49 protein-coding genes (1 of these 49 only partly in view) are annotated in these 55,227 nt (G+C 68.8%); 21 read left to right on the forward strand and 28 right to left on the reverse strand.

What is annotated here, in order from left to right; translation table 11 throughout:
• Nucleotides 1-281: 281 nt before the first annotated feature.
• The 4 genes from ACYQ2W_RS05485 to purM are packed head-to-tail and all read right to left on the reverse strand — an operon-like array spanning nt 282 to nt 4,131.
• Nucleotides 282-1,613, reverse strand: a complete 1,332-nt coding sequence (locus ACYQ2W_RS05485; RefSeq protein WP_459864033.1) for a diguanylate cyclase — start codon at nt 1,611-1,613, stop codon at nt 282-284.
• 18 nt (nt 1,614-1,631) lie between these two features.
• A complete protein-coding gene (locus tag ACYQ2W_RS05490) occupies nt 1,632-2,393 on the reverse strand; it encodes a DUF3108 domain-containing protein (RefSeq protein WP_459864035.1) in 762 nt (253 codons plus the stop codon).
• Nucleotides 2,387-3,082 carry a phosphoribosylglycinamide formyltransferase gene (purN, locus tag ACYQ2W_RS05495; protein ID WP_459864037.1) on the reverse strand — a complete coding sequence of 232 codons (696 nt, stop codon included), beginning with the start codon at nt 3,080-3,082 and terminating at the stop codon, nt 2,387-2,389. The genes ACYQ2W_RS05490 and purN overlap by 7 nt, the downstream gene beginning before the upstream one ends.
• Nucleotides 3,079-4,131 carry a phosphoribosylformylglycinamidine cyclo-ligase gene (purM, locus tag ACYQ2W_RS05500; protein ID WP_459864039.1) on the reverse strand — a complete coding sequence of 351 codons (1,053 nt, stop codon included), beginning with the start codon at nt 4,129-4,131 and terminating at the stop codon, nt 3,079-3,081. Before purM ends, purN begins: the two co-directional genes overlap by 4 nt.
• Before the next feature lie 95 nt (nt 4,132-4,226).
• Here purM and ACYQ2W_RS05505 point away from each other — a divergent pair, with 95 nt between their 5' ends.
• The 4 genes from ACYQ2W_RS05505 to hda are packed head-to-tail and all read left to right on the forward strand — an operon-like array spanning nt 4,227 to nt 7,775.
• Nucleotides 4,227-5,378, forward strand: coding sequence for a DUF2066 domain-containing protein (locus tag ACYQ2W_RS05505; RefSeq protein ID WP_459864041.1), 1,152 nt, complete (start codon nt 4,227-4,229; stop codon nt 5,376-5,378).
• Nucleotides 5,379-5,417: 39 nt separating this feature from the next.
• Entirely contained in the window at nt 5,418-5,969 is a 552-nt protein-coding gene (locus ACYQ2W_RS05510) for a CDP-alcohol phosphatidyltransferase family protein (RefSeq protein WP_459864043.1), read from the forward strand.
• Entirely contained in the window at nt 5,966-7,036 is a 1,071-nt protein-coding gene (locus ACYQ2W_RS05515; RefSeq protein ID WP_459864045.1) for an AI-2E family transporter, read from the forward strand. Before ACYQ2W_RS05510 ends, ACYQ2W_RS05515 begins: the two co-directional genes overlap by 4 nt.
• 10 nt (nt 7,037-7,046) lie before the next feature.
• Nucleotides 7,047-7,775 carry a DnaA regulatory inactivator Hda gene (gene hda, locus ACYQ2W_RS05520; RefSeq protein ID WP_459864047.1) on the forward strand — a complete coding sequence of 243 codons (729 nt, stop codon included), beginning with the start codon at nt 7,047-7,049 and terminating at the stop codon, nt 7,773-7,775.
• A gap of 32 nt (nt 7,776-7,807) precedes the next feature.
• On the opposite strand, the gene ACYQ2W_RS05525 is transcribed toward hda, so the two are convergent.
• Both ACYQ2W_RS05525 and wrbA read right to left on the reverse strand, forming a co-directional pair.
• Nucleotides 7,808-8,179 carry a DUF2069 domain-containing protein gene (locus ACYQ2W_RS05525; RefSeq protein WP_459864049.1) on the reverse strand — a complete coding sequence of 124 codons (372 nt, stop codon included), beginning with the start codon at nt 8,177-8,179 and terminating at the stop codon, nt 7,808-7,810.
• The gene (gene wrbA / locus ACYQ2W_RS05530; RefSeq protein ID WP_459864051.1) at nt 8,176-8,775 is read right to left on the reverse strand and encodes an NAD(P)H:quinone oxidoreductase; all 600 of its coding nucleotides are present in this window, start codon (nt 8,773-8,775) and stop codon (nt 8,176-8,178) included. The genes ACYQ2W_RS05525 and wrbA overlap by 4 nt, the downstream gene beginning before the upstream one ends.
• Before the next feature lie 193 nt (nt 8,776-8,968).
• Between wrbA and ACYQ2W_RS05535 the strand changes: the two genes are divergently transcribed.
• From ACYQ2W_RS05535 to ACYQ2W_RS05545, 3 genes are all read left to right on the forward strand, one after another.
• Nucleotides 8,969-9,703 (forward strand): LysM peptidoglycan-binding domain-containing protein, encoded by a 735-nt coding sequence (locus ACYQ2W_RS05535; RefSeq protein WP_459864053.1) that lies wholly within the window; start codon nt 8,969-8,971, stop codon nt 9,701-9,703.
• A gap of 724 nt (nt 9,704-10,427) precedes the next feature.
• Nucleotides 10,428-10,958 (forward strand): YqhA family protein, encoded by a 531-nt coding sequence (locus ACYQ2W_RS05540; protein ID WP_459864055.1) that lies wholly within the window; start codon nt 10,428-10,430, stop codon nt 10,956-10,958.
• 552 nt (nt 10,959-11,510) lie between these two features.
• Complete coding sequence (locus tag ACYQ2W_RS05545; protein ID WP_459864057.1) at nt 11,511-12,389, forward strand: putative metalloprotease CJM1_0395 family protein; 879 nt, start codon at nt 11,511-11,513, stop codon at nt 12,387-12,389.
• An 80-nt stretch (nt 12,390-12,469) separates the two neighbouring features.
• Here the strand turns inward: ACYQ2W_RS05545 and ACYQ2W_RS05550 are convergent, their stop codons facing one another.
• Nucleotides 12,470-12,955 (reverse strand): chemotaxis protein CheW, encoded by a 486-nt coding sequence (locus ACYQ2W_RS05550; RefSeq protein WP_459864059.1) that lies wholly within the window; start codon nt 12,953-12,955, stop codon nt 12,470-12,472.
• 42 nt (nt 12,956-12,997) lie between these two features.
• Between ACYQ2W_RS05550 and ACYQ2W_RS05555 the strand changes: the two genes are divergently transcribed.
• Complete coding sequence (locus ACYQ2W_RS05555) at nt 12,998-13,495, forward strand: MarR family winged helix-turn-helix transcriptional regulator (protein WP_459864061.1); 498 nt, start codon at nt 12,998-13,000, stop codon at nt 13,493-13,495.
• 203 nt (nt 13,496-13,698) lie between these two features.
• On the opposite strand, the gene ACYQ2W_RS05560 is transcribed toward ACYQ2W_RS05555, so the two are convergent.
• From ACYQ2W_RS05560 to ACYQ2W_RS05580, 5 genes are all read right to left on the reverse strand, one after another.
• Entirely contained in the window at nt 13,699-14,103 is a 405-nt protein-coding gene (locus ACYQ2W_RS05560) for an ectoine synthase (protein WP_459864063.1), read from the reverse strand.
• The gene (gene ectB / locus ACYQ2W_RS05565; RefSeq protein WP_459864065.1) at nt 14,100-15,359 is read right to left on the reverse strand and encodes a diaminobutyrate--2-oxoglutarate transaminase; all 1,260 of its coding nucleotides are present in this window, start codon (nt 15,357-15,359) and stop codon (nt 14,100-14,102) included. The genes ACYQ2W_RS05560 and ectB overlap by 4 nt, the downstream gene beginning before the upstream one ends.
• A 27-nt stretch (nt 15,360-15,386) precedes the next feature.
• The gene (gene ectA, locus ACYQ2W_RS05570) at nt 15,387-15,938 is read right to left on the reverse strand and encodes a diaminobutyrate acetyltransferase (RefSeq protein WP_459864067.1); all 552 of its coding nucleotides are present in this window, start codon (nt 15,936-15,938) and stop codon (nt 15,387-15,389) included.
• Between the two features lie 329 nt (nt 15,939-16,267).
• Nucleotides 16,268-17,122 carry a 4-hydroxybenzoate octaprenyltransferase gene (gene ubiA / locus ACYQ2W_RS05575; protein ID WP_459864164.1) on the reverse strand — a complete coding sequence of 285 codons (855 nt, stop codon included), beginning with the start codon at nt 17,120-17,122 and terminating at the stop codon, nt 16,268-16,270.
• A 148-nt stretch (nt 17,123-17,270) separates the two neighbouring features.
• On the reverse strand, nt 17,271-17,834 hold the full coding sequence (locus ACYQ2W_RS05580) for a chorismate--pyruvate lyase family protein (protein WP_459864069.1): 564 nt from the start codon (nt 17,832-17,834) through the stop codon (nt 17,271-17,273).
• A gap of 126 nt (nt 17,835-17,960) precedes the next feature.
• Here ACYQ2W_RS05580 and ACYQ2W_RS05585 point away from each other — a divergent pair, with 126 nt between their 5' ends.
• Entirely contained in the window at nt 17,961-18,323 is a 363-nt protein-coding gene (locus ACYQ2W_RS05585) for an ankyrin repeat domain-containing protein (RefSeq protein ID WP_459864071.1), read from the forward strand.
• Between the two features lie 185 nt (nt 18,324-18,508).
• Here the strand turns inward: ACYQ2W_RS05585 and thiE are convergent, their stop codons facing one another.
• The 3 genes from thiE to hemB all read right to left on the reverse strand — a co-directional run bounded on the left by thiE (nt 18,509) and on the right by hemB (nt 21,133).
• Complete coding sequence (gene thiE / locus ACYQ2W_RS05590) at nt 18,509-19,129, reverse strand: thiamine phosphate synthase (protein ID WP_459864073.1); 621 nt, start codon at nt 19,127-19,129, stop codon at nt 18,509-18,511.
• Nucleotides 19,126-19,956 (reverse strand): bifunctional hydroxymethylpyrimidine kinase/phosphomethylpyrimidine kinase, encoded by an 831-nt coding sequence (gene thiD, locus ACYQ2W_RS05595; protein WP_459864075.1) that lies wholly within the window; start codon nt 19,954-19,956, stop codon nt 19,126-19,128. Before thiD ends, thiE begins: the two co-directional genes overlap by 4 nt.
• Nucleotides 19,957-20,161: 205 nt before the next feature.
• Nucleotides 20,162-21,133 carry a porphobilinogen synthase gene (gene hemB / locus ACYQ2W_RS05600; RefSeq protein ID WP_459864166.1) on the reverse strand — a complete coding sequence of 324 codons (972 nt, stop codon included), beginning with the start codon at nt 21,131-21,133 and terminating at the stop codon, nt 20,162-20,164.
• A 363-nt stretch (nt 21,134-21,496) separates the two neighbouring features.
• Between hemB and ACYQ2W_RS05605 the strand changes: the two genes are divergently transcribed.
• The 3 genes from ACYQ2W_RS05605 to ACYQ2W_RS05615 all read left to right on the forward strand — a co-directional run bounded on the left by ACYQ2W_RS05605 (nt 21,497) and on the right by ACYQ2W_RS05615 (nt 26,956).
• Nucleotides 21,497-21,805, forward strand: a complete 309-nt coding sequence (locus ACYQ2W_RS05605; RefSeq protein WP_459864077.1) for a hypothetical protein — start codon at nt 21,497-21,499, stop codon at nt 21,803-21,805.
• A 328-nt stretch (nt 21,806-22,133) separates the two neighbouring features.
• Entirely contained in the window at nt 22,134-23,723 is a 1,590-nt protein-coding gene (locus tag ACYQ2W_RS05610) for a KAP family P-loop NTPase fold protein (protein ID WP_459864079.1), read from the forward strand.
• Nucleotides 23,720-26,956 (forward strand): NACHT domain-containing protein, encoded by a 3,237-nt coding sequence (locus ACYQ2W_RS05615; RefSeq protein ID WP_459864081.1) that lies wholly within the window; start codon nt 23,720-23,722, stop codon nt 26,954-26,956. Before ACYQ2W_RS05610 ends, ACYQ2W_RS05615 begins: the two co-directional genes overlap by 4 nt.
• Nucleotides 26,957-27,601: 645 nt before the next feature.
• Here ACYQ2W_RS05615 and ACYQ2W_RS05620 read toward each other — a convergent pair.
• The gene (locus ACYQ2W_RS05620; protein ID WP_459864083.1) at nt 27,602-28,285 is read right to left on the reverse strand and encodes an HPP family protein; all 684 of its coding nucleotides are present in this window, start codon (nt 28,283-28,285) and stop codon (nt 27,602-27,604) included.
• 127 nt (nt 28,286-28,412) lie between these two features.
• Between ACYQ2W_RS05620 and ACYQ2W_RS05625 the strand changes: the two genes are divergently transcribed.
• Complete coding sequence (locus tag ACYQ2W_RS05625; protein WP_459864085.1) at nt 28,413-29,270, forward strand: LysR family transcriptional regulator; 858 nt, start codon at nt 28,413-28,415, stop codon at nt 29,268-29,270.
• Nucleotides 29,271-29,578: 308 nt separating this feature from the next.
• Here ACYQ2W_RS05625 and ACYQ2W_RS05630 read toward each other — a convergent pair whose 3' ends face one another.
• On the reverse strand, nt 29,579-31,450 hold the full coding sequence (locus ACYQ2W_RS05630) for a methyl-accepting chemotaxis protein (RefSeq protein WP_459864087.1): 1,872 nt from the start codon (nt 31,448-31,450) through the stop codon (nt 29,579-29,581).
• Nucleotides 31,451-31,725: 275 nt separating this feature from the next.
• Between ACYQ2W_RS05630 and ACYQ2W_RS05635 the strand changes: the two genes are divergently transcribed.
• A complete protein-coding gene (locus tag ACYQ2W_RS05635) occupies nt 31,726-32,052 on the forward strand; it encodes a hypothetical protein (RefSeq protein WP_459864089.1) in 327 nt (108 codons plus the stop codon).
• A 111-nt stretch (nt 32,053-32,163) separates the two neighbouring features.
• On the opposite strand, the gene ACYQ2W_RS05640 is transcribed toward ACYQ2W_RS05635, so the two are convergent.
• Together ACYQ2W_RS05640 and ACYQ2W_RS05645 are read right to left on the reverse strand one after the other, a co-directional pair.
• On the reverse strand, nt 32,164-33,186 hold the full coding sequence (locus ACYQ2W_RS05640) for an ABC transporter substrate-binding protein (RefSeq protein WP_459864091.1): 1,023 nt from the start codon (nt 33,184-33,186) through the stop codon (nt 32,164-32,166).
• Between the two features lie 143 nt (nt 33,187-33,329).
• Nucleotides 33,330-33,497 carry a hypothetical protein gene (locus ACYQ2W_RS05645; RefSeq protein WP_459864094.1) on the reverse strand — a complete coding sequence of 56 codons (168 nt, stop codon included), beginning with the start codon at nt 33,495-33,497 and terminating at the stop codon, nt 33,330-33,332.
• Between the two features lie 116 nt (nt 33,498-33,613).
• Between ACYQ2W_RS05645 and ACYQ2W_RS05650 the strand changes: the two genes are divergently transcribed.
• Nucleotides 33,614-34,657 (forward strand): GGDEF domain-containing protein, encoded by a 1,044-nt coding sequence (locus tag ACYQ2W_RS05650; RefSeq protein ID WP_459864096.1) that lies wholly within the window; start codon nt 33,614-33,616, stop codon nt 34,655-34,657.
• Nucleotides 34,658-34,959: 302 nt separating this feature from the next.
• On the opposite strand, the gene ACYQ2W_RS05655 is transcribed toward ACYQ2W_RS05650, so the two are convergent.
• From ACYQ2W_RS05655 to ACYQ2W_RS05670, 4 genes are all read right to left on the reverse strand, one after another.
• Nucleotides 34,960-36,393 carry a glutamate-cysteine ligase family protein gene (locus ACYQ2W_RS05655; RefSeq protein WP_459864098.1) on the reverse strand — a complete coding sequence of 478 codons (1,434 nt, stop codon included), beginning with the start codon at nt 36,391-36,393 and terminating at the stop codon, nt 34,960-34,962.
• Nucleotides 36,394-36,736: 343 nt separating this feature from the next.
• Entirely contained in the window at nt 36,737-37,405 is a 669-nt protein-coding gene (gene murU, locus ACYQ2W_RS05660; RefSeq protein WP_459864100.1) for an N-acetylmuramate alpha-1-phosphate uridylyltransferase MurU, read from the reverse strand.
• Nucleotides 37,406-37,463: 58 nt separating this feature from the next.
• A complete protein-coding gene (locus ACYQ2W_RS05665) occupies nt 37,464-38,216 on the reverse strand; it encodes a hypothetical protein (protein WP_459864102.1) in 753 nt (250 codons plus the stop codon).
• Complete coding sequence (locus ACYQ2W_RS05670; protein ID WP_459864104.1) at nt 38,194-39,327, reverse strand: AAA family ATPase; 1,134 nt, start codon at nt 39,325-39,327, stop codon at nt 38,194-38,196. Before ACYQ2W_RS05670 ends, ACYQ2W_RS05665 begins: the two co-directional genes overlap by 23 nt.
• Before the next feature lie 160 nt (nt 39,328-39,487).
• On the opposite strand from ACYQ2W_RS05670, the gene ACYQ2W_RS05675 reads away from it, so the two are divergent.
• Both ACYQ2W_RS05675 and ACYQ2W_RS05680 read left to right on the forward strand, forming a co-directional pair.
• The gene (locus ACYQ2W_RS05675; protein ID WP_459864106.1) at nt 39,488-40,033 is read left to right on the forward strand and encodes a cob(I)yrinic acid a,c-diamide adenosyltransferase; all 546 of its coding nucleotides are present in this window, start codon (nt 39,488-39,490) and stop codon (nt 40,031-40,033) included.
• Nucleotides 40,034-40,211: 178 nt separating this feature from the next.
• Nucleotides 40,212-43,415, forward strand: coding sequence for an efflux RND transporter permease subunit (locus ACYQ2W_RS05680; protein ID WP_459864108.1), 3,204 nt, complete (start codon nt 40,212-40,214; stop codon nt 43,413-43,415).
• Nucleotides 43,416-43,737: 322 nt separating this feature from the next.
• Here the strand turns inward: ACYQ2W_RS05680 and ACYQ2W_RS05685 are convergent, their stop codons facing one another.
• The 3 genes from ACYQ2W_RS05685 to ACYQ2W_RS05695 all read right to left on the reverse strand — a co-directional run bounded on the left by ACYQ2W_RS05685 (nt 43,738) and on the right by ACYQ2W_RS05695 (nt 52,098).
• Entirely contained in the window at nt 43,738-44,595 is an 858-nt protein-coding gene (locus ACYQ2W_RS05685; protein WP_459864110.1) for a hypothetical protein, read from the reverse strand.
• A 195-nt stretch (nt 44,596-44,790) separates the two neighbouring features.
• Nucleotides 44,791-46,821, reverse strand: a complete 2,031-nt coding sequence (gene pbpC / locus ACYQ2W_RS05690) for a penicillin-binding protein 1C (RefSeq protein ID WP_459864112.1) — start codon at nt 46,819-46,821, stop codon at nt 44,791-44,793.
• Nucleotides 46,822-46,968: 147 nt separating this feature from the next.
• A complete protein-coding gene (locus ACYQ2W_RS05695) occupies nt 46,969-52,098 on the reverse strand; it encodes an alpha-2-macroglobulin (RefSeq protein ID WP_459864115.1) in 5,130 nt (1,709 codons plus the stop codon).
• Between the two features lie 278 nt (nt 52,099-52,376).
• On the opposite strand from ACYQ2W_RS05695, the gene ACYQ2W_RS05700 reads away from it, so the two are divergent.
• The 3 genes from ACYQ2W_RS05700 (at nt 52,377) to ACYQ2W_RS05710 (ending at nt 53,334) form a co-directional block, all read left to right on the forward strand.
• Complete coding sequence (locus ACYQ2W_RS05700; protein WP_459864117.1) at nt 52,377-52,697, forward strand: type II toxin-antitoxin system RelE/ParE family toxin; 321 nt, start codon at nt 52,377-52,379, stop codon at nt 52,695-52,697.
• Nucleotides 52,690-53,004, forward strand: coding sequence for a helix-turn-helix domain-containing protein (locus tag ACYQ2W_RS05705; protein ID WP_459864119.1), 315 nt, complete (start codon nt 52,690-52,692; stop codon nt 53,002-53,004). The genes ACYQ2W_RS05700 and ACYQ2W_RS05705 overlap by 8 nt, the downstream gene beginning before the upstream one ends.
• A gap of 63 nt (nt 53,005-53,067) precedes the next feature.
• Complete coding sequence (locus ACYQ2W_RS05710; protein WP_459864121.1) at nt 53,068-53,334, forward strand: hypothetical protein; 267 nt, start codon at nt 53,068-53,070, stop codon at nt 53,332-53,334.
• An 80-nt stretch (nt 53,335-53,414) separates the two neighbouring features.
• Here the strand turns inward: ACYQ2W_RS05710 and ACYQ2W_RS05715 are convergent, their stop codons facing one another.
• Entirely contained in the window at nt 53,415-53,600 is a 186-nt protein-coding gene (locus ACYQ2W_RS05715; RefSeq protein ID WP_459864123.1) for a hypothetical protein, read from the reverse strand.
• Nucleotides 53,601-53,618: 18 nt separating this feature from the next.
• Nucleotides 53,619-53,792 carry a hypothetical protein gene (locus ACYQ2W_RS05720; RefSeq protein WP_459864125.1) on the reverse strand — a complete coding sequence of 58 codons (174 nt, stop codon included), beginning with the start codon at nt 53,790-53,792 and terminating at the stop codon, nt 53,619-53,621.
• A 166-nt stretch (nt 53,793-53,958) separates the two neighbouring features.
• Here ACYQ2W_RS05720 and ACYQ2W_RS05725 point away from each other — a divergent pair, with 166 nt between their 5' ends.
• On the forward strand, nt 53,959-55,227 hold the 5' portion of the coding sequence (locus tag ACYQ2W_RS05725; RefSeq protein WP_459864127.1) for an Eco57I restriction-modification methylase domain-containing protein. It continues 471 nt past the right edge of the window; only the first 1,269 of its 1,740 coding nucleotides appear in the window; the start codon lies at nt 53,959-53,961; its stop codon lies beyond the right edge, outside the window.

A 55,227-nucleotide genomic window follows, 5' to 3' on the forward strand; every position in this document is an offset into this window, starting at 1 on the left:
AGCCCGGAGCCGCCGGCTGCGCACCGCGCCTTGTCCTGGCACTTCCGGGGGGGGCGCTGATGGCCGATTTGTGGGTAAGAGGCAGAGCTAGGCAGGGCGCTGAATTTGCGGTGCCTTCGTTCGGCATGACGCGGAGCGTCAAAGAAGACGTTTCCACGCAGAGCGTGGAAACGAGAAAGGGGGGTGGGGGAGCATATTGGTGCGAGGGTTGATGCTGGATCGGCGCCGGTATCATCCTGTCACCTGTCACCTGTCACCTGTCACCTGTCACCTGATCCAGCCTATTCCGCCACCTCCACCCGATTCCTCCCCTCGCTCTTCGCCCGGTAGAGGGCGATGTCGGCGCGGTGCAGCAGGGGTTCGGGTTGCTCCTCCGGGCGGTGTTCGGCGACGCCGATGCTGACGGTGACCTGGCCAGCGCCAGGGAAGTGGTGGCCGGCCACCGCGTCGCACAGGCGGTTGGTGAGCAGTTCGGCCCCCGCCCGGTCGGTGCCGGGGAGTAGCAGGGTGAACTCCTCGCCGCCCCAGCGGGCGAACAGGTCGACGTCGCGGATGTGGCCTTTGATGATGGCGGTGAACTCCTTCAGCACCTCGTCGCCGGTGAGGTGGCCGTGGCGGTCGTTGACCGCCTTGAAGTGGTCCAGGTCCATGATCGCCACGGAGAAGGGGCTGGTCGCGTAGCGTTGGCAGCGGCTGATCTCCTCGGCCAGGGCGCGTTCGAACTTGCCGCGGTTGAAGGCGCCGGTGAGACGGTCGGTGTGGGCCAGCTTTTCCAGGTTGGAGGCGCGCCGCTCCAGCACGCCGACCAGGGTGCGCAGCTCGTCGGCCTGATCGCGCAGCATCTCCGACCATTTGCTGTAGGCGATGTCGATCAGCTCCCGCTGGTGGATCATGCCGAGCAGCCGCCCCTCCTCGTCGCGTACCACGATGCGCTTGAAGCGGTGTTCGCGGATGTAGTCGATCGCCTCGCGCACGGTGATGTCGCGGGTGACCGTCTCCAGCGGGGTGGTGACGTGATCGCGGGCCGGCGCGGCGAAATCGATCTGGCCGCGGATCAGGCGGATCGCGTCCTTGGTGGTGAGGATGCCGTAGGGGCGCTCTTCGCCGTCGCACAGCACCACCGCGTCACCGACGCTGCTGAGCAGGCCGAACACCTCGCCGATGGTCGCCGTGAGCGGGGCGTGCTTGATCGCGTTGCGCAGCAGGATGTCGCCCACCCGCTGGCGTTCGATCAGCGCCTGGGGGTCGATGCTGGCGATGATGTCGGTATAGGAGAGGATGCCGGTGAGCCGCCCCCCTTCGTCGGTGACGCAGAGGTAGCCTTCCTCGCCGGCGAAGTATTGGAAGACGTCGAGCAGGTTGGTGCCGCGGGCCGCCTGGGGGACGCTGGGGAAGTGGATCTCGGTGAGCGGGGTGGTCAGGTCGGCCCGTTCGGTGCGCAGGCGGATCACGTCGTTGACGGTGAGGATGCCGAAGCCGCCGCGCTCGCCGATGACGATGACGTCGCGCTTGTCGGCGCCGACCATCCGCTCGATCGCCTCGCCGAGGCTGGCGCGCTCCTCGATGCTGACCACCTCGCGGGTGGCGATCTCGTCGATGTTGGGGAATTTCATCGCTTCTCTTTGTCGCGGCTAGGCGTTCCCCATGCCGAGGACGCGCTCGATGGTCATGCGCAGGGTCTCGCCATCCTGTTTCACCTGCTCGATGCGCACCGGCAGGAAGTGGAAGCGCGGGGCGCACCACAGCCGGGTGGTCCGCTTGCTCGACTCCTTGGTACGCTCGATCCGCAGGGTGCGCAAGGGGCCCAGCGGGGTCTCCAGGGTCTCCTCCCCGGTCACTTCCAAATGATAGTGCTTGAGGGTGCCGCCGTCGGCGATGGCGTAGCTCATGGCACGCAGTCCCCGTTCCAGGTCGAGCATGATCGCCACCTGGTAGACCAGCTTGTCGAGGGTCCCGGCGGGGATCTCCATGGTCCAGCGGTCGCCGCTGATGTCGTTGACCACCTGGCCCGCCTGCCAGTCGAAGCGCAGCTCCACCCGCCGCTCCTTCTTGCCGCCGAAGCGGTGGTAGCGGTAGCGCTCGGGGCGGGGGTGGTCGCCGTCGAGCCGCCAGTGGCTCTCCTCCTCGACGGTGTCGCTGACGAACAGGCTGAGCAGCCCCACCGGCTGGACACGCGAGGCGTAGCGCCAGCCGCCGCCGGCCTCGCGGCTGAGCTGCAGGCGGCTGTCGCCGAGGTGGAGGCCGTTGCGGGTGAGGGTGTAGTGGGCGACGAAGGGGGGCGGGTCGGCGGCGGCCGTCCCGCCCAGCAGCAGGCACAGCAGGGTGAGTAGCAGGTGGACGGGGTGGAACGGCCTCCCAAAACGGGGAGTCGTTGTTTCGCGAGCCCTTACCACTGCGGCTCCTCCATCTCGGGAGTGAGCAGCGCGGGGGTCTCCAGGGGTTTGCCGTCGAGCAGCACCCGCCCCTCGGCGAGGGTGATGCGACCGCTGGCGATCCGCTCCACGGCCCGCGGATAGATGCGATGCTCCTGTTCGAGGACGCGGGCGGCGAGGGTCTCGGGGGTGTCGTCTTCGAACACCGGCACCCGTGCCTGGAGGATCACCGGACCGCCGTCCAGCTCCTCGGTCACGAAGTGGACGCTGGCGCCGTGGCGGGCTACCCCCTCGGCGAGCGCCCGCTGATGGGTGCGCAGGCCGCGGAAGTCGGGGAGTAGCGAGGGGTGGATGTTGATCAGCCGCCCGGCGTAGTGGGCGACGAAGTGGACGCTGAGGATGCGCATGAAGCCGGCCAGTACCACCAGGGCGGGCCGGTGGGCGTCGATCGCCTCGATCAGCCGGCGGTCGTAGGCGTCGCGGTCGGGGTGGCCGGTGGGGTCCAACACCCGGGCGGCGATGCCGGCATCGCGGGCCCGCTGCAGGCCGAGGGCGTCGGGGCGGTTGCTGATCACCGCGCGGATGGTGGCGCCGAGGCGCCCGTCGCGCTCGGCGTCGATCAGTGACTGGAGGTTGCTGCCGCGGCCGGAGATGAGGACGACGATGCCCGGCTCGGAGGCGGACGCGGCGGCGGGGCGGATGTCACTCACGGCTCGCGGATCTCCACCCGCGGCCCCTCCGTACCCGCCTCGATGGTGCCGATGAGCGCGGCGCGTTCGCCCTGGGCGTTGAGGAACTCCACCGCCCGTTCGGCCTGCTCGGCGGGGACGCAGACCACCATGCCGATGCCGCAGTTGAAGGTGCGGTACATCTCGTCGCGGGCGACGTTGCCCGCCTGCTGCAGCCAGTCGAAGACCGCCGGGCGCTGCCACGCCGCGGCATCGATCACCGCCCGGCACCCCTCGGGGAGCACCCGCGGCAGGTTCTCGGGCAACCCGCCGCCGGTGATGTGGGCCAGCGCGCGCAGCTCCACCTCGCCGCGCAGGGCGAGCAGCGACTTGACGTAGATGCGGGTGGGGGCGAGCAGGGTCTCGCCGAGGGTGTGGCCGTCGAACTCCGCGTGGAGGTCGGCGCCGCTCACCTCGACGATCTTGCGGATCAGCGAGTAGCCGTTGGAGTGGGGACCGCTGGAGGCGAGCCCGATCAGCACGTCGCCGGCCTCCACCTTGGTGCCGTCGATGATCGCGGACTTCTCCACCGCGCCGACGCAGAAGCCGGCCAGATCGTAGTCCCCCTCACCGTACATCCCCGGCATCTCGGCGGTCTCGCCGCCGGCCAGCGCGGCGCCCGCCAGCAGGCAGCCGTCGGCGATCCCCTTGACCACGTCGGTGGCCACCTCCACGTCGAGGTGGCCGGTGGCGTAGTAGTCGAGGAAAAAGAGCGGCTCGGCGCCGGCCACCACGATGTCGTTGACGCACATCGCCACCAGGTCGATGCCGATGGTGTCGTGGATGCCGGCGTCGATGGCCAGCTTGAGCTTGGTGCCGACGCCGTCGGTGCCGGAGACCAGCACCGGGTTGCTGAAGCGGTCCAGCGGCAGTTCGAACAGCGCGCCGAAGCCGCCCAGGCCGCCGAGCACGCCGGGACGGTGGGTGCGGGCGGCGTGGGGCTTGATGCGGTCGATGAGGGCGTTGCCGGCGTCGATGTCGACGCCGGCGTCGCGGTAGCTGAGCGCGGTGGGGGCGGCCGGTGTGGTCACGGAGGGCTCCAATGCGGGGGAATGTCGAGCGGCGCAAGGCCGCGGCCAAGTGAGGTATTATACCCGCTCTATTTGCACTACGTATTCTCCCCGCCATGAACCGTTCCCCCTCCCAACGCTCCCCCTTCCGCCGCTGGCTGCGCGTGGCGCTGTGGATCGGCCTGCTGGTCTGTGTGGTGCTCTCGCTGAAGGCGCGGGCGGCCGAGACGGTGGCGCTGTTCGAGGCGGAGGTGCCGGTGGCGGGGCAGGACGCCGATGCGCGGCTGCAGGCGGAGCGGGCGGCCCTCGGCGAGGTATTGGTGCGGGTCTCCGGCAATCGCCAGGCGGCGGCCCACCCGGCGCTGGCGCCGATGCTGGAGGAGGCGGGGCGCTACGTGCAGCAGTACCGCTACGTCGACGTGCCGCTCCCCGGCGCGGGGGCGGGGGGGATGAGCGAGCCCCACCTGTGGGTGAGCTTCGATGCCCAGGCGGTGGAGCGGGCGCTACGCCAGGTGGACCTGCCGGTGTGGGGGCGGCTGCGCCCCTCGGTGCTCGCCTGGCTGGCGGTGGCCGACGGATCCGAGCGCTTCCTGGTGGGGGGCGAGCAGGGCTTCGCGGTGCGCGACGTGCTCCAGCGGGTGGGTGCGCGCCGCGGTACCCCGCTGCTCTTCCCGATCATGGACCTGGAGGATCAGGCGCGGGTGCGTTTCGCCGACGTGTGGGCCGGTTTCGCCGACGCCATCGTCACCCACTCGCAGCGCTACGGCGCCAACGGGGTGGTGGTGGGCCGGGTCTACCGCGACACCGCCGGCCGCTGGAGCGGCAACTGGAGCCTCTACCTGGGCGGTGAGAGCGAGCGTTGGGAGGGGCGCGCCGACGGACGCGACGCGCTGCTGGAGGCGGCCGCCAATGCGCTGGCCGATCGCCTCGCCGAGCGCTTTGCGCTGCTCGACGAGGGGGGCGATGAGGGGCCGCTGAAGGTTCGCGTGGCGGCAGTGACGGGACTCGCCGACTACGCTCGGGTGGAGCGCTACCTGCGCTCGCTGCCGCCGGTGACCGCGGTGCAGCTGGAGCGGGTCGTCCCCGGCGAGCTGCTCTACCGGGTGGAGGCGCGGGGAGGGCGCCAGGCGCTCGCCGAGACCATCGCCCTCGGCCATACCCTGCGTCCCTTGGAGAGCGCCTCCGCCGGGCGGGGCGTGGCGCCGATCGAGGCCGGAGCGCCCTCTTCCGGCGGTCCGGAGGAGCTGCGCTACCGTCTCAGCCCGTGATCGCCGACGGCGTTGCGGGACGCGTTGGGGGGAAGGGGCATGGAGCGGCGTGACATCCCCAACCTGATCACCGTCATCCGCATCCTGTTGGTGGCACCGATCGCCGCTACCCTGGCCGAGCGGCACTACGGTTGGGCCCTGGCGCTGATCGCCGTGGCCGGACTCTCCGACGGCCTCGATGGTTTTCTCGCCCGCCGTTTCGATTGGCGCAGCCGCCTCGGCGCGCTGCTCGATCCGCTCGCCGACAAGCTGCTGCTGACCGTCTCCTTCCTGGTCCTCGGCTGGCTCGAGGTGGTGCCGCTGTGGCTGGTGGCGGCGGTGATCGGGCGGGACCTGCTGATCGTCGGCGGGGCGCTGGCCTACCACCGGCGGGTCGGCCGGCTGGAGATGGAGCCGAGCCGCTGGAGCAAGATCAACACCGCCCTGCTGCTCGGCTATCTGCTGGCGGTGGTGGCGGGGCAGGCGTTGGGAGGGGCACTCGCCCGTTGGTCCCCGTTGCTGGTCTGGCCGGTGCTCGCCACCACCGTGGTGAGCGGGGTGGACTACGTCATTCACTGGAGCGCCCGCGCGCGCAAGGAGGCCCGCCGATGAGCGGCAACCGTCCCTGGTGGCTGTTGGCTGCCGCCGTCCTCGGTGGCTGGCTGCTCTACCTGCTCGCCCCGATCCTCACCCCCTTCGTCGCCGGCGCGCTGCTCGGCTACCTCGGGGACCCGCTGGCCGACCGGCTGGAGGCGCGGGGGCTGCCGCGCGGCGCGGCGGTGAGCGTGGTCTTCGTCGTCTTCTCGCTGTTGCTGCTGGCCGTGCTGCTGCTGTTGGTGCCGATGCTCGAGCGGCAGCTCTCGGCGCTGGTGGCGAAGCTGCCGGGGTGGCTGGAGTGGCTGCGCCAGCAACTGCTGCCGTGGCTGCACAGCCGTTTCGGCGTCGGGCCGGAGGTGCTCGGCCTGGACGCCCTCAAGCAGAGTCTGGCGGAGCACTGGAAGAGCGCCGGGGGGCTGCTCGCGGGCGTCGCCGGCTCGGTTACCCGCTCCGGGGTGGCGCTTGCCTCGGCGCTGGCCAATCTGCTGCTGATCCCGATCGTCGGCTTCTATCTGCTGCGCGACTGGGATCATCTGATGGAGAATCTGCGCGCCCTGCTGCCGCGGGCCTGGGAGCCGCTGGTGGTGGGCATCGCCCGCGAGTCCGACGAGGTGCTGGGGGCGTTCCTGCGCGGTCAGGTGCTGGTGATGGCGGCGCTGGCGACGATCTACAGCGTGGGCCTCGCCCTGGTGGGGCTGGAGCTGGCGCTGCTGATCGGCATGGTGGCGGGGCTGGTCAGCTTCGTTCCCTACCTCGGTTTCATCGTCGGTATCGCCGCCGCCGGCGTCGCCATCTTCATGCAGACCCACGCGCTGGGGGACCTGCTCTGGGTGGCGCTGGTGTTCGGCGTCGCCCAGGTCGTCGAGGGGGCGCTGCTGACGCCATGGCTGGTGGGCGACCGGATCGGCCTCCACCCGGTGGCGGTGATCTTCGCGGTGCTCGCCGGTGGCCAGCTGTTCGGCTTCTTCGGCGTGCTGCTGGCGCTGCCGGTGGCGGCGGTGGTGGCGGTGATCCTGCGTCATCTCCACCGCAACTACGTCAACTCCCTGTTCTACACCAGCTCCGCCGACGATCAGCCGTGAGTACCTGCCGATGAGTGCCGCCGCGCCGTTCACTCCCTCCGCTCAGATCCCCCTCGACCTGCGGCTGCGTGACACCGCCACCTTCGCCAACCTGCTGCCCGGCGACAACGACGAGGCGGTCAGCGCGGTCTGGCGCTGTATCCTGAACCAGGGGGTCGACCAGCTCTACCTGTGGGGCGGGCGCGGCACCGGCAAGAGCCATCTGCTGCAGGCCGCCTGCCACGAGGCGGGGGAGCGTGGCGAGGGCTGTTTCTACCTGCCCCTCGAAGAGGCGGTGCGGGAGTGGCCGGTGGGGGCGCTGCAGGGGCTGGAGCGGATGGCACTGCTGGCGGTCGACGACGTCCAGGCGGTGGCCGGGCGGCATTCGTGGGAGGAGGGGCTGTTCAACCTCTACAACCGGGTGCGCGAGGCGGGCGGGCGGATGCTCTTCGCCGCCTCCGCCCGCGCCGACGAGGTGGGGATCGGCCTTCCGGACCTGAGCAGCCGGCTCGCCTGGGGCCTCTCCTACGTGCTGCACGAACCGGACGAGGCCGGCAAGCTGGTGGCGCTGCGGCTCCACGCCCTCAATCGCGGGATCCATCTCCCCGATGAAGTGGGGCGCTACCTGATCCGCCACTGTCGCCGCGATCTCCATTCGCTGGCCGCTATTCTGGAACGTCTCGACGAGGCGTCGCTGGTCGCCAAGCGGCGGCTCACCGTTCCCTTCGTCCGCCAGGTGCTGAAGGAAGAGTGCCGCTGATCGAAGAGTGGTGCCGGCGCCGTTCGGACACCCTACCCTTCACCTTTTTCCTTGAGTTCCCTGCCGCGGTGCTTGGCAAACAGCACCGCCCCGACGAACAGCTCCATGACCAGGACCAGCTCCAGCCCGGCGAGCAGCCGCCCCGGCGGATTGCTGTAGAGCTCCACCAGGGCGTGGGTCATGTAGGGCAGGGTCAGCAGCGCCGCCCACAGGTGGCTGGAGGGGCGCCCGTGGAGCAGGCCGCGCAGGGGAAAGAGCAGCGGCCCCGCGGTGATCAGCAGCACGACGGCCACCGGCACCTTCTCCGGCGGCGCCAGCAGCGTCGGCCACGCCATCATCAGCGCCAGCAGCCCGAAATACCCCGCCAGGGCCAACCAGCGGAAGGTGACGGTTTGCCGGCTCACGGTTCCACCCCCAGTCGTTGCGCGGTCTCCGCCAGCCGCCGACCGAGGGCGCGGGCCAGTCGGACCTCCTCCTCGGTGAAGGGGCGCCCCCCGTCGGCTCCGGCCCAGTGGCTCGCCCCGTAGGGGGTGCCGCCGGCGGCGGTGGCGTTGAGCGCCGCCTCGCTGTAGGGGAGGCCGGTGATCAGCATGCCGTGATGGAGCAGCGGCAGCATCATCGACAGCAGGGTCGACTCCTGGCCGCCGTGGAGGCTGGCGGTGGAGGTGAAGAGCGCCGCCGGCTTCCCGATCAGCGTCCCCGAGGCCCACAGGTCGGCGGTGCCGTCGAGGAAGTACTTGAGCGGGGCGGCCATGTTGCCGAAGCGGGTCGGGCTGCCCAGGGCGAGACCCGCGCAGCGGCGCAGATCGTCGGTGGTGGCATAGGGGGGGCCCGACTCGGGGATGGTGTCGGCGCGCTGCTCGCAGAGGGTGGAGACCGGTGGCACGGTGCGCACCAGCGCCTCCATCCCCGCCACCTCCTCGACCCCATGGGCGATGCGTCGCGCCAGCTCCGCGGTGGCGCCGTGACGGCTGTAGTAGAGGACCAGGATCTGGGCCATCGAGGGCTCTCCGAGTGTTTCTTTAAGGGATTCATGATTCTACCCTTTCGGGGTGCCGTGGAGGAGCTGGAGGGGCCTGTTTTTCGGGGGTTTTCCTTCCTTGACACCCCTTAGAGGTGGTGTTACGTTCATGGGCAGAAACCGCCGAAAAACAGGCGTTTTGACAATAACTCCCGCCTTGGAGCAGAACGAAATGAAACTCTCCCAACTCCTCCGATATTTCGCAGTGGTCCTGCTTGCGCTCGGTGTCGCCGCAGGCTGCGCGAGCCAGCAGCAGGCCGCCGAAGATCCCAAGGCCGTCGCCGCCCAGGCGATCGCCGATGCCAAGGCCGCCTACAAGGAGGCGGTCGCCCTCGGTGCCGCCTGGCGTGATACCGGCGAGCTGATCAAGAAGGCCGAGAAGGCCTTCGACGAGGGCGACTACGCCACCGCCACCAAGCTCGCCAACCAGGCCCGTGAGCAGTCCGAGACCGCCATCAACCAGTGGTACCTGGAGCAGGCCAAGGCGATGGTGGCGAAGGCCAAGGGCTATACCCTGACGCCGGAGCAGTCGGCCCTGCTGGCCGACGCCGAGGCCGCCATCAAGGCCAACGAGGGCAAGCGCGCCTACGAGCTGGCCAAGCAGCTGATGGCCGCCCTGGCCGCCGCCGAGATGCGCTACACCGTCGCCACGGGTGACAGCCTGTGGAAGATCTCCGGCAAGTCCGCGGTCTATGGCAACCCCTACCAGTGGCCGCTGATCTACAAAAAGAACGCTTCCCAGATCAAGGACGCCGACCTGATCTATCCCAAGCAGGTGCTGGGGATCGACAAGAACCCCTCCTCCGCTGACGTCTCGGCTGCTGTCAAACATGCCAAGACCCGCGGTGCCTGGGCGGTCGGCCCGGTCGAAGCCTCCGACAAGGCCTATCTGGGGATGGGCCGCTAGGCAGCTTCCGGCGGCCGGATGAAAAAGGGGGCTTCGGCCCCCTTTTTTTTCGCGCGCTGTTTCCGCCTTTGATATTGGTAGTTGTCCTTCCCCTGGTTACCACGCTCCGCGTGGTAACCCGGCCTTCACGGCGGCACCAGCGTCTCCTTTGGACGCTCCGCGTCGGCTCCACGCCCCGCTGAACTGCCGTGCCTCAATCGGGACGCAGAGCGTCCAAGGTCCCCGGTTACGACGCAGAGCGTCGTAACCGGAAGGTTTCCTCTGGTTACCACGCTCTGCGTGGTAACCCGTACCCCGGCCTTCACGCCGGCACCTGCGTCCTTCTTGGACGCTCCGCGTCGGCTCCACGCCCCGCTGAACTGCCGTGCCTCAATCGGGACGCAGAGCGTCCAAGGTCCCCGGTTACGACGCAGAGCGTCGTAACCAGAAGGTTTCCTCTGGTTACCACGCTCTGCGTGGTAACCCGTACCCCGGCCTTCACGCCGGCACCTGCGTCCTTCTTGGACGCTCCGCGTCGGCTCCACGCCCCGCCGAACTGCCGTGCCTCAATCGGGACGCAGGGCGTCCAGGATCCCCGGTTACGACGCAGAGCGTCGTAACCGGAAGGTCGTAGCCAGTCCCCCCATCGTGGCCCTCCGTGGTAAAAAGCGCGGCCCGTGAAGAAAACGAAACCGTTCTTGGGTATCCTTGCCCGCCCTAATCTCAAGCAACCTGGGATGCGTCGATGAAAAGACTGGAATTGCTCTTCGAGAGCCTGCTCTGGAACAGCCGCCTGGTGGTGTTGGTGGCGGTGGTGTTCAGTCTGCTCTCCTCGCTGGCAATGTTCTATCTGGCGACGGCGGACGCCTGGTTCATGCTCAGTCATCTGGGTGACTACCTCTCGCCGGCACTGGATGCGCATGCGCGGGCGGAGCTGCGCGGGATCACCATCACCCATGTGGTGGAGGTGATCGACGGCTACCTGCTGGCCACCGTGCTGCTGATCTTCGCCCTCGGCCTGTATGAACTCTTCATCAGCAAGATCGATCAGGCGGAGTCGGAGTCGGAAGTCTCCTCCAAGGTGCTGGTGATCCACAGCCTCGATGATCTCAAGGCGCGCCTCTCCAAGGTGGTGCTGATGATCCTGGTGGTGAAGTTCTTCGAGCACGCCATCCGCATGGATTTCGTCTCCGCGCTGGATCTGCTGACCTTTGCCGGCGGCATCGCCCTGGTGGGGTTGGCGCTCTACCTCTCCCATGCAGGTGAGCAGCACTAGCAGCCTGTCGGACTACGGGTGAATCGGCCGCTTCCGGAGCTTTGGTCGCGTCTGTTCTACTGTGAAAATACGCGGAGATGTGGAAGCAGCCGTAGGGTGTGCCGAGGTACGAGGCGCACCACTTTCCGACCGGTGCGCCTCCTATCGTCGGCACACCCTACCCGAATTCCACCGTCCGGGGTGGTTCAACGGTTGTCCGCGATCGTTGACGCGAAGGGCAAGAAGGGGAACGGAGGGCGAGAAGGCTCGGATTGCCGTTTGATGACGCGCCGCTCTTCCGCTACGAGACTTCGCGCAGGTCGTGCCTGTTGCAACGTCAGATCCCGTTTTCAAGGATGGTACCGGCGGAACGGTCGCGGCGCGCACGGCCCACGCTGCGCCTCGTCTCTGCGCCCCTCCGCGTTGATCCTTCCGGGTTCGGAGAGGACGAATTTTTCGCGTGCCTGGCCTCAGGTTTTTGGAGGATGGGCCGCTAACCTCGACGAGGGTCTCTTTCCGTCCGGCGGGAGGGGACTAAACTGGGACTGACGGAACCCCGATCGAAAGCGAGCCATGACCTCATCCTCCGGAAACCTGCCGTTTCTCGCCTGCACCACGGATCGCGTTGCCATGCAGATGGCCGCCTCGCCGGTGGGGCGTGGACGTCTGGCTTCCGAGCCGTCGCAGCGGGTCACCGAGCAACCGGCGTCGACGACGCCGGGAGGTAGCGCTGCCGCGGTGGGTGCCGCGGTCCCGGCGGCCAATCAGAATGCCTCCGCCCAACCCGGGCGCGCCGCCGACGGGCGGTCGTCCCAACCGGGTGATCAAGGCGGCAAAGACTCCTTCAGCGGGGTTCGCCAGGAGACCGAGCTCACCGAGGAGGAGCGCAAGCAGGTCGAGGAGCTGAAGGCGCGGGACCAGGAGGTGCGTACCCACGAGTCGGCCCACAAATCCGCCGGTGGGCAGTACGTGCGCGGCTCGGCCAGCTTCACCTATCAGACCGGTCCCGACGGCAAGCGCTATGCCATCGGTGGCGAGGTGAAGATCGATACCGGCAAGGAGGACGATCCGCAAAAGACCCTGGAGAAGGCGGAGGCGATCCGGCGGGCGGCGATGGCCCCTGCCGAGCCCTCGAACAAGGATCGTCAGGTGGCTGCCGATGCCGCCCGCATGGCCACCGAGGCACGGATGGAGATCTCCCGGTCCAGCACCGAGGCGGCGGCGACCGGTGAGGTGGCGGGGGAGGGCGGCGAGCCGGGTGGCGCGAGTGCGGGGGGGGGGGTCGCCGGGCGGAGCGACGGGGCGCCGGGATCCTCGGACGAGCGCGGGGGGCCGGGGACGCAGCGGCGCACCGCCGCTGGGAGTGGTGGAGTCTATGGCGCCCTGAACCAGTTCAACCTCACCGCCAGTGCCGGGCGCAGCAACAACCTCTTCGTCAACGTCTACGCCTGATTTTCGCTTGGGGCGAAAATCAGAAAATGGGTTTTGGGTGAATGGCGGCCTGGCGGTCGCCATTTTTGTTTTGCGGGCCCTTAACCGGATGCCTCGCCAAGTGAGCCTACCGCCTCACCGAGGATCGCCTTCAGGTCCAGCAGCTCCACCAGGGTGTCGTCAATATGCACCACGCCGCCGATCAGGTGGTGGCGGCCGCTGCCCGGTGGCGCGGCCATCACTTCGCGGCGGTCCACCACGGCGATCCGCTCCACCGAACGCACCATCACCCCTTGCAGTGAATGGCCCTGTTCGGTGACGATGATCGGCCCGTCGTGGCGAGCGGGGGTGGATGCGCCGTGAGCGCCCAGGGCCGCCTCCAGGTCGAACAGCGGGAAGGTGTTGCCGCGCAGCTGGACCAGTCCCATCACCAGGGGGTGGGCGTTGGGCAGCGGGGTGGCGGTCAGTCCCTCGCGCACCTCCCGCACCCCGCTTACCGGGATGGCGAAGCGCTGTCCCCCCTGGTGGAGGGTGAAGAGCAGGAGTTCGAGTCGATTGGCTTCCTCGTCGCCCGTCGTCTGGTCCAAGGGCACGATTTCCCCCTTTGTCGTTGAGTGATGTTGACTACCATGAACCGTTCCAAAGAGGTCCTGATCGCCATACGAAAGATCATTCGCGCCATCGACCTCCAGTCGAAACGGCTGATGAGCGAGGCGGGGGTCACCGGCCCCCAGTTGCTGGTGATGCAGGCGGTCAGCCAGCTCCGCGAGAGGGGACGCCACCCCTCCCTGGGGGAGATCGCCAAGCGGGTGAGCCTCAGCCAAGCCACCGTGACCTCGATCATGGGGCGGCTGGAGGCGAAGGGGTTGGCCCTGCGCAGCAAGGGCAGTGACGACCGCCGGCGGATGGAGGTGACCCTCACCGCGGCGGGGGAGGAGGCCCTGCGTCGCGCGCCCAATCCGCTCCAGGAGAGTTTCGTCGAGGCCTTTGAGGGATTGCAGGCGTGGGAACAGCATCTGCTGATCTCCTCCCTGGAGCGGGTTGCCGACATGATGGGCGCGGCGGACATCGAGGCCGCCCCCGTGCTGGAGACCGAGGGATTGGCGAAGGATCCGTCGCTCCAGTGACGGGCGGTGGAGTTCCGGACGAAGGATCGCCCAGGGTCCTGTCTGTCGGTCGGGGCTCGGTGAGGAGGTCAAAGGCAAAAGGTCAAAGGTAAAAGGGGCGAGGTGCAGTCGTCGGTGGCTCGCCCTGGATTGACAAGAGGCAGTGGTGAGGCATCCTGCTTTCACCTTTCACCTTTCACCTTTCACCTTTCACCTTTCACCTTTCACCTTTCACCTGATTCCTCGATCAACGGATAGACCCCGTTCTCGTCGTGCACCTCCCGTCCGCTGATCGGCGGGTTGAAGGCGCAGATCAGCCGCATGTCGCGGGTCGCCCGCAGGTGGTGGCGTTCGTGGCCGTTGAGGGCGTACATCGTGCCGTCGGTGATCTTGTGGGTCTCGCCGGTCTCCAGGTCCTCGATCTCCCCCTCGCCGGCGACGCAGTAGACCGCCTCCAGGTGGTTCTGATAGTGGATGTAGGTCTCGGTGCCGGCATAGATGGTGGTGTCGTGGAACGAGAACCCCATGCCGTCACGGGCGAGCAGCAGCCGGCGACTGGCCCAGTTGCCGTTTTCCGCCTTGACGTCGCGCTCGCTGCCGATAATCTCTTCCAGTCGCCGCACGATCATCGGCCGCCCTCCTTCACGATCACCTCGCTGACGCACTGCTCGATGATGGCGAGCCCCTCGCGCAGCAGCTCCTCCTCGATGGTCAGCGCCGGCAGGAACTTCACCACCTGATCGCGTGAACCGGCCAGCTCGATCACCATCCCCTTCTCGAAGGCGCGCGCCGAGACCTGTCCGGCGAGGCCGTTGGGCAGCTCCAGCCCCCACACCATGCCGACGCCGCGGACGTCGCTTGGCACGTCCGGGTGGGCGGCGGCGATGCGCCGCAGCTCCTCCTCCATGATCGCCCCCTTGCGCTTCACCTCCTTGGCGAAGGTGTCGGTGCGCCAGTAGGTGTCGATGGCGGTGGCGGCGGCGATGAAGGCGAGGTTGTTGCCGCGGAAGGTGCCGGTGTGCTCGCCCGGTTTCCACTGGTCGAGTTCCGGGCGCATCAGCAGGATCGCCATCGGCAGGCCGCCGCCGATCGACTTGGAGACGGTGACCATGTCGGGCTTGATGCCGGCGCGCTCGAAGCTGAAGAAGGTGCCGGTGCGCCCGTTGCCCATCTGGATGTCGTCGATGATCAGCAGGATGTCGAGGTCGCGGCAGAGCTTCTCCAGCTCGCGCAGCCACTCGTCGGAGGCGACGTTGATGCCGCCCTCGCCCTGCACCGTCTCGACGATGATCGCCGCCGGCACGTCGACCCCGCTGGAGCCGTCGGTGAGGAACTTGCGCAGGTAGTCGATGGTGTTGATGTCGGTACCCAGGTAGCCGTCGAAGGGCAGCGAGTCGGCGTTGTTGCGGGCACCGTAGGACTCGTCGCGGTAGAAGTCGTTGCCGGTCACCGCCAGCGCGCCCATGGTCAGGCCGTGGTAGCCGTTGGTGAAGGCGATGACGTTGGAGCGGCGCTTGACCATCCGCGCCAGCTTCAACGCGGTCTCCACCGAGTTGGTGCCGGTGGGGCCGGTGAACTGGATCTTGTAGTCGAGGTTGCGCGGCGCCAGGATGGTGTCGCGGAAGCTCTCCAGAAAGGCCTGCTTGGCCACGGTGGCCTTGTCCAGGGCGTGGACGATGCCGTCACGCTGCAGATAGGTGATCAGCGCCTCGCTGATCGCCGGGTTGTTGTGGCCGTAGTTGAGCGTGCCGGCGCCGGCGAAGAAGTCGATGTAGCGGTTGCCCTGCTCGTCGAATATCTCGGAGCCTTTGGCGACGTCGAAGACGGCGGGGAAGGCGCGGATGTAGCCGCGCACCTTGGATTCGAGTTCCTCGAAGATTCGCATGGGGTAGAAGTTCCTGAAGGTGAAGATTTAGTGGAAGGGGTGGCGGGGCAGCGCGGCCAGCGCGTGGGCGCCGAAGGGACCGATGCGGAAGAGTTCTTCGCGCTCGTGGCCGTCCGTCGACTCCTCCGCCGGGAAGGATTCGGGGCCGAAGCCGGGCAGGATCTCGCAGGGGGTGTCGAGGCGCTTGGCGAGTCCCTGGAAGAGGGCCCGCGAGGCGCCGTTGCCCGGACTGATGGTGGTCTCGATGCGGCGGACGGCGCGGCAGCCTTCGCCGCGGAGCAGGTCGTGGAGCAGCGCGGTGGCCAGCCCCAGGCCGCGCATCGAGCGATCGACGCCGATCTGCCAGACGAACAGCGTATCGCTGGCGCGGGGGTGTAGATAGGCGGTGACCACGCCGACCACCTCGCCGCGGCACACCGCCACCCGGCAGGTGTCGCTGAACTGGTGGGCGAGCAGCAGATAGGCGTAGGCGGAGTTGAGGTCGAGGGTGCCGGTGCCCTTGACCAGACGCCAGATGGCGGCGCCGTCCTCCACGGTGGGCCGTCGCAAGGTAACGGCTTGGGTGAGTGCGTCATTCATGGGTATTGGGGTCGCGGGAGCCGGATGCTCCCGGGGCTGCACGGCTGGTCCGTGCGACGGGATTTTTCAGGGAAAAATCGGGGTGAATGGGTGTCGCAGGCCTCGCGATGCCCGAATTAATCTAACGTACTCAAAGGAATTTTTCAATCACCGGTGGCAGGGGCTGAATCGAGGCCGGGTGAAAAATTCCTTAATTTTTGGTTTGTTGTGTTGTTTTTGGTGGCGCGTTGGGTGACGTCGTAGAAGATTAATAATTTGAATTAAATTCTTTTTTGGGATTGCCGGGAGCGCGGGCTGGCAGGGGTTCGGCCTCGGGGCGGCTGCTTGCGTTAAACCAGATAGTCGACAGCAATCCCAAAAAAGACGGTCATGCCCAGCCAGTTGTTGTGGAGGAAGGCCTTGAAGCAGAGCGCGCGGTCGCGGCTGCGGATCAGCCACTGGTGGTAGCCGGCGAGGGCGGCGGCGACCGCCAGCGAGAGGTAGTAGGGGATGCCGAGCTTGGCGTTGACGCCGATCAGTACCAGGTCGAGGAGGAAGATCCCCTGGAGGAGGCCGATGATCACCCGGTCGGCGTCGCCGAAGAGGATGGCGGTGGATTTTACCCCGATCTTCAGGTCGTCATCGCGGTCGACCATGGCGTACATGGTGTCGTAGATCACCGCCCACAGGACCGCGGCGATGAACAGCAGCCAGGCCAGCGGCGGCAGGGTGTCGCTCTGCGCGGCGAAGGCCATCGGCACCGCCCAGCCGAAGGCGGCGCCGAGGAACACCTGGGGCAGGTGGGTGTGGCGCTTCGTGAAGGGGTATATGGCGGCGAGGAGCGCACCGGCGAAGGAGAGCAGGATGGTCAGCCGGTTCATGGTCAGCACCAGGGCGAAGGCGATGACACAGAGCGTGGCGAACAGGATCAGCGCTTCGCGCGGCGACACCTTGCCGGTGGCGATCGGGCGCTGGCAGGTGCGTTTGACGTGGCCGTCGATGTTGCGGTCGGCGTAGTCGTTGATCACGCAGCCGGCCGAACGCATCAATACCGCGCCGAGGACGAACACCGTCAGCACACCGAGGTCGGGGATCCCCTTGGCGGCGATCCACAGCGCCCACAGCATCGGCCAGAGCAGCAGCAGGGTGCCGATGGGCTTGTCGAGGCGGGTCAGCCGGTAGTACTGGCGGAGACGGTCGGTGATGGAAACCATGGGGCCTTATCGGAGTGGTGGGCTGGGGCGCCCATTATATCCAGCTGCGATTGGGGTCTCGATCAAGGGGCTTGGTTTCACACGAAGTAAGAGGCGAGAAGGACTGCGTCGCTGGTGTTGTGCACGGCGATGAATAGCCCTAATCCGCGATGGCGGGAAGGAAGAACTCCGCCACCAGCAGGGGGTGGTGGTCGAGGCGGAACAGCGAGCGGCGGCCCCAGATCTCCGGCGGCGGATCGCGCAGCTCGGCGGTGGCCAGTCCGAAGAGGGCGTGGCGGGCGGTCAGCCGGGTCAGCTCCAGTTCGTCGCGCTCCATGCCGCGCTGGCGAAACAGGAACTCCCCCAGGGGGCGCTCCCCCAAATGGGCGAGCCGCCGGCGCTTGCCGCCGAGGGTGGCGTCGGGAATCACCGTGCGGGCGAACACCTGCGGCGCACCGTCGCACGTGAGCAGCACCTCCCGCACCAGCGCCGAGGCCCCCGGTTTCACCGCCAGGGCGTGGGCCTCCTCCAATTGGGGACGCCCCCGCCCCTGGCGCAATACCCGCACGCCGAAGCGCCCGGCGCAGCCGCGTTTCAGCCGTGCGGTAAGCGACCCGCGGTCCACCAGCCAGTGGGCCACCGCAGGTGGCAGCTCCCCCTGGCGGAAGTGCCCGGCAGGGTGCCAGTGGGGTTCGCTGCGGTGGTTGGGGAGCGGGCTGTTCAAGGGTCGGCTCGGCGGGCGTGGGGCGCGCTGGGGTGGCGCGGGCGGAGACGGGATTCTACCTCAATCGGCGGTGCGCGGTGGGTGCGCGCTACACTGTGTGGCACCGGAAAACCGAATGAGAACGTCATGAATACGATAATCCGTCCCCTGTTGCTGTTGCTCTCCCTGCTGCTCGCCGCCTGCGGCCAGGGCTATTTCGATGAACCGCCGCTGCACGATGCCGCCATGCGCGGTGACGCCGAACGGGTGGAGGCACTGCTCAAGGAGGGGGCCGACGTCAACGGCCGCAACCGCGAGGGGGCCACCCCCCTCCACTGGGCCGCCTTCAAGGGGCAGGTGGCGGTGGCGCGGGTGCTGCTTGCCCACGGCGCCGAGGTCAACGCCGTGACCACGCGAGGCTCCTCGCCGCTACGCCTCGCCACCACCCACAAACAGACCGAGATGATCCGTCTGCTGCGCTCTCGCGGCGGGCGGGTGATCGGCCAATAGGAATGCGCTGTTCCGGGTAGGGCGGAGGAGGGCCTGTTCGATCGGCGGCTCCGTTGGGCACGGCGGTCGCAGGCCGCCCTATAGGGCGCGCCGTGCGCGCCATGTTGAACGAAGGCGCTTCGCAGGAAGGGTGGCGAGAACCGGTCCGGTCGGTCGCTCTTCCAGGCACGATGCCGCGGCGGACTCTACGCCCGCTCGAACAGCGCGCGGAAGGCGCGCGCGGTGGCGGCAATGTCGTCACTGCCGAACAGGCTGGTGATCACCGCCACCAGGTCGGCGCCGGTCTGCACCAGCGCCGGGGCGTTCTCCAGGGTGATCCCGCCGATGCAGGCGATCGGCTTGTCGAACCGCTGGTGGGCCTCCTCCAGCAGGTCCAGGTCGGCGCGTGCGGCGTTGGGTTTGGTGGGGGAGGGGAAGAAGCTGCCGAAGGCGAGGTAGTCGACCGGGGATTCGTGGAAGTGGCTCGCCCGCTCCAGGTCGTTGTAGCAGCTCACCCCGATGATCGCCTGCTCGCCGAGGATCGAGCGGGCCGCCGAGGGGGTGAGGTCGTCGCGCCCCAGGTGGACGCCGTCGGCGCCGATCTCGCAGGCCAGGTCCACGTCGTCGTTGATGATCAGCGGCACCTTGAAGGAGCGGCAGAGGTTGAGCAGGTCGCTCGCCTCCCAGCGGCGGCGCTCCGCGTCGTCGCTCTTGTCGCGGTACTGGATCAGCGCCGCGCCGCCGTGCAGCGCCCGGGCCACCGCCTCGATCAGCGCCGGGCCGGTGCGCCCGTCGGTGATCGCATAGAGTCCGCGCAGCGGTTTCAATGGAGGGTCTCCGGTTGCTCGCCCTCATCCTCCTCGTCGTGGGCCCAGAAGAGGCGGTTGGGGATCAGCTGACCCATCCCCAGGCGGTAGCCGTTGCGCAGGCTCTCCCAGGTGTACTCCTGGGCCTCGTGGACCGCGCTGAACGGCTCCAGCCCCTGGGCCAGCAGGCCGGCCAGGGAGGCGGCCAGGGTGCAGCCGGAGCCGTGGTAGCTGTCGGTCAGCCGCTCCCAGTGGAACGCCTCCATGAAGCGGCGGTTGCCGTAGAGGCGGTTGATCACCTGCGGGTCGCGCTCGTGGGCGCCGGTGATCAGCACGAACTCGGCGCCGCGGTCCATCAGCTCCTGGGCGCAGGCATCCAGGTTGTCGGCCCCCGGCGCCAGCTTGCGCGCCTCCTCGCTGTTGGGGGTGAGCAGCGTGGTCTGCGGGAGCAGCAACTGGCGGATCGCCTCGGTTACCTCCTCGTCGGCCAGCGGCGTGCCGCCGCCCGCCTTGAGGATCGGATCGAGCACCACCGGCAGCTTCGGGTAGTCGGTGAGCAGGGTGTGGACTGCCTCCACCGCCTGGACGCTGCCGAGCAGGCCGATCTTCACCGCCTGCACCTCCATGTCCTCCAGCACCGCGCGGGCCTGGGCCACCACTACCGTGGGGTCCAGCGGGATCAGCTCCTTCACGTCGCGGGTGTCCTGCACCGCGATGGAGGTGATCACCGGCGCGCAGTGGCAGCCCATGCTCGCCATCGCCTCGATGTCGGCCTGGATGCCGGCGCCGCCGGTGGGGTCGTGGCCGGAGAGGGCGAGGACGACGGGGATGCGGGGGTGGTTGGTCATGAACGATTTCTCGGAGGGCGGAGGAGTGGAGCTTCCAACGCAAAGGCACAAAGGCGCAAAGGGCGCAAAGAGGTTCCCATAAATGTAGCCCCTTCTACCCTTTGCGCGCTTCGCGTCTTTGCGCCTTTGTCTCCAGGGATGGAGGTCTGCGGCGAGAGCAGGACGCGGAAGCCGCTGCGTTGAACTCTTTTCTGCACGGCGTACGTCAGGATTCTTTCAGCCACCGGGCGGTGCGTTTGGCGAAGTAGGTGAGCACCCCGTCGGCGCCGGCGCGCTTGATCGAGAGCAGCGACTCCAGCACCACCTTCTTCTCGTCGAGCCAGCCGTTCTGCGCCGCCGCCATCAGCATCGCGTACTCGCCGCTCACCTGATAGACGAAGGTGGGGGCGCCGAACTGATCCTTCACCCGGCGGACGATGTCGAGATAGGGCATGCCCGGCTTGATCATCACCATGTCCGCCCCCTCCTCCAGATCGAGGGCCACCTCGTGCAGCGCCTCGTCCGAGTTGGCCGGGTCCTGCTGGTAGGTGCTCTTGTCGCCCCCCTTGAGGTTGGCCGCCGAGCCCACCGCGTCGCGGAACGGGCCGTAGAAGGCGGAGGCGTACTTGGCCGAGTAGGCGAGGATGCGGGTGTGGATCTGGCCGGCCGCCTCCAGCGCATCGCGCACCGCGCCGATGCGCCCGTCCATCATGTCCGAGGGGGCGACCACGTCGGCGCCCGCCTCGGCGTGGGAGAGCGCCTGCTTGACCAGCACCTCCACGGTCTCCTCGTTCATCACGTAGCCGGTCTCGTCGATCAGTCCGTCCTGGCCGTGGACGGTAAACGGATCGAGGGCCACATCGGTGATCACCCCCAGTTCGGGGAAGCGCTCCTTCAACGCCCGTACCGCCCGCTGGGCCAAACCCTCGGGGTTGTAGGCCTCACGGGCATCGAGGCTCTTCGCCTCCTGCGGGGTGACCGGGAACAGCGCGATCGCCGGCACGCCAAGGTCGACCAGCTCGCCGGCCTCCTTCAGCAGCTCGTCGATGGAGACCCGCTCCACCCCCGGCATCGACGGCACCGCCTCCCGTTGGTCGCTCCCCTCCAGCACGAACATCGGCTGGATCAGGTCGTCGGCGGTGAGGACGTTCTCGCGCATCAGGCGCCGCGAGAAGTCATCGCGGCGCATGCGGCGCATGCGGGTGCGGTGGAAGGGGCCGCGGGCGGTATCGATCGGGGACAACGGTTCACTCTCCTGCGTTCGGGGGATCGGCGCGGTTATTCTATCGGGGATTGGCCGGCGCGGGAAAATCGCCCCTGGATAATTCGGGAAACTCTAATATAGTTTTTCTTGCGTGGTGCCGAAGGCGTGGCAGAACGCCACGGCACCGACGATGGCAATGGGGCCTCGGATGGCACCGACCATCCACACTCCTCGCCCGCCCGCCGTCCGTTGGCGAAGCCTCGCCGGACCGGGCACTGGGGACCGCCCGCGGTTCGCCACCGCAGCGTCGATCCCATCCGAGACCCTCCAGTCAAACCGCTCTTGGAGGATGCAGAAATGACCAACCTGAAGAAATTCGCGGCGGCGTTGATCCTCGCCCTGTTCGCGGCGGCCCCGTTCCAGTCGGCCAACGCCTGGTTCTTCGGCGACGGCTGGGGCCCGTGGGGTGGTGGCCCATGGGGCGGCTATCCCTACTATGGCGGTTATCCGTATTACGGCGGTTGGGGCGGCTACCCGTACTACGGTGGTTATCCGTACTACGGCGGTGTCCCCTATGGCGGCGTCCCCTACTATGGCGCGCCGGTCTACGGTTACCCCTATGCCGCCCCGCAGCAGCCGGCGGCGGCCCCGGCCGAATCCAAGTAACGGCGTAGCCGATGACGAGAGAGGCCGGGAGCGATCCCGGCCTTTTCTTTTGTCTGGGCCGCGATGGCGTCATGTCCGTTCCTACCGCGTGCCAAGTCCAAATGCCCCACTTCGTCGTTATCGCGGCCTAAGGGGCCGCTCCTACAGTGAATAGCGACCTCCGCGCTCCACGATGACGCCCGATGCCGGTCCAAGACGGCGCCGCACCTGCGCCAAACAGCCCCGGACGCCTCACCGATCGCACCTCCACCCTCCCGCTCCGCCCTTCTGTTTCCCCGCCGCCACTGGCACTATCGGCCGCAACGACCACGGACCGAAGGGACGCGCCATGACCCGGGAAGAGCCCCGCTACCTCAACGACCACTGGACCCTGGAGGACGAGCTCGGCATCGCCGGGGTGGGCGACCACGTCGCGCGCATCGCCCTGGAGGCGCCGCCGCCCTTCGTCATCGGCGTTACCGGCAAGTGGGGCGCCGGCAAGACCAGCATCCTGCGCCGCGCCTTCGCCACCCTCGGCGGCGAACCGATCAAGCAGGCGGTGCCGCTGGGGGAGAACCGCAGCGAGGCCGGCGCGGCGGAGTGGTGCCAATGGCGCTACGACCGCAGCGACAGGCGGCCCGCCCTGTGGAGCGATCAGCGGTGGCTGACCGAGGCCGCCGACCACAGCTTCTTCGTCTGGTACTCCCCGTGGCAGCACCAGCAGGCGGAGAATCCGCTGATCCCGCTGGTGCAGGAGATCAAGGGGCAGTTCAACGACTGGGTGCGCCTCAAGGAGGGCGCGCCGCGGGTCACGCGCGGCTTGGCGATGGGCGCGGTCCACCTGCTGGAACGGGTCGCCGACGGGGTGATCTCCCTCAAGGTCGGGCGACCCGCGAAGCTGGTTCAGGGCACGTTCCAATCGGTCATCAACGGCTATCGCGAGGCCGCCGCCGACCCGACGGACCTCACCGACGGCCAACGTTTTCATCTGCTCTTCGAAGACGCGGTGGAGGCGCTGTTGCAGGGATTGGTGAAGGAGGACGCCGAGGGCCGGCGCGCGCTACCCGATGGTGCGCGGATGGTGATCTTCATCGACGACCTCGACCGCTGCGAGGGGGAGACGGTGGTCGCCCTGCTCGAAAGCATCAAGCTCTACCTCAACACCCGCCGCTGCGTCTTCGTCTTCGGCATGGACGACGGGGCGGTGCTCGACGCGCTCCGCCTGAAGTGGCCGGAGCGCGGGGAGGACGGCAACCGCGAGTACCTGGAGAAGCTGTTCCAGGCGATCGTGCCGGTGCCCGTCCCGCCGAAAACCCGCTCGGTGGACTACATCGCCCGGGTGCTGCGCTCCCACGGCTTCGGAGAGGCCGAGGCGCGCGCCGCCGAGGTGTTCGAACTGCTGGAGACCAACCCGCGCAAGATCAAGAACTTCCTCAACAGCCTCTGCGCCATGTGGGGGGCCGCCAAGCGCTCGCCGGAGCCGCAGCGGGCGCGGCGCTTCATCCTCTTCCACTACCTGCGGCTCTACCACCGCCCCATCTGGCGCCTGATCGAGCGCCAGCCGGCGCTGGTCGGGCTGCTGCTGGCCACCCTGGAGGACCGCCCGCCGAGCGAGACCGCCACCTTCGTCCCGCCGGGCAGCGACGGCGACGCCCAGCGCATGTTCCGCCAGTTCGTGCTCCACGACTTCATGCACGTGCTCAACTACCGGCCGGTGGCCGAGCAGGACAACTTCGGCACCCACCACCACCACCTCTCCCTGGACAAGGCGGTGGAGGCCTTCATCCAGCGGGTGGACCGCAAGCGCTCGGACGAGCGTTTCATCCAGCAGTACCGGAGTCTGGTCACCCAACAGAACTGGAGCGAGGTGGCCGCATGGCTGGACAATGAGTTCCTGCGTATCCCGGCGGCGAACCATCAAGAGGCAGGTGAGCGATGAGTGTGGACGAGACCGATCCCAATCTGGAGGCGAGCCTGCGGGCCAGCGCCCGCGGCGAGTTCTCCCGCTGGCTCTACCAGCGCTTCCAGCGCCTCGACCTGGCCGATCTGGTGGAAGATGCCGAGCCGCTCCAGTTGCGGCAGATCTTCGTGCCGCTGCGGGCGGGGGAGGAGGACACCGCCGACGAGGACATGGCCGGGCCCGCCGAGGCGGAGAAGGAGCCGGCCCCCGGCGAGCCGGTGTGGGAGCTGATCGCCCGCGAGCCCTTCGTCATCCTCTCCGGGCGCCCCGGTTCGGGGAAGACCACGCTGACCCACGCCATGGTGATGGAACTGTGCGGCGTTCAGGAGAGCGAGTTACGGCGGCTCACCCGGGAGGAGAGCCCCGGACTCCAGCCGATCCCGTTGATCCTGCGCCGGCTCGTTAACCTGCATGAGGTGAAGACCGTTGAGGTGCTGTTGGAGCGCTGGTGGGAGTGGGCCGGCGAGGAGGCGGCGACGGTGCGGGATGCGGGGCATACCGCCCGCGGGTTGCGGCCGGTGCGGTTGGACGTGGAGCGATTGAAGTGCTCCTACCGTTCTTCGGTTGACGGTGGAGACGAGATCCCGCTACTGCTGATCTTTGACGGAGTGGACGAGGTCGGCGGCCCCGAAGTCCGTCGGCACGTCCTTGAATTGGCGAACCAGGCATACGAGGCGGGATATCGGGTCGTGGTGACCGGACGCCCCAGCGGTTTCGAGGATCTGGACCTCGACCGGATGCAGATTTGGGAGGGGCAGAAGAAGTACGAGATCCAGGTGTTCCCCTCTGTCCGCTATCTCCAGCCTTTCCACTGGCCACTGATCGACGACTTCATCCGCAAGTGGTACGACCTGCGCGGCGAGTGGAAGCGCGAGAAGCGGATCGGCGTCGAGACCTTCCAGAACGCGCTGCGCGATCCCGAACGCCCCTATCTGCTGACCCTCGCCCGCCGGCCGATCTTCCTCACCCTGATGGCGTGGGTGAACTGCACCCGCAACAAGATGCCCGAGGGGCGGGCGGCGCTCTACGAGGCGATCGTCGACGCCTACCTCAATCGCCAGGCGCGACGTCGGCGCATCGGCCATCCGAAGGATGGCACCGAGCTGCGGGTGTGGTCGTTGCAGGAGAGCCGCAAGGTGCTGGGCTATCTGGCGTGGCTGAGCCAGGAGCGGTCGGGAGAGGAGGAGGGTGGCAATGACCGCGAGAGGCGCCAGGTGGTGTGGGCGCGGGAGCAACTGCTGGCCGTGCTGCGTGCGGGGATGAAGGGTGGTGAACTGGGGCGGCTCACCGAGATCGGCGAGGCGGATGCCGAGGCGCTGCTCGACCACTACCTCTATCCCGCGGGGCTGTTGGTGGAGCCCGCCGAAGGGCAGATCCAGTTCGCCCACCTCAGTTTCCAGGAGTACCTCTGCGCCGATTATCTCCAGGGCCGGGCCACCGAACGGACCCGTGACCTCTTTCGCTACTGGGAAAAGGTGTTGGAGCGGCTGGGCCGTCCCGGTTGGGACGAGGTGGCACTGCTCCTCCTCGCCGCCCACGCCGAGCGGACCAACCGCAGCGGCCACTTCGAGCTGCTGGAGGTGCTGGACGGCGCCGACCGCTGGCAGGCGCGGCTGTTGGTCAAGGGAGTGATCGGCGGGGAGTTGCCCTTCACCGGGGAGGAGCGGGTGGCGTGGCTGCCGCGGTTGGTGGCCTGTGCCCTGCTCCACCCTCGCGATTCGTTGGGCCGGGAGTTGGCGCGGCGTGCGGAGCTGGGGGGGGAGGGCCTTGATCTGGTCAAGCAGTTGTTGGCCGCGGCCGATGCCGAGGCGCGCTGGGCGGTGCTGGATCAGGCGGCGAGCCGGGCGGGGATGGAGTGGCTGTTCGAGGGTAAGGGGGCGAAGACGCGCTGGATGAATCCCGAGGATGACGAGACCTGGGAGGTCTTTTATAGCGGCGACGAGGCGCGGCTCAACGCCTTGCTCCGTTTGATCAATGACGGACATTGGGGAGTGCGGGACGATCCGTTGAATCCCATCGCGGATGGGGAACTGGAGACGCTGCTGGCTCGGGAGGTGGGGGGGGGCGGTTGGTCGCGGATTCCGTGGCCGAAGGATTCAGGGGCGGAATTGGGTGAGGGGCACTCGTTGCCGGAGGTGACCGGGGCCGGCTTCGAGTTGGATGGCATGCTTCCCGCCGCCGGCCCCCTATGGCAAGCGGCGTTGGCGGCGGTGCCGTTGGATGGCTGGTTGTTGCAGGGTGAGGCGCTGGACAACGAGTATTTTTCTGAGCTCTTTTCCCAGCCGGTGGTCTTGCTCGCCCTCTACCCGACGGAGGTGCCGCCGGTACAGGCCCGCTTGGCCCTGCGCCTCTATCAGGCGATGATCGCCGCCGAAACGCTCGCCGAAGGCGAGCGTTTCGGCGGATTTTCGCGGTCGCTGTCGCGGTCGCTGTCGCTGTCGCTGTCGCGGTCGTGGTCGCGGTCGCTGTCGCGGCCGCTGTCGCGGTTGCTGTCGCTGTCGCGGTCGCTGTCGCTGTCGCGGTCGCTGTCGCGGTCGCGGTCGCTGTCGCGGTCGCTGTCGCTGTCGCTGTCGCGGTCGCTGTCGCGGTCGCGGTCGCGGTCGCGGTCGCGGTCGCGGTCGCTGTCGCTGTCGCTGTCGCGGTCGCTGTCGCGGTCGCTGTCGCGACAGGAGTCCATCGCCGCTGAATTGCGTCAGCGATTGTCCGTCATTGCGGAACGCCTGGGACGCCTGGGACGCCTGGAAAGCCTGGAGTCGTTTCCCCCGTTCACCTCCACCCTTGAACGCTTCGGCTACCGCTTCGCGGCCTTCGATTGGTTCGACGAGCAGGCCTCCGATGCGGAGCTGATGATCCGCCGGGGGATGCGGCCGGGCGAGCCGTTGCCGCGGGCGCTGGGGCTGTTCGACGCGGCGGGGCGTCCGCTGCCGGAGCAGCCCCGCGCCGGTTGGGAGGCGTTGCTGGTCTGGTTGCGGGATGACGATCGGGTGCTCGCCGACACCTTCCCGGAGGGGCTTTCGGCGGAGGAGGAGGCGGACCTGCGCGAGCAGTTGACGATCCTCCATCAGCAGCCGTGGGCGCCGGAGCGGGCGGTGGCGGCGATCCTCGCCGATTGGCCGGCGGGGGCGGAGACGCTGCCCTGCACCCTGGCCCACGCGGAGGCGGAGTTGATGGCGGCGTGCGATCGGTTCCTGGCGGAGACGGAGGGGGAGTAGGTCGTCGCTACTGCGGCGACGTAAACGGGGGCACCGTTGGTCGGGTTGGCGCCGAAGCGTGCCGAACGGGAGGTGGCGGTCGGCAAGGTCATCGTGGCTTCAATCCCGCTGCTTCCGTTTGCGTCGCCGCAGTAGCGGCGACGGGGCGCCTACCTTCCCCTCCTTGTTGCGCGGCGTGGAGCGCCGAGGGCGGTTGATGTAGGAGCGGCCCCTTAGGCCGCGATCGGGCGGAGTGCCGCGCCGTGACGAGGCTCGCGGAGGTAGGCGGAACGGGGGGCCGCCCTCGGCATCCTGCTCGCGCCAAACGCCTATGTCCCGCTCGGCCATCGCGTCCTGGGAGCCGCTCCTACAGGAGGGGTCGAGGGGCGATCAGAACGAAGGCGGAAGAGTCGGGGCCGCGATGGCCTTGCCGATGGCGACCTCCCGTTCGGATCGGTTCGGCGGCGAATCGGGCAAGGGTGCCTCCGTTCGCGTCGCCGAAGCATCGGCGACGGTGGGGAATGGGGGCGCGGTTGGTGGGGGGCGAGTCGTGCCGGATGGTCGGGTGCCGTCGGTGGGGGGTGTGGTGGCGTCGGCTCCGCTGCCTTCGTTCCATCGCGGCCTGGGGGCCGCTCCTACGGGGTGGGGCGCTGCGCTTTCGGTGGTTCATGTCGCTCCCTCTCCATTCCCCTCCGGTTGTTCGTGGTGGCGCATCGCGAGGCGGTAGATCCTCACCAGCTCCTCCTCCTCGACGTCGAGAAAGTCGGGGATCCGTGAGATCGCGTAGACCAGGTCGCTGTGGTTGATCACGCACTTCTCCGCCGGCGCGGCGGCAACCGGCTCGGGCGGCGGGCGGAGCAGGCGGTTGAAGATCACCGCGCAGGCGAACAGGGCGAGGGCGTTGAGGGCGATCGGGTAGAGCACGTAGCTCCACCCCATGGCCGCCCCGGCCGGTGCGCCGAGCACCGCGAACAGCGCGGTGGCGCCGCCCGGCGGGTGGAGGCAGTGCAGGTAGTGCATGGCGAGGATCGCCAGCCCCACCGCCAGGGCGCCCCCCGCGGTCGGCGGCAGGCCGGCGTGGCTGCAGGCGACGCCGATCAGCGCCGAGACCAGGTGGCCGCCGAGCAGCGACCACGGGGTGGCGAAGCGGGTGTGCGGGGCGGCGAACAGCAGCACCGCCGAGGCGCCCATGGAGGCGACGATGGGCAGGCTCTCCGCCTGCGCGCCGATCGCCGCGGTGACTGCGATGCCGGTCACTCCGCCGAGTGCCGCCAGCCACTTCTCGCGGTGTTCGTCGAGCCGGTGGTGCCACGGCGCGGGGCGGTCGGTGCCGGGTAGGGTCTGTTCCATGAATCCTCCATCGGGACGCTGGCGGGAGTCGGGTAGGGCGTCCTACGGTAATTGCTGTTCATCCATCTGAAAATCGAAAATAATCGTTGTTTGATATCGACGTTTTCGATGAATGAGGGGGGTAGAGATGGATACGGAGTTGGCGCGGACCTTCCTCGCGGTGGTGGCCGCCGGCCACTTCAGCGGCGCGGCGGAGCAGTTGCACCTCACCCAGTCGACGGTGAGCGCGCGGATCAATGTCCTGGAGCGGCGGCTGGGGGCGCGGCTCTTCGTGCGCAACAAGCAGGGGGCGCAGCCCACCGCGGCCGGCCGGCGCTTCCTGCGCTACGCCCAGTCGCTGGTGCGCACGGTGGAGCTGGCGGTGCAGGACGTGGGGCTGCCGGAGGGGTTCAGTGGCGGGCTCACGCTGAGCGGGCGGATCGCCCTGTGGGAGGGGTTCCTGCCGTCGTGGGTCGACTGGATGCGGCGGGAGCGGCCGGAGATCTCGTTGCGCCTGGAGATCGGCTTCGAGGCGGACATCATGCAGGGGCTGGTCCACAACACGGTCGATATCGGCGTCCTCTACACCCCCGAGTCGCGTCCGGGGTTCGGGGTGGAGCGGTTGTTCGAGGAGCAACTGGTGCGGGTGGCGACCGAGACGGGGCGGCGCTGGCCCGATCCCGACTATATCCACGTCAACTGGGGGCCGGAGTTCTTCAGCCAGTTCGGTACCTGGTTTCCGGACCACCCGCCGCCGGCGTTGAGCGCCAACATCGGCTGGTTGGCGGTGCAGCAGCTCTTGCGCCGGCCGGGCAGCGCCTATCTGCCGGTGCGCCTGGCGGCGCCGTTGATCGAGAGCGGGCGGCTCCACCGGTGTGCGGAGTCGCCGTCGTTCCGTATTCCGGTGCACGTGGTCTATCCGCAGAACCGGCGCGACGAGGCTTTCCTGGCGGCGTTGGCGGGGCTGCGGCGGTTGGGGGCGGCGGTCACGGAGGGGGCGGGGTGAGTTGGCGGGGGGCACTTCGTCGAAGCGGGTGCGCCTCGTGCCTCGGCACACCCTACGCCGTCGTTCAATCCGTAGGTCGCGGCTACCGCCGCGACGTGAACGGAGGCAGCGGGGTTTGGAGGCGGGGGGCGTAACCGAGTACCCCGTGCCCTCGGATGAATCGGTGCGAGATTTGTCATAGGTGCCCTCGTTTGCGTCGCGGCGGTAGCCGCGACCTACGGGGCCTCATGCGCTGATGGTTGTTCCGTGGGTTGTGGTCACCGCCACAACCCACGACCCCAATGATCAACGGGCGATAGCCCGTTGATTTAGACCTTGAACTGGGTGACCAGCCCGTTCAGTCCGGTGGCGAGGTGGGCCAGCTGATCGCCGGCCCGGGCGGTCTGGTTGGCGCCCTGGGCGGTCTCCTCGCCGGCGTCGCGAATGTGGCTCAGATTGCGGCCGATCTCGCCCACCGCCTGGCGCTGCTGGTCGGTGGCATCCGCGATCTGGCGGGTCATCTCCGTGATCCGCTCCACCGCTGCGGCGATCCCCTCCAGCGAGGTGCCCGCCTCGCGGATCTCGCCGACCCCGCCCTCCACCCGCTGGCGGCTCGCCTCCATCACCTCCACCGCCTCTTCCACCCCGTGGCGCACCCGCTCGATCATCGCCTGGATCTCCTCGGTGGACTCCTGGGTGCGCGAGGCGAGCGTGCGCACCTCGTCGGCGACCACCGCGAAGCCGCGTCCCTGGTCGCCGGCGCGCGCCGCCTCGATGGCGGCGTTGAGCGCCAGCAGGTTGGTCTGTTCGGCGATGCCGCCGATCACGTCGAGTACCGCGCCGATGTTGCCGCTCTCTTCGGCCAGGTGGCGGGTCACCGCGGAGGCGCGTCCCACCTCGGTGGCCAACGCGTTGACCGTGGTCACTGCCCGCTCCGCCACTTGGCGCCCCTCGCCGGCCTGACTGCGCGCGCGGCCGGCCTCCTCGGCGGCGCCGGCGGCGTGCTCGGTCATCGTCTGGAGGGTGGCGGAGATCTGCTCCACCGCGGCGGCCACCCGGGCGATCTCGTCGCGCTGGTGGACGATGTGGCGGCTCGACTGGCCGGCGACGGTGGAGCTCTCCTCGGCCACTGCCGCCAGTTGGCCGGCGGCGTCGGCGATCCGCCGCACCAGTTCGCGGATCTTGGCGACGAAGGTGTTGAAGGCGCCGCCGAGGGTGGCCATCTCGTCGCCGGAGTCGGTCCCCAGTTGGGCGGTGAGGTCCCCGTCGCCCTCGGCGATGTCGCGCATGTAGCCGACCGCCCGCTCGATCGGCTGGAGGATGGTGCGGGCGACCGCAGCCACCAGCAGCAGGATCGCCACGATGGCCGCCAGCGCCGCCACTGCCACCACGGTGAAGAGGTGTTCCTCGCGCTGCTTCAGGGCCTCCTGAAGCCGCTCGTCGAGGCTCTCCAGCCGCGTTTCGGCCTGATGGACGGCGCTGCGCAGCTCGCCCATCAGGCCCTCCTCGGGGGTCAGGCCGACCCGCTCGAAGCCGGCCACCATGGTGCGGAAGTCGTCGCGGTAGCGGGCCATGTTGCGGCGGATCTGCTCCTTTTGCGACTCGGTCAGCACGGTGCCCTCCAGCGAGCTGCCGAAGATGGCGAAGTTCTTCTCGAACTTCTCCAGGTATTTCAGGTCGAGACGGGCGAGGAAGTCCTTCTCGTTGCGTCGCAGCATCAGCATGTCGCGCATCAGGCGGTTGTCGTCCACCGCCTTGAGGATCCCCTCGGCGTTGTGCACCGCCTCGCGCAGGGCGCCGAGCAGCCCGCTCTTTTCGTCGAGGCCGACCTCCTCGACGGTGGCGGCGAGGGCGGCAAAGCGCTGGCGGTACTGGGTGGTGGCGTCGCGCACCTCGTCGATGCCGGTGGTGGGCACCCCGGAGCGGCCGAGCATTCCGGTCAACCGGTCGAGGTCCCCGAGCAGCGTCTGCACCTGCTCGTCGAAACGATCGCGGTAGGCGAGTTCGCGGCGGGCGAGGAAATCCTTTTCGTGGCGCCGCAGCATCAGCAGGTCGCGGGAGACGTCACTGTTGAGCAGGCGCGCCTGGTGGAGGCTGCCGGTGTTCTCCACCGCATAAAAGAGCAGTGCGGTCATGCCGAGCATGGCGAGGGTGGCGACCGCGGCGAGGGCGGTCAGCTTCTGTTTGATCGTGAGGTTCATGGTGAGGAGGGGGCCTTATTCGAGTGTCGTCATTTTTTCCGGGAGCGGGACGTCGCACACTGCACCGTGGGGAGGGGGGAGCGAGATGATCGGGTAAGGGCACGCTGCCGTGCACCAATTCGTGAGACGCGCGTCGGATTCTATGCACCATGATGATTCAGTGTAAACCCGTAGCGTTAGATGAAATCTCGACGGATGTCGGAAAAATCGCCACACCATCCCGTATCAACCGGTGCGGGGTGGCGGTGATCGGTTTTGGTATAGTGGCGCCCGCCATGGCAGCAAAGAAACGCGGAATCCGGCTGAAGACCCTCCAATCGGGCGATGAGGGGCTGAAGGAGCTCTTCGAGAGCGCCTCGGAGCGGCTCGTCGGCAAGGGGGTGCCGGATCTGGAGGGCAAGGTGGCCGAGGCGATGCGCCAGATCACCGGCGACGCCGCGGTCGCCGAGGCCACGCCCGCCCCCCGCCGCAAGCACTCCAAGGCGGCGCTACGTGCCCTGCGCGAGGCGCTGGAGGCGACCCTGATGCTGCTCGACGCCGATCTTCCCGCCCGTGACGCCGACGACCAGCCGCGTCTTCCCTTTTCCACGCCGGATGAGTGACGTCTGACCCTTCCGGACGCGGGACTTCGCGTCGCAATCTCCTCTCCCCTCTCCCCACTCCGACGACGACGCGGCGTTCGCACTCCGCCGGATCGGCCCGGGGGGGGGCGATCACCGCCTCACCGGCTTCTCCGCCTGCCGATTCAGCCGCACCCGCGCCGGGTCCACCGCCCCCAGCGACTGCCGGTGGAGCAGGGCGCGAAAATCGGGGATCCCACGGGCCTCGGTCAGCGCATTGTCCAGCGCCCAGCGGGCCTCGCGCTCGAGCAGCGAGAGCAGTGACTGGTCGAGGGTGACGCGCAGTTCCAGGGTGGGCCAGATCGCCTCGATCCGCTCGCGATCGACGCCGAGATAGGCGGCGGTGATGGCAGCCGCTGCCGCGGGGTTGCGCGCGGCAAAGCGCTCGGCGTGGACCAGGGCGCGCAGCAGCCGCGGCAGCCGGCGGGGATGATCGCGGGTGAAGGCGGCGGTGGTCACCAGCACCTCCGATTGACGATAGAGGCCCGGCTCGTCGAACACCTGCGCCCGCTCGCCGAGCAGTTCGCGGGCGGTGGTGACGTAGGGCTCGCGCAGGGAGAAGGCGTCGATCTCGCCGGCCGCCAGCGCCGGGGTGAGGTCCTCGATGCGCAGGTAGCGCAGCTTCACCGCCTGCGCATCGAGACCGTGGCGCTGCAGAAAACGGTCGAGGAAGAAGTGGACGGCGCTTCCCCGCTGGGTGCCGATCCGCTTGCCGCGCAGATCCTCGGGCCGTTCGATGCCGAGGTCACGGCGGGCCACCACGCGGTTGACGTCATCGGTGCTGGAGAGGGTGCCGACCGCCACCAGCGGTCGCCCGTCGAGGGCGGCGATGACGAAGGGAATGTCGGCCACGCCGGCCACGTCCACCTCGTCTCCCAGCAGCCCGTCGTGGAGGGTACGTTTGCCGCTGGGGAACGAGACCACCTCGACGGCGACCCCCTCCTGAGCGAAAAAGCCGCGTTCGACGGCGATCATCGCCAGCGCGCTGGAGGGTTGCAGCGACAGGCCGAGTCGCAACGGTTCGGTGGGTGCATCGTGCGGGGTGCAGGCGACGACGCCCAGCGCAAGGAGCGCCGCGGCGAGCCACCTTCCAAGCCGGGGAAGAAGACGTGGCATCGGGTAGAGGTCTCGTTGGAGTTGTAGGGGGCCCTCGCCACAAAGATTAGCTGTTGTCCCGGCCCATGTCCCCAGCGACGAAGCGGCGATCCGGGGACCGCCGCTTCGTCGTTGGGATGGAGGCGCAGGGACGGGACCGCCGATCAGTAGTCGCCGCCCTCGCCGGCCGCCGCCAGCCGGCGGATCAGCTCCTTGTCGTCGATCGCCAGGGCGCCGGGGAGGAACGCGCACTGCTTGCGCAGCCGCTCCACCCGCTCTTCGCTCAGCCGTTCCGGGAGTGTCGTTTTCTCTTCGTTGTAGCGCTTGGGCATGACGGCGTCCTCTTATCGTTTCCGTACCCTGTAGCGGCCCGGCGGCGGGAGGCTTGACCCTGCTATGCTTGGGCTGGGCGGAAAACAATGATTGAGACGGCGTGGGGGAAGGGGCGATGGGCGACGTTCACGAGGGGCGGATCCGCGTATCCGAAAGTGAGCTGCGCGGCTTTTCCCGCAGCATCGCGGAGCTGGAGTGGCTGCTGCTGGTACTGGTGCTGTTCTACACCCAGGTGCCGGGGACCGCGGTGGAGGAGCCCGGTCTGGTGGTGGTGGCGATGGTGCTCTACGCCGCCTTCATCCTGCTCTTCCGCTACCTCGCCCCCCGCCTCCTGGCGGGGCATTGGCGCACCGCCCTGGAGAGCTGGGCGATGCTGCTCTTCCTCAGCGTCGCCCTGTGGGCCACCGGCAAGGCGGAGAGTCCGCTGCTCAACGGCTATCTGCTGGTGATCATCGCCAGCGCCCTGACCCTCGGCCGGCGTACCACGCTCCTCCAGGTGGCGCTGGTCAGCGTGCTCTACCTCTTCATGGCCTACGCCGCCCACGGTGAGGCGCTGTTCACCCTCGCCCTGTTCAGCCAGCTGATGGCCCGCTTCGTACCGGTGGTCCTGGTGGCCCATCTCACCACGCTCTTCTCCGCCGACATCCACAGCGGCATGGAGACGCTGCGCGAGCGGGCCGACCACGACGAATTGACCGGCCTGCCCAACCTCCACGCCTTCCAGCAGCGGCTCGCCGCGGAGCGCCGCGCCCCCTGCGCGGTGCTGCTGATCGACGCCGACAACCTGGCGCAGGTGAACGACGAGTGGGGGCTGGAGGCGGGCAATCGGATGATGAAGGTGCTGGCCGGGACGATCGGCGACGGCCTGCGCGAAGGGGACCTGCTGGCCCGTCACGGTGGCAGCACCTTCGTCGCCCTGCTGCCCGGGGTCGGCAGCGATCAGGCGCTGGCCGCGGCCCGGGCGATCCGTGCGCGGGTGGAGGACTCGACCCTCGACCTGGAGGCCGAGGAGGCGCTGACCACGGTGACCATCGGCGTCGCCGCCCATCCGCAGCACGCCGCCACGCCCGAGGCGTTGATCGCGAGTGCCGATGATGCGCTCAATCTGGCCAAGCTGACCGGCCGCAACTCGGTGATGCTCGCCGCCGCGGCGGTGTGAGCGGTTCCGGCAGTCGTATCTCGTAGGAGCGGCCCCTAGGAGCCTGTCGGACTATGGATGAATCGGCCGCGAAAGCGGGAGGGCGGCCCCACTTTTCCGAAAATCCTCGTCAAATAGCTCACTATATCTCCTCGAATTTTCGAAAAATTGGGGCCGCCCTCCCACTCCCGCGACTCAATCCCCCATAGTCCGACAGGCTCCTAGGCCGCGATGGGGCGGAGCGCTGAGGCTTGTGGATGCTTGCGGAGGTTGGCGGAACGGGCGCCTCGCGGCCTAAGGGCCGCTCCTACAGGGCGTCCTTTTCAGACCTCCCACAGATGGACCGGCGCGCCGCTCGCCTGCCGTTCCGCGTAGGCGGCGGTCAGCGCCGCCATGTCGGGGCCGTGGCGGGCGACCCAGGCGCGCTGCCAGGCGGCGCCGTTCTGGCCGCTCTCCAGCCGCCGTTCGATGATCCCCAGGTAGTGGTCGATATCCATCTCGTCGAGCCCCAGCCGGTCCAGCCCGCGGCGGGCCAGCGGCACCAGCTGTTTCGCCAGCAGTCCGCGCACCGATACCCGCTGCCCCTCCAGCCAGGTGATGTGGGCGTCGAGACCGAGACGGGCGGCGCTGTAGAAGTTCTCCCGCGCCTTGGGGAAGGGGAGTTTCAGCTCCGGCGGCACCTCCGCCTCCAGCGCGTCGGCGACCAGACCGAAGAACAGCGCGGCGTTGGCGATCTCATCCATGCAGCTGGGGCCGCCGGGGATCACCCGGTGCTCGATGCGCAGGTGCGGGCCACCCTCGTCGAACCCCACCAGCGGCCGGTTCCAGCGCCAGATGGTGCCGTTGTGCAGGCGCAGGTGGGGCAGCCGTTCGGCGGGTTCGTCGAGGGCCACCGGCAGCAGCAGGGGATAGTGCTCCAGGTTCTCGCGGAAACACTCGGCGAGCGACTCCAGGGCGTAGCCGGAGCCGAAGGTGACCCGGCGCAGCGGCCCGCGGGCCACGTCATCGAAACCGCCCAGCTCCACCGACTGCTCGAACAGCGGGATGCGGGTCTCCTCCCACAGCTCATGACCGAACAGGAAGGGGGCGTTGGCCGAGACCGCCACCATCGGTGCGGAGAGCAGGATCGCCGCGTTGTAGGCGCGCACCGCCTTCGCCGGCGGCACCTGGAGGTGGAGCTGGAAGGAGGTGGTGGCCGATTCCAGCATGACGTTCTCATGCACCGTGGCCAGGTGGTCGTGGCGCCCGGCGATGTCGAGGCGCAGCGGACGGCCGCGGCGCTGGGCGAAGACCTGTTCGTTGAGCGCCCGGTAGCGCCGCAGCGGCGACATGTTGGCGGGGGTGAGGTGGTCCGGGGTGAGGGTCGGCAGGATGCCGGTCATCAGGATCGAGGCATCCAGCGCTTTGGCGCAGTCGCGGCAGCGCATCCAGGTGGCGCGCAGCGCCTGCTCCAGGCGGCGCAGCGCGGTGCCGGCGAGCGGCTGCGGCGGGACGTTGAGCTCGACGTTGAAGCGCGCCAGCTCGGGTACCACCAGCGGGTCGTCGAGTCGCTTCAGGAAGGGTTCGATGATCGGTGCCGGCCGCATCTCGCCGTCTACCAGCCACGCCTCCAGCTCGAAGCCGCCCACCGGCCCGCCGTCGGCGAAGGCCCCCTCGGCGATCCACCGCTCCAGCAGCGCGGTCTCCTCGCGCAGCCGCTCGGTGAACTGCCGGAAGTCCTCCTCATGGAAGCGGCTGCGGTCGATCTCCTGGCCCATGGAGTCACTCCCCGGATTGCAGAATTCAACGCAAAGGCGCCAAGGCGCAAAGGGCGCAAAGAATCTTCCTTGGAATTCCTCCCTTTGCGATCAACTCCTCCTTTTCATTGAGGACGTAGGGTGGATAAGCGATAGCGCATCCACCAGACGCCGACCGGATGAGGCAACCCCTGCCGACGGGCCGCTGCCTCCGTTTTGGTGGATGCGCTATCGCTTATCCACCCTACCGGTTCTAACCCACCCTACGCCTGACGCGATGCGGATATTCAGCGCGATGGCGCGAAGGTTGCGAAGGGGGAATAGGAATTTTCTTTGCGCCCTTCGCGTCTTTGCGCCTTTGCGTTCAAATTTTCCTCTCCATCAGCGCCTGATTGAGGGCCTCCAGGCGCTGGGGAGTGCCGATGTCGAGCCACTGGCCGGAGTAGTGCTCGCCGCTCACCTCGCCCCGCGCCATCGCCGCGCGCAGCAGGGGCGCGAGGGGGAAGGGGCCGGGTTGGCAGCCGGCGAACAGCTCCGGGCGGTAGAGGCCGATACCGGAGAAGGTGAGCTTGGACTCGCCGTCGCTCTTCACCATCCCGTTCTCCAATGCGAAGTCCCCCTTCGGGTTGTGCTCCGGATTGTCGATCAACACCAGGTGGGCGAGCCCCCGCGGCTCGTCCATCCCCCCGAAAGGATAGTCGCACCAGACGTCGCCGTTGACCACCAGAAAGGGGGCATCACCGAGCAGCGGCAGTGCGTTGAAGATCCCGCCGCCGGTCTCCAGCGCCCCCTCGGGCTCCTGCGAATAGGCGACGGCGAGACCGTAGCGGCCACCGTCGCCGAGGTGGTTGCGGATCTGCCCGCCGAGATGGGCCAGGTTGATCACCACCTCGCGGAAGCCGGCGGCGGCGAGCCGCTCCAGGTGGTACTCGATCAGCCGCTTGCCGCCGGCGGGGAGCAGCGGCTTCGGGGTATGGTCGGTCAACGGCCGCATCCGCTCGCCGCGGCCGGCCGCCAGGATCATTGCTTTCACGTTAGGACGGTCTTGGGTTGGTTCAGAAATTCGGTGGCGGGGAGCGTCGGATGAATGTTCAGGTGCCACGATTCACTTTGCTGAAGAGAGGGCAGAGGTGCTCGGCTACTTCGTTGAAATAGTCCACAAGTCCAGTCTCGATGCCTCGTTGACGGAGTGTTTCAAGGGGGATTTCTTCCCAACAGAGCCGTTCGTGCTCCCAACTGGAAGCGGTCAAGATAGCGACGATGCGTTTTGTATCCCGCTCCGCCGATCCCCGTCGGATGTCCCCGTGAAGCCGATGGGCATGGGTTCGAGGATCGAGTCCCGAGGCGGTAATCACCTCCTCCAGACGCCGCTTTTCTTGGGGATCTTTGGGGTCGAAACCATTGAGCACCCACGCTTCGCGTTTTGGATTGGCTACGCCAACCGCTATCGGAAAGCCCAGGCTGGTACCGATGCCGTCCCGCGCGTTGCGGATGTGGCTGGCGCGTTCGGGTTGGTTATCGGCGTCCCGTATCAATAACAGGGCATCGACTTCGTGATCCACCGCGTGTTGCCCGACGATGGCGAAGACCTTGCGCGCCGCCGCCGCATCGGCGCCAGCGCCTTTGCCGTGGACATGGAGACGTCTACCGCCTCGTTTGGCAAGTTCCGGAATTCGAGACCAGCGGGTATAGGTGGTCTCGGGATCGATTCCACACCAGCTTCGCATGGCATCGAGTGTGTAGGAATCGAGCCATTCAGGATAGTGGTCGAGAAGAACCCGGTCAGCGAGTGCGGTGGCGATCCGCTGATCGGCCTCCGCCTCAGCGATTACCAGCCAACGCATGCCGCTCTCCCGCATCCAATACCCACTCCTCTCCTTCGGCGCTGAGGAACTCGCCGGTGCTCAATACCTGGAGTGCGCGCTCCGCTTCCGGGTGGTCCGCCAAGCGGCGAGCCGCGGCGATCCCTTCACTGTCGGCGGCCAGCACCCACACCTCTTCCGGTGCCAGTTCGTCGACGAGGTACGGTGAGTGGCTGGTGGCGACGATCTGGAGTCCCGGAGTCTGCTCCAGAAGGCGTCGCAAGGTGGCGACCAACTCCCGCTGGGCCCTGGGGTGGAGCGCGTGGTCGATATCGTCCAGCAGTACCATTTCCGGATTGGTGGGGCCGGATATCACGGTGAGCAGGCCGATGGTCATCAGGGTCCCCTCGCTGACCGCATGCGCCGGCAATTCGTCACCGGAGTCCATGTCCACCACCAACTCATGGCCGGTGACGGTGCGTTCGTCGTCGAAGGTGGTCTTCCGGTTGCCGATGGCGACGGTGCGCTGCTCGGACATCTCGATGCGGGCGGGGCGCACGCGCAGCCGCTTGACCGAGGGAATCACCGAGCGAACCCCTTCCTCCAGCTGACGAAAACGGTCGGGGTCGTAGGTCATCAGGTAGGCGAGGGTGGAGGCGAGGCCATAGCCATCCACCGCGACCGAAGGGATCTCGTCGTCCGAATAGCAAGGCTGCGCCAGACGCCGTGCATCGGCGCGGTAGTGGATGGTGGAGGGAGTCTGTTCGACGCATTCGTCCCATGGGGGGAGTTCGCCGTCTTCTATGAGGAACGAGGCGAGGGGATGGCGCTCAGCATACCTTTTGGTTTCCCAATGAAAGGCGATTGAGCCGCTGTGAGCCGGATCGGTGGAAATCTCAAATATCCACGGTTTGCCGGAATAGGTTCCTCCAATCGCGACGGTCGAATGACTTTGCCCGGCGCGAGCGGATTTTTTCGGTGCCGTGTTCTCCGATACTTGCCCTTGATTTACGCTTTGACAGGCAAAATGAATCGCTTGCAGGACGCTCGTCTTTCCCGAGCCGTTGGGACCTACGAGCAGCGTCAAGCGCCCGAGTTTGATGCGGGTGTCTCGGTGGTTTTTGAAGTCTTGCAGTTGGATCGAATCGATCATGGCGCTACGTCCTGCCCGGGCGCGTGGAGCTCGATGAGCCGGATAGTATCCCATTTGGCGGCGGCCGAGGCGCACACGGGAACAACCCGACAACCCTTCGTGGTGAAATCGCTCGCCCCCCGGCGGTACACTTCCGGCCTCAACGAAGCGAGGACGGACCATGAGCAACCGGCTGACGAAGATCTACACCCGTAGCGGCGACCGGGGGAGCACCGGCATCGGCGGCGGGGTGCGGGTGGAGAAGGACGATCCGCGGATCGAGGCGATCGGCTCGGTGGACGAGCTGAACAGTAGCGTCGGCCTGGTGCTGGCCGAGGAGCTGTCGGAGGAGAGTCGTTCGATCCTCACCGAGATCCAGCACGACCTGTTCGACGTCGGCGTCGGGGTCTACCGCCCCGAGCCGCTGATCGACGTGGCCAGGCGGGTGGCGTGGCTGGAGGAGACCCTCGACCGGCTCAACGAGGCGCTGGGGCCGCTGGAGGAGTTCATCCTCCCCGGCGGCTGCCGCGCCGCTGCCGCCTGCCACTTGGCGCGCACCGTCTGCCGCCGTGCCGAGCGGCGGGTCGCGGCGTTGAAGAGGGCGGGGCACTCCGACAACGACGCCGGAAAGTACCTCAACCGCCTCTCCGACCTGCTCTTCGTCCTCGCCCGCCACCTCAACCGCGAGGCCGGTACCCCCGACGTGCTGTGGCGCCCGGCGCGGTAGTCCTTTTGGACATGGGCGATGAACGCGGAGGACGCAAAGACGCAGAGAGCGCAGAGATGAAGAGTTGTGTCTGGGAGGGCTACCAGCCGCTTGGTTGTGACTCACACGTATTATCTTTTCTTCTCCGCGTTCTCTGCGTCTCTGCGTCCTCCGCGTTCCCTTCCAGAGTCTCAACCCCATGCACCTGATCCGCTTCTCCATCGACAACCCGCTGGTCACCAACCTGATGCTGGCGGTGATCGTCATCGCCGGCGTGCTCTCCTGGTACGCCATGCCCCAGGAGATGTTCCCGGTGGTGGAACTGGACAAGGTGCGCATCACCACCCTCTTCGAGGGTGCATCCCCCGAGGAGGTGGAGCGCCAGGTGACCGCCCCCATCGAGGAGGAGCTGGAGGGGATGGCGGACATCGACGAGATCCTCTCGACCAGCGCCGAGGGGCTCTCCACCATCAACATCAACCTGAAGTCGGGCGCCGACGTCGACGACTTCCTGCGCGACGCGCGCAACGCGGTCAACCGCATCCTCACCCTCCCCGACGAGGCGGAGGAGCCGGAGCTGACCCGGTTGAAGACCCGCTTCCCGGTGATCAGCATGGCGCTCTACGGCGAGGTGGGGCGCGGCTATCTGCTGGAGACCGCCGACCGGGTGAAGAGCCGCATCCAGGAGCTGCCGGGGGTGGCCAGCGTCGGGGTGGCCGGCGATCGCGAGTGGGAGCTGTGGGTGGTGGTCGACCCGGAGCGGCTGGCCGCCCGCGGGGTGACGCTGGCCGAGGTCACCGCGGCGCTGCGCGCCAACCTGCGCGACCTGCCCGGCGGTTCGCTGCAGTCGGGCGAGGGGGACATCCTGCTGCGCGGCATGGGGGCGGCGCCCGACGCCCGGGCGGTGGAGGCGGTGGTGGTGCGCGCCAATGCGGCCGGCGGCCGGCTCACCCTGGGCGAGGTGGCGCGGGTCGAGCTGCGCCTGGAGGAGGCGAAGACCCTCGGCCGCTTCGCCGGCCGGCCGTCGGTCAACCTCACCGTCAACAAGACCGTCGAGGCCTCGGCCATCGTGGTGGCCCGGGAGATGCGCGAGCTGACCGCGAAGCTGCGCCAGGAACTGCCGGCGGGGGTCGGCGTGGGGCTGTTCAGCGACCTCTCGGTCTACATCGAGAACCGCCTCAATACGGTGAAGTCCTCGGCGGTGGTCGGGCTGGTGCTGGTGCTCGCCTCGCTCTACCTGTTCCTCAACCTGCGGGTGGCGCTGATCACCGCCATGGGCATCCCGGTCTCCTTCCTGGTGGCGGTGATCGCGCTGAACTACCTCGGCTACTCGGTCAACATGGTCTCGCTGTTCGCCTTCCTGATCGCCCTCGGTCTGGTGGTGGATGATGCGATCATCGTCACCGAGAACGTCTACCGCCACGTCGAGCAGGGGATGGAGCCGCACGTCGCGGCGGATGTTGGCGCCCGCGAGGTGTTCTGGCCGGTGGTCGCCTCCACCGCCACCACGGTGGCCGCCTTCCTGCCGATGTTCGCCATCGGCGGCACCATGGGCACCTTCATCGCGGTGATCCCGGTGGTGGTCACCGCGGCGCTGCTCGGCTCGCTGTGGGAGGGGTTCACCGTGCTCCCCTCCCACGCCGCCGAGATGCTGCGGGTCAAGCCGGTGGTGACCCGTGAGGATGGGGGGCGGGAGCGGCGGGTCGACTGGGGGGCGATGCTGAGCCGCTATGCCGCGCTGATCCGCTGGTCGGCGTGCCACCGCTATCTGGTGGCCGCCCTGGTGGTGGGCGGCCTGATCCTGTCGCTCACCTACGCCGCCACCCGCGTGCCCTTCTACCTCTTCGGCAAAGTGGACGTGGGCCAGTTCTTCGTCAACGTCGAGGCGCCCAACACCTACCGGCTGGAGGACTCCACCCGGCTGGCGGCGCGGATGGAGGGCGCGATCCGCGACGCGCTGCGCGAGGGGGAGCTGAAGAGCCTGCTGGCCAACGTCGGCGTCACCTTCATCGACTTCAACCGCATCGAGATGGTCTCCAACCGGGTGCAGCTGATGGTCGACCTCGAGAAGCGCCGCCCGGAGGGGTTCATCGAGAACTGGGTCACCCCGCTGGTGAGCCTCAACTTCTCCCGCGAGGGGAGTCGCGGGCGCGACACCCGCACCATCATCAACGCCATCCGCGAGCGCCTGCAGGCGATCCCCGGCATCGAGCGGCTCTCCATCCTGCGCCCCCAGGGCGGTCCCGCCGGGGCGGACATCGAGGTCGGCGTGCAGGGGCCGGAGCTGGACGTGTTGAGCGGCGAGGCGGATGCGGTGCGCGATTATCTGGCCCGCCTGCCGGGGGTCTACGACGTGCGCCTCGACCTGGAACCGGGCAAGCTGGAGTACCGCTACGCCCTCAACGAGCGGGGGCGCAACCTGGGGCTGACCCAGCAGCAGCTCTCCGAGGCGGTGCGCACCGGCTTCCTCGGCCTGAAGGCGCTCTACGTCACCCACCACGGCAAGCGCATCCCGGTGCGGGTGATCTACCCCGACCGGCTGCGCCACGACGGCGGCGCGTTGGAACGGCTGCGCATCACCCTCCCCGGCGGCGGCGCGGTGTTCCTCGGCGAGGTGGCCGACATCGAGGTGGGCCGCGCGCTTTCCACCGTCCATCGCCGCGACGGCCGCCGGCTGGCGACGGTCACCGCCGAGGTGGACAACGCGGTGATCACCGCACGCGAGGTGACCGAGCTGGTGCAGCAGCAGTTCGCCGACATCGGCGAGCGCCACGCCGGCTACCGGCTGCTGTTTCTCGGCGAGAAGAAGAAGACCGCCGAATCGGTGGCCGACATGCAGCGGGCGATGGTGCTGGCGCTGGCGGTGATCTTCTTCATCCTCGCCGCGCTGTTCAAGTCGCTGCTCGACCCGCTGGTGGTGATGTTCGCCATCCCCTTCGGTGCCATCGGGGTGATCGCCGGGCACGCGCTGTTCGGCGAGTCGTTGCAGTTCCTCTCGCTGATCGGCTTCCTTGCGCTGGCCGGCATCGTGGTCAACGACTCGCTGATCCTGGTGGATTTCGCGAAAAGGCTGCGCGGCGAGGGGTGGGGGCGGATCGACGCCATCGCCGAGGCGGGCCGGGTGCGCGTGCGTCCCATCCTGCTCACCACCGTCACCACCTTCCTCGGGGTCTCGCCGTTGATCTTCTTCGCCACCGGGCAGACCGCCTTCCTGGCGCCGATGGCGATCAGCCTCGGCGTCGGGCTGCTGTTTGCCACGGTGTTGATCCTGGTGGCGCTGCCCTGCTTCTACCTGATCGCCGACGACCTGCGCCACTGGCTCTGCCCGCGGGCGCGGCGGCTGTTCGGGATTGGCGACGGGGCGCATGATGCCGATGCGCCGTTGTGCCGGCTGGGGGATTGAGGTCCTTTTCGGGAGAAGAAGATTTAACACGAAGGGCACGAAGGAAGAGGCACGAAGGGCACGAAGAGGAATGAGGTTACGGGTGGTGGCATTCGGAAACAACGTGGCGTCATTGCACGCTGTTGCCCTCGTATAGGGCGCCCCGCGGGCGCCGTGCCGAACGGAGATACCTTCCGTTCAGATACGTCGCGGCGCCCACGAGACGTCCTATGACTTTCTTACCTTCGTGTTCTTCGTGCCTCTTCCTTCGTGCCCTTCGTGTTGAAAAACAGCCTGTCCGAGCGGGAGGTGCCTTCGTTCGGCACGGCGCCCGCGGGGCGCCCTATGCGGGGAACGGGTGACGCCACACCGCGCCGAGGGCGCGCACCACCAGCCAGAGGAAGAGCAGCGGCAGCAGCAGGGTCTGCAGCAGGAAGGTGACGATCAGCTCCACCAGCTGCTCGCTCAGCGCATCGGCGGCCTGCCGGTAGCGCTCCAGCTGGCGCTCCACGTCGAGCGTCTCCTTCGCCGCGTGGTAGGCCGCCTGGGCCTGCTCCAGCAGCCCCTGGTCGGCGGCGGGGCGGGTGCGGCGTTCACGCTGTTGCAGGGAGTCGAACTCCTTTTCGATGCGCCCGACCGCCTGGCTGGATTGCTCGTAGCGCGGTTGCAGGAAGGCGTCGTAGAGCCCCTGGTTGGCCAGCGCGGCCAGCGGTGCGGCGAAGCGCAGGATCAGCAGGGTGAAGGTCAGCCGCCAGAGGGCGCGGCGTACCACCGGGGCCGGCGGGCGCCACAGGGCGAGGGCGGCGGCGAGCAGCAGCGCGGCGAGCAGGGCGTTCGCCGCCGGCACCGCGAACAGCTCCAGCAGCACCCGCTGCACCCCCAGCGAGGTGGCGCTGGCGAGCATCAGCCAGGAGAAGCGCTCCACCAGGTCGTTGAGCGGGTCGAGCACCTGCCCCGGGGCGAAGTTGACGCCTACCCCCGCCGGCTGGATCGCCACCTCGGTCCCCTGGGCCACCGAGATCACCGCGTTGAGCCCGCGGGCCACCGCGAAGGTGACCAGCGCCCGCTTCAGTCCCGCCTCGGTATAGCCGCTCCCCGCCCGGTCCAGCACGCCGCTCACCGCGATGGCGATGGCGAGCAGCAGGGCCAGGGTGGCGGCCGGTTTCCAGCCGAGGGGGCGACGGTCGTTCGGGGACATCATGGGCCAATGATGGGCGACCTGCCGTGGACGTTCAATGGGTTCCGTAGGTCGGCGCTACCGCGCCGACGCGAACGGAGGCAGCGGGCTTTCCGCGGCGTGGGCCGTCCCGAGCGGAACGTCCCGTTCGGAACGTGTGGCGGCAACGGCGGCCGCGGGTGCCTCCGTTCGCGTCGGCGCGGTAGCGCCAACCTACGTTCAGTCCAGCCAAACTTCACTGGCCGAGCTGCGGCCGTCGCCGTCCACCACCACGATGCGGTTCAGGCCGCGCCCGCGGGGCTGCCACAGCGCCTCGCGGCGCAGCGGCGAGCTCTCCAGTGGGCGGCCGTTGACCAGCCAGCGCAGCGGGCGCCGGCCGCCGCTCGCCTGGAGGCCGAGGGTCGGGCGCCAAGCCAGCTCGGCGCCGTCGGGGGGGAAGTCGATGTGCGGCGCCGGGGCGTCCACCCACAGGCGCGGCGGCGCGCCGTCCAGCCGTTGCAGCAGCGGCGGCAGCTCGCGGTTGCCGGCGAAGAGCACCTCCGGCGGCGGTTCGGGGAGGCCGTCGCCACTCCCCGGCAGCAGGTCGAAGGCGGCGAACAGCAGCGGCGCGGCGGTGTTGTAGCCGTAGTGGCCGGGATTCGGGCTGCCGTCGGGACGGCCGCTCCAGATGCCCACGGTGTAGTCGCGGTTGTAGCCGATCGCCCAGGCGTCGCGGAAGCCGTAGGAGGTGCCGGTCTTGTAGGCGAGCCCGAGGTGGCGCTCGCTATAGGCGGCGTTGATCTGGTCCGGCGGGCGGGCGGCGCCGTGGAGGATGTCGCTGACGTACCAAGTCGCCGTTTCGCCGAGCAGGCGGCCCTGCGGCCGCGTCGTGCCGGGGGTGAGGCGCAACGGCGCGGCGCGGCCGCCGTCGGCGAGGTCGGCGTAGAGCGCGACCAACTCCTCCAGGCGGGTGCCGGTGCCGCCGAGGGCGATCGCCAGGCCGGGGCGCTCGCCGCCGTCGGCGAGCGGCACGCCGGCCTCGGCCAGCCGGCTCACCAGGCGTTGCGGCCCGAGCCGCTCCAGCACCTCCACCGCGGGAATGTTGAGCGACTGCTGCAAGGCGCTACGCACGCTCACCTCGCCGCGGTAGCGGCCGTCGAAGCTGCCCGGGCGGTAGTCGCCGAAGGCCTGCGGGCGGTCGTCCACCAGGGTCTCCGGGTGGATCAGCCCGGCCTCGAAGGCGAGGCCGTAGATGAACGGTTTGAGAGTGGAGCCGGGGGAGCGCACGGCGCGCACCAGATCCACCTGACCGGCGCGTTCGGCGTCGAAGAAGTCGCTGCCGCCGACGTAGGCGAGGACCTCGCGGCTGTGGTTGTCGACCACCAGGGCGGCGACCCCGGCGCGGGCGGCGAGCTGGCCGCCGCGGCGGCGCAGCAGCCCTTCGAGCTGGGCCTGGAGGGTGGCGTCGACGCTGGCCTGTTCGATGCCCTCGTCGCGCAGGCGGCGCGCCAGGTGGGGGGCGAGGAACGGCATCGGGTGGCGGTGGGCGGGCAGCGGCTCGGCCAGTGCCTCGCGCAGCTCACGGTCGTCGAGCAGCCCCGCGGCGCGGGCGCGGCGCAGCACCTTGTCGCGGGCCTGGCGGGCGGCGTGGGGGAAACGGTCGGGGCGCAGGCGGCTCGGCGCCTGGGGCAGCACCACCAGGAGGGCCGCCCGGGCGGCGGTGAGCCGGTTCGGCGGGTGGCCGAACCAAGCCAGCGATGCCGCCTCGATCCCCTCCAGGTTGCCGCCGTAGGGGGCGAGGGTGAGGTAGGCGGCGAGGATCTGCGGCTTGTCGTAGCGCCATTCCAGTTGCAGGGCGCGGAGCATCTCGCGCAGTTTGTTGGCGAGGGTGCGCGGGCGCGGCTCCAGCAGCCGCGCCGTCTGCATGGTGAGGGTGGAGGCGCCGGAGACCACCTCGCCGTGGGCGAGCCACTGGCCGACGGCGCGCAGCAGGGCGAGGGGATCGACGCCGGGGTGGTGGGGGAAGCGGCGGTCCTCGTAGTTGAGCAGCAGCTCGAGGAAGCGCGGATCGACGCGGCTCGGGTCGGCGGGGAAGCGCCAGTAGCCGTCGTCGCTGGTGAAGACGCGCAGGGTCGCGCCGTGGCGATCGGTGACCCGCTGGGCGGGGTGGTGCAGGCGGGAGAGGTCGGGGGGGAAGGCGCGGTCGAGGGCGAGCGCCGTGATCAGCAGCGCCGGGAGCAGGGTCAGCAGGGCCAGTGATCGGCGTTTCATTCTTGAATAAGGATTCCGGCGATCGGGTAGCGAGGTGCCTTCGTTGGGCGCGGCGGCCGCGGGCCGCCCTATAGGGCGCGCCGCGCGCGCCGTGCGGTGATCGAAGGTTCGTTCTCGAAGGTCCCTGCCATCCTGTTGGCGAGGTGCCTACTCCTTCACCGTCAGCCACCCGTCCGCCCCCTGGCCGCGGCGCTCCGGCCGGTACATGTCCTCCACCAGCGGGCCGGGCAGGACGTAGCGCCCCGGGGTCACCGCACGCACCAGATAGCTGAGGTGGAATTCGGGGCTGTTTCCCGGCTCCAGGGCGGCGACGTAGCGGTCGTCGCGCAGCTCGCGGTGGCGCAGCGGCGAGCCTTGCGGCAGCCAGCCCAGCGCGCGCTGGTCGCCGCCGGCGCCGATTTCGGCGTTCTCCAGTTCGAGGCCCGCCGGCAGGCGGTCCACCACCAGCAGGTCGTGGTTGGTGCCGGCCAGCACCCGGCCCTCGATGACGGCGACCAGCAGCTGGTTCTGGCGGACCTCTTCAAGATTCACCGGCTGGCCGTCGAGGTCGCGGAAGTGGCGCTGGATGCGCAGGCCCGCCTCGGCGGCGGGCTGCGGGCCCTTCGGCTGGCCGTCGAGGGTGAGGCTGTACCAGAGGCCCTGCTCGCCACCGTTCTCCACGGTGAGGCCGTCCTGCAGATCGTCGGCGGAGAGCTCCAGGGGGCCTTGCGCGGGTTTCCCGTCGACCGTCGCGCCGACGGCCTGCGGGTCGCCGGCGAGGGCCTCCGCCGCCAGCGCCAGCCAGGCCAGCTCCTGGGTGCTGCCGCGGCGGGTATCCGCCCACAGGTTGCTGACACGGGTCGCCGTCTCGATCTCGCTGGCCGGGTCGACGCCCGCCTCCGCCTGCAACGCGAGCAGCGCCGCCAGATCGCGCAACGGGCTGCCGTAGTGGTGACGCTCACCCCGCGTGTCCCACCCCTGGCGCGCCCACCGGAACGCCTCCTCGGCCCGTTGACGCTCGCCGTAGCGGGCCAGCGCGGCGCCGAGCAGGGCGGCGGCCAGCGGGCGCTTGCGCAGCTCGTCGGCGAAGTTGTCGTGGAGGTAGCGCAGCTGGCCGGGGTCGGCCTGGCCGGCCCGGGCGAGCGCCTCGAGGGCGTAGACCTGCCCGTCCAGGCGGTTGGCGTGGGGTTGGCGGGCCTGCTGGCGCAGCCAGTCGAGGCCGCGTTGCCAGCCCCCCTCGGGCACCGCGTGGCCGGCGGCGCGGGCGCGGGTGAGGAACTCCATGGCGTAGGCGCTGAGCCACAGCTCGGCGGGGTCGTCGGCGCTCCACAGGCCGAAGCCGCCGTCGCTGTCCTGGCGGTCCAGCACGCGGGCGATGGCGGGGGCGATGCGCGCTTCGTACTCCGGGCGGCCGAGCAGCGGCAGGGCGGTGCTCACCGTCTGCTCCAGGCAGCCGTAGGGGTAGCGGTCGAGCTGCTCCAGCAGACCGGCGCGGTCGAGGCCGGCGCGGGCGTCGAGGTCGAGGCGCAGGGTGGCGCCCGGCAGGTAGTCGGCGAGCAGACCGGCGTCCCAACGGACGCTCTCGCCCGGCTCAAGGCGGCCGACGATGCGCCGGGTGCGCGGGGCGTGGGCGGCGCGCAGCGGCAGTTGCCACTGGCGGTCGATGGCGAGGCCGTCGGGGCCGTCGATGTGCAGGGCGAGTCTGGCGATGCCGAGGCCGCTGGCGTCGATCGGCAGTGCGCGGTCGAGGCGCTGGCCAGCCGCCAGTTCGACGTCGGCTTCATACCGCTGCCGGCCGTCCTCTCCCAGGGCCAGCGGGCCCTCCACGCTTAGGCTGAGGTGGTAGCGGCCGGTCGGGGCGTCGCGGTTGTCCAGGCTCAGCTCCAACTGGCTGTGGTCGCCGGGGGCGAGGAAGCGCGGCAGGTGGAGCTGGCTGGTGAGCGGGTCGCGCACGGTCAGCTCGCCCTGCGCCTGGCCGACGCCGTGGGCGTCCCAGGCCACCGCCATCAGGCGCAGGCGGCCGTTGAAGTCGGGGATCTCCAGCGGGAGGGTGGCGCGGCCGTTCGCGTCGAGCCGCACCGGCCCGGAATAGAGGGCGACAGTGCGCCGGCTGTGCTCGCGGGGGCCGCCGAGCTGGCGCGCCAGGGCGGCGTCGCCGCCCACCCGCAGCTCGCCGCGCTCGCCGTGGCGGCCGTCGAGCAGGCTGCCGTAGAGGTCGCGGATCTCCATCGCCAGCCCGCGCTTGCCCAGGTAGTGTGCGGCCGGGTCGGGGCTGGCGAAATTGGTCAGGCGCAGGATGCCCTCGTCCACCGCGGCGAGGGTGAGGCCGGCGGTGGTGCCGGGGCGGAGTCCTTCCACCCGGATCGGCAGTTCCAGCCGCTGGCGCGGGGTGATGCGCTCGGGGGCGTCGAGGTGGACGGTCAGGGTCTGACCGCTGTCGATGCCCAGCCAGGCCAGCCCGATGGCGCGGCCGGGGCCGTGTTCGGCGGTTGCGCTGCCGGGACGGAAGGCGTGGGCCATGACGTAGACCCCGGCGCCCCAGGCCGCCTCCACCGGCAGCTCCAGCTCGGTGCCCTCCGCGGGCAGGGTGACGTTGCGGGTGGCGTAGAGCCGCTCGCCGGCCACGGTGAGCACCGCCTCGCCGGCGAACGGGGCCTGGATGAAGACGCGGGCGGTCTCGCCGGGGCGGTAGCGCGCCCGGTCGAGGCGCACCTCCGCCTTGTCCGGGCTGTCGCCGGCCTGGGCGGCGGCCCAGCCGGCGTGGAAACGCAGGGCGGCGGCGGCGCCGCCTGCCGGGTCGTAGACCTCCAGGCGGTAGTCGCCCCAGTCGGGTTTCAGCTCCAGGCCGGCGGGGCCGTCGGCACGGGCGACAATTTCGCCCTGCCGGCGCGGGCGCTCACCCACCCGCACCTTGCGGAAGTTCCAGTCGCGGCCGCTGCGGTACCAGTCGTAGCGGTACTCCTCCTCCACCAGGGCGTAGCGCAGCCGGGTGCCGGCTACCGGTTGACCGTCGCGGTCCAGGGCGATGACGTCGAAGCGGGCCGGGCGGTCCACGTCCACCTGGTCGCCGTCGAAGTGGGGGCGAATGCCGATGTTCAGCTCGCCCAGGCGCACCGCCAGGTGGGTCAGCGCGTTGACCGGGCGGCCGCCGGGCTCGAACACGCTGGCGCGCACCGCGGCGCGCAGCGGGCGGTCCGGCGGCGCCAGGGTGGGCAGGGTGAGGCGCAGGCGGCTGGCGCCCGCGGTGTCGGTGTCGGGCAGTTCGAGGGGGAAGCGGCGCGGGGTCCACTCCTCGTCGATCAGGCCGAAGCGGTAGGCGGGGTAGGCCGGGAAGGGCTGCGGGTCCACCTCCAGTACCAGCTCTGCCTCGCCGTGGAGTCCGGCGCCGGGGGCGCCGTAGAAGTATTCGGCGGTGAGCGGCAGGTCGAGGCTCTCGTCGGCGTGGATCGCTTCCGCAGGGGCCTCCAGTTTCAGCCCGAGGGTGGGCGGCACGAAGTCGCCCACCTGGAAGCGGGTGGTGCCGACGGCGGCGCCCTTGCGCTCCAGCCGCAGCTCGACGCTCCAGCCGCCGCTGCGCGCGGTGGCGGCGAGCGGGAGGTCGAGGGCGTAGGCGCCGGTCTCGTCGGCCTGGAGGCTTTGCTCCAGGGCGACCACGCCGTCGGGGCGGGTGAGCGTCATCCATACCGGCAGGGGCTTGATGGCGCGGGCCTGGAAGTCGCGCAGCAGGGCGCTGAGGTGGACCGTCTCGCCGGGGCGGTAGACGCCGCGCTCGGTGTAGAGGAAGGCGTCCACCGGGCCGGGGGCGGCGCGCCCCTCGACGCCGCGGTCGCTGAGGTCGAAGGCGGGACGGGTGAGGTCGAGGAGGTTGAAGTCCTGGTGGTCTTGATACGCATAGACCGCCACCGGGGTGCGCCCGCCCTCGCCGCGCAGCAGGCCGGGGTCGAACAGGGCGTGGCCGTCGGCGTCGCTGACCACCTTGCCCAGCTCGCCGTTGTTGCGGGCGTAGAGCCGCAGCGCCACCCCGGCCAGCGGCTTGGCGCTGGCCAGGGAGCGGACGAAGAGGTGCAGCCCGTCGGGGCCGTTGACCGAGGTGAGGCCGAGGTCGCTGACCAGCAGCCACTGCGCCACCTCGCCGACCCCTTCGGTGCGCTCGGGGTCGAGGGCGCGGGCGGTGACGGCGTAGATGCCCGGTTGCAGTTCGATGTTGTCCAGCGGGATCAGCGTGGTGTGGCGCCGGTTGGCGGGGCCGTCGATGGCCATCTCGCCCTGCCACACCCGCTCGCCCTCGCTCTGGGCAATGCCCCAGCTGCGCCAGGTGTTGAGCTCGGCACCGAGGTTGCCGTCGTTGATCTCGCGGATCAGGTTGCGGTCGTTGATGTGCAGCAGCTCCAGCGCCACCTTGCGCACGTTGACGCTCTCCAGCGGGAGCCCGCGGCTGCCCACCCGCGGCAGCAGGTAGAGGCGGTCGTTGAGGGCCAGCGAGGCGGGGCGGTTGCCCACCTCGATGGTCAGCGTCGAGCCGTCGGCGAGGCGCTCGCCGTTCGCCGCCGGCAGCCCGGCGCGGACCTCCAACTGATAGGTGGTGCCGTAGTCGAGGCCGGAGAGACAGAGCTCCTGGCCGGCAGCGGTCACCGCGCTGTCCACCGCCGGGCGCAGGCGCAGGTAGTCGCCGTAGTTCACCGGCCGCCCGGCGCGCAGCGGCGCGGAGAAGCGCAGGCACGCGGTGGCGGTGGCCCCGTCGCGGCGCAGTTCGTTGCTGAGCAGGCGGAAGCGGAGCATCGCCTCCAGCTCGGCGAGGCGTTTGGTCACCCCGTCGTTGATGCCGTGCTCCAGCCCCTCGCGGTAGGCGTCGCGCGCTTCCTTCAACTGCCCCTGCCGGTCGCGCACCGCGCCGAGCAGGAACAGCGCCCGCGCGCCGACGTCCTCATCCGCCCCGCGCAGCCGCCACGCCAGCCAGGCGGCGCGGGCCGCCTCCTCGGCCCCGCCGCCGCCGTTCTGCTGGTTGGCGCGGAAGTGCTGCGCGGTGGCCAGCAGCAGCCAGGTGGCGGCCTCCTGCGGGCTCTGCGCCACCAGCCGCTCGTAGAACGGCACCGCCAGATCCCAGCGGCCCTGCCGCCCCATGGCGCGGCCCTGCTCCCGCAGCGACTCCACCGCCTCCCGCGGCGCCTCGCGATAGCGCTGCGCCAACTGGTCGCGGTAGCCCGCCGCCGCATCGTTGAGCAGCGGCGCCTCGAAGGCCGCCGCCGCGCCGCTGAAGAGCAGGAGCAGGGCGAAGAGCAGGCGGGACAACGGGGACATGGTGGGGTTCCTGGCTTGTCTGGGGCGGTGGAGGGGTTGGGCGTGGAGGAGTTCCGGCCGGGTGGGTGATTTATCCATCGGCTTGGCGGTCGGTGGAGTTCGCTCGGCGATCTTCTATCGAGGGATCATCGCACGGATGCAGGCGGGGGGTGAACGGGGTTTTGGCGGATAGTGTCGAAGACTACTGTATAGATAAGTGGTGCTCTAAGTAATATACTTTGCTGATGAGGAGAGTTCTGAAGACCCGCCACTTCAGTCGTTGGATGCGGAAGACGGAATTGACCGACGACGCGCTCTGTAAGGCCGTCGATGAGATGGAGCGAGGGCTGATCGATGCCGACCTCGGAGGGAATATCCTGAAGAAGCGGGTCGCGGTCTCCAGTCGTGGAAAGCGCGGCGGCAGTCGAACGCTGGTGGCGACCAACCGGGGCGACCGTTGGTGTTTCGTCTATGGATTCATGAAGAACGTACGAGCCAACATCAGTGCCAGGGAGCTGACCGCGTTGCGGTCGTTCGGAGAAGACCTGTTGGCGCTGACGCCCGAGGCGTTGAAGAGTCATATCGCGTCGGGGGCGTTGGAGGAGATCTGTGATGGCTAAATTCGGCAGCGGGATTCTGGAGGCGGTCCACGAAGGGGCGCGGGACCTCCACGCCAATGGTTTCATCGACAAGCGGCGCATGCGGGAATACGATCTCCTCTGCCTGGAGCCGATCCCCGACTTCCCCGGCGACAAGATTCGCGCCCTGCGCGAGCGCCACCAGCTGAGCCAGGCGGTGCTCGCCACCCTGCTCAACACCAGCCTCTCCACCGTCCGCCAATGGGAGATCGGCAGGAAGCACCCCAGCGGCCCCTCCCGCAAGTTGCTGGATCTGCTCGATCGGAAAGGGTTGGAAGGGCTGGTCTAAGGAGCGTGAGCCGTCGAGGTCGTCATGAGAACCATAATGGTTCCCGAAGCCGAGGAGAGGGCGATGAAAGCCGAATATGACCTGTCCGATGCCAAACGAGCTGATCAAGTGGAGCACCTCAACCGGTTGCGTCAACAAAATCGGGAGGCCGCGGACAGGCTCGACGATGGCGCCCACGATACGGAACAGCAGGAGGCGAAGCCTGCCGGGGCGCCAGATTCGTCCCCTGCCGTCGTCTCACGTAAGGCGGATGAAATTCGGCGCAATCTGAAGGAAGCCGGTGTTGCCGAGGAGGATGTGACGGACGCGGTGGCATGGGCGAGGGAGTAAGGCGCGCCGGATTTGGGGATGTCGAGCGGAAATCGGTGTGAGGTCTCTTCCCGGCAGAAGAGTCACACGTTCGCTCTCCTTTAGCGGTCGTCGCGGCTATCGGAATTCGAATCATCGATCGGCCAGTCGATCGGCCTCAGAATTGCCTTCATCCGCTCACCGACCCCCTCTGCCAGTTTCGGGTTCTGTAACCACATCTGGATGAAGAACTCGCGCATCTGCTCCGACTGGGCGATTCGCGCCAGCATCAACTCTTCGGGGATCACCCGGCGGGGCCGTTGTCGCTACTCATTGGGGTCCTCACCGCGTTGGATCTTCTCCAACGCCTCGATATCCATCCGGTCCTTCGCGCGCCGGGTTGCGCGTTTCATCGTCAGCAACTGAACCGCGAGTCCGCCGACCAGCACGTACCGGACCTGTTTGTCGGCGAGCGATTGGAGCAGTTCGATGATCTTCATCGGGCGATCATCGCACGGATGCGGGTGGTCGGAGAACGGGGGTGGAGTGGAGTGACGATCAACCGAGGCGAGCGGCCAGCACGTAGAGGATGCGGTGGCGTGGGTGAGGTAGGTGTATATATAATTAGTAAAGTTAACGCTCCCCCCTTCAATGACAGGCTTCGGCATGCACACATCTCCCGGCCAGATGAACTTCGATTGGCCACAAGAGGCCCTGCCTCCCCGCTCCCCGGCGGTGATTGCCGCGATCGAGAGTCTGTCGAAGGCGCAGGGGGCGGAGTGTCGCGGTGCGGTATTCACGCGAGCCGAAGTGGTCGACTTCATGCTCGATTTGGTGGGTTTCACCGAAGACCTGCCGCTCTACCGGCGGCGAGTGCTGGAGCCGTCTTTCGGCGGAGGCGACTTTCTGCTGCCGATCATCGACCGCGTGCTGCGGACATGGCGGTCAGCCGACGACCCGCGCAGTCCGCTGGATGCCTTGGGCGGCGCAATCCGCGCCGTCGAGCTGCATCGCGATACCTTTGACAAAACCCGCACGGCAGTCCTGAAGCGGCTCAAGAGTGAGGGTATCGCTGCGAGGTCCGCGACCGCCCTGGCCGATCGCTGGCTTATTCAGGGCGATTTTCTCCTCTGTCCGATGGATGCCGATTTCGATTTCGTCGTCGGCAATCCCCCCTATGTTCGACAGGAGTTGATCCATTCGGCGCTGCTCGCCGAATACCGGCTTCGCTACCGCACCCTCTATGACCGGGCGGACCTCTACATCCCTTTCATCGAACGTTCCCTCACGCTGCTGGCTTCGGGGGGGAGCGTCAGTTTCATCTGCGCCGACCGATGGATGAAGAATCGCTACGGTGGACCGCTCCGCCGCCTGATCGCCGACCACTTTCACCTGAAGTGCTACGTCGACATGGTGAACACCCCGGCGTTTCACTCCGAGGTGACGGCCTACCCCGCCATTACGGTCATCAGCCGGGAGCGCCCCGGCGTCACCCGCATTGCCCACCGCCCCGCCATTGAGCGGGCGGAGTTGGCGAGCCTGGCGCAGGCGCTGCGGGCGGATCTCCTGCCGAAGTCGCCGGGCACTGTTCGCGAGTTGGCGAACGTTACCCAAGGCTCGGAACCGTGGTTGCTCGAATCGTCGGATCAGATGGCCTTGGTCCGCCGGCTGGAACACGCGCTGCCCAGCCTCGAAGAGGCCGGATGCAAGGTCGGTATCGGCGTCGCCACCGGCGCCGACAAGGCGTTCATCGGCGATTTCGAGGGGCTCGACGTGGAGCCGGGGCGCAAGCTTCCGCTGGTAACCACCCGCGATATCCGGAGCGGCGAGGTGGAGTGGCGCGGTCAGGGGGTGATCAATCCCTTCACGGACGACGGAGGACTGGTGGACCTGAAGCGCTATCCGCGCCTGCGGCGTTACCTGGAGTCTCGCCGA

This window comes from Endothiovibrio diazotrophicus (assembly GCF_054657215.1).

Excerpts from the sequence above, each read along its gene's own strand:
- ACYQ2W_RS05485 (WP_459864033.1), bottom strand. The coding sequence starts at position 1,613 with ATGAAATTCCCCAACATCGACGAGATCGCCACCCGCGAGGTGGTCAGC.
- ACYQ2W_RS05505 (WP_459864041.1), top strand. The coding sequence starts at position 4,227 with ATGAACCGTTCCCCCTCCCAACGCTCCCCCTTCCGCCGCTGGCTGCGC.
- ACYQ2W_RS05510 (WP_459864043.1), top strand. The coding sequence starts at position 5,418 with ATGGAGCGGCGTGACATCCCCAACCTGATCACCGTCATCCGCATCCTG.
- ACYQ2W_RS05515 (WP_459864045.1), top strand. The coding sequence starts at position 5,966 with ATGAGCGGCAACCGTCCCTGGTGGCTGTTGGCTGCCGCCGTCCTCGGT.
- hda (WP_459864047.1), top strand. The coding sequence starts at position 7,047 with ATGAGTGCCGCCGCGCCGTTCACTCCCTCCGCTCAGATCCCCCTCGAC.
- wrbA (WP_459864051.1), bottom strand. The coding sequence starts at position 8,775 with ATGGCCCAGATCCTGGTCCTCTACTACAGCCGTCACGGCGCCACCGCG.
- ACYQ2W_RS05535 (WP_459864053.1), top strand. The coding sequence starts at position 8,969 with ATGAAACTCTCCCAACTCCTCCGATATTTCGCAGTGGTCCTGCTTGCG.
- ACYQ2W_RS05540 (WP_459864055.1), top strand. The coding sequence starts at position 10,428 with ATGAAAAGACTGGAATTGCTCTTCGAGAGCCTGCTCTGGAACAGCCGC.
- ACYQ2W_RS05545 (WP_459864057.1), top strand. The coding sequence starts at position 11,511 with ATGACCTCATCCTCCGGAAACCTGCCGTTTCTCGCCTGCACCACGGAT.
- ACYQ2W_RS05555 (WP_459864061.1), top strand. The coding sequence starts at position 12,998 with ATGAACCGTTCCAAAGAGGTCCTGATCGCCATACGAAAGATCATTCGC.
- ACYQ2W_RS05560 (WP_459864063.1), bottom strand. The coding sequence starts at position 14,103 with ATGATCGTGCGGCGACTGGAAGAGATTATCGGCAGCGAGCGCGACGTC.
- ectB (WP_459864065.1), bottom strand. The coding sequence starts at position 15,359 with ATGCGAATCTTCGAGGAACTCGAATCCAAGGTGCGCGGCTACATCCGC.
- ectA (WP_459864067.1), bottom strand. The coding sequence starts at position 15,938 with ATGAATGACGCACTCACCCAAGCCGTTACCTTGCGACGGCCCACCGTG.
- ACYQ2W_RS05585 (WP_459864071.1), top strand. The coding sequence starts at position 17,961 with ATGAATACGATAATCCGTCCCCTGTTGCTGTTGCTCTCCCTGCTGCTC.
- thiD (WP_459864075.1), bottom strand. The coding sequence starts at position 19,956 with ATGACCAACCACCCCCGCATCCCCGTCGTCCTCGCCCTCTCCGGCCAC.
- hemB (WP_459864166.1), bottom strand. The coding sequence starts at position 21,133 with ATGCGCCGCATGCGCCGCGATGACTTCTCGCGGCGCCTGATGCGCGAG.
- ACYQ2W_RS05605 (WP_459864077.1), top strand. The coding sequence starts at position 21,497 with ATGACCAACCTGAAGAAATTCGCGGCGGCGTTGATCCTCGCCCTGTTC.
- ACYQ2W_RS05610 (WP_459864079.1), top strand. The coding sequence starts at position 22,134 with ATGACCCGGGAAGAGCCCCGCTACCTCAACGACCACTGGACCCTGGAG.
- ACYQ2W_RS05615 (WP_459864081.1), top strand. The coding sequence starts at position 23,720 with ATGAGTGTGGACGAGACCGATCCCAATCTGGAGGCGAGCCTGCGGGCC.
- ACYQ2W_RS05620 (WP_459864083.1), bottom strand. The coding sequence starts at position 28,285 with ATGGAACAGACCCTACCCGGCACCGACCGCCCCGCGCCGTGGCACCAC.
- ACYQ2W_RS05625 (WP_459864085.1), top strand. The coding sequence starts at position 28,413 with ATGGATACGGAGTTGGCGCGGACCTTCCTCGCGGTGGTGGCCGCCGGC.
- ACYQ2W_RS05630 (WP_459864087.1), bottom strand. The coding sequence starts at position 31,450 with ATGAACCTCACGATCAAACAGAAGCTGACCGCCCTCGCCGCGGTCGCC.
- ACYQ2W_RS05635 (WP_459864089.1), top strand. The coding sequence starts at position 31,726 with ATGGCAGCAAAGAAACGCGGAATCCGGCTGAAGACCCTCCAATCGGGC.
- ACYQ2W_RS05640 (WP_459864091.1), bottom strand. The coding sequence starts at position 33,186 with ATGCCACGTCTTCTTCCCCGGCTTGGAAGGTGGCTCGCCGCGGCGCTC.
- ACYQ2W_RS05645 (WP_459864094.1), bottom strand. The coding sequence starts at position 33,497 with ATGCCCAAGCGCTACAACGAAGAGAAAACGACACTCCCGGAACGGCTG.
- ACYQ2W_RS05650 (WP_459864096.1), top strand. The coding sequence starts at position 33,614 with ATGGGCGACGTTCACGAGGGGCGGATCCGCGTATCCGAAAGTGAGCTG.
- ACYQ2W_RS05655 (WP_459864098.1), bottom strand. The coding sequence starts at position 36,393 with ATGGGCCAGGAGATCGACCGCAGCCGCTTCCATGAGGAGGACTTCCGG.
- ACYQ2W_RS05665 (WP_459864102.1), bottom strand. The coding sequence starts at position 38,216 with ATGCGTTGGCTGGTAATCGCTGAGGCGGAGGCCGATCAGCGGATCGCC.
- ACYQ2W_RS05670 (WP_459864104.1), bottom strand. The coding sequence starts at position 39,327 with ATGATCGATTCGATCCAACTGCAAGACTTCAAAAACCACCGAGACACC.
- ACYQ2W_RS05675 (WP_459864106.1), top strand. The coding sequence starts at position 39,488 with ATGAGCAACCGGCTGACGAAGATCTACACCCGTAGCGGCGACCGGGGG.
- ACYQ2W_RS05680 (WP_459864108.1), top strand. The coding sequence starts at position 40,212 with ATGCACCTGATCCGCTTCTCCATCGACAACCCGCTGGTCACCAACCTG.
- ACYQ2W_RS05685 (WP_459864110.1), bottom strand. The coding sequence starts at position 44,595 with ATGATGTCCCCGAACGACCGTCGCCCCCTCGGCTGGAAACCGGCCGCC.
- pbpC (WP_459864112.1), bottom strand. The coding sequence starts at position 46,821 with ATGAAACGCCGATCACTGGCCCTGCTGACCCTGCTCCCGGCGCTGCTG.
- ACYQ2W_RS05695 (WP_459864115.1), bottom strand. The coding sequence starts at position 52,098 with ATGTCCCCGTTGTCCCGCCTGCTCTTCGCCCTGCTCCTGCTCTTCAGC.
- ACYQ2W_RS05705 (WP_459864119.1), top strand. The coding sequence starts at position 52,690 with ATGGCTAAATTCGGCAGCGGGATTCTGGAGGCGGTCCACGAAGGGGCG.
- ACYQ2W_RS05710 (WP_459864121.1), top strand. The coding sequence starts at position 53,068 with ATGAAAGCCGAATATGACCTGTCCGATGCCAAACGAGCTGATCAAGTG.
- ACYQ2W_RS05720 (WP_459864125.1), bottom strand. The coding sequence starts at position 53,792 with ATGAAGATCATCGAACTGCTCCAATCGCTCGCCGACAAACAGGTCCGG.